The organism is Kitasatospora sp. NPDC048239 (assembly GCF_043202015.1).
Lineage (GTDB): Bacteria > Actinomycetota > Actinomycetes > Streptomycetales > Streptomycetaceae > Kitasatospora.
Genome location: NZ_JBICZP010000018.1, coordinates 113396 through 169058, shown reverse-complemented (window position 1 = coordinate 169058; position 55663 = coordinate 113396). Strand labels below are relative to the sequence as shown.

Genomic DNA, 55663 nt, shown 5'->3' with positions numbered 1-55663 from the left:
CAAGGGGATTCGCCCGTGAGTTTCTTCTCGAAGTTGTTCGGTCGCAACAAGGGTCGTGACGCGGCCGCCGTCGAGGCGCCCACCGCGCGTCACCGCCGCGCCGACGAAGAGCGCGCCGTGCCGGGCATGCGTCCGGCCCCGGAGGGCGTGGAGTACGCCGAGCACCAGATGTTCCGGGACGGCGCCGGTACCCAGTTCGCGGGGAATCAGGCGGGCTACGGCGCGTCGGTTGACCCCTCCGGCGCGCCGCGCATAGGTTTCCCGTCAGGACCCTCAACCTCTGGTGGAGGGTTCGCCCCGGACCCGTACGCCGGGCACAACCCGTCGGGTGTGCCGCGCCAGGAGGCTGTGAACATGGCTGGCCCCACTCCGTGCCCCAGGTGCGGCAACCAGAACCCGTCCGCGGCCCGCTTCTGTTCCAACTGCGGTACGGCGCTGCGCGGTGGCGCGCTGCCCGAGGGGGCGGCGGAGACCACGTCGACCATCTCGATCTCCGGCCTGGAGTCCTACGACCCCAACACCACCACCGGCACCGGCGCCACTCCGGCGCTGTCGGCCGAGGTGCTGTCGGCGATCGACGCGCTGCCGCCGGGCTCGGCCCTGCTGATCGTCCAGCGCGGCCCGAACTCGGGCAGCCGGTTCCTGCTGGACTCGGACATCACCACGGCCGGCCGTCACCCGCAGGGCGACATCTTCCTGGACGACGTGACCGTCTCGCGCCGCCACGTGGAGTTCCGCCGCACCCAGGCGGGCTTCAGCGTCGCCGACGTCGGCAGCCTCAACGGCACCTACGTCAACCGGGAGCGGATCGACGAGGTGCCGCTGAACAACGGCGACGAGGTGCAGATCGGGAAGTACCGGCTGGTGTTCTTCGCCGGCCACAACCGGGGGTACTGAACCCAACGTCGGCAGGAGCCCGAGTGAGCGCGAATACTCCTTCATCTCTCGGGGCGGCCAACCCCGCGCCGTCCGGTCCGCCAGCGGACCAGGGCATGCGCGGGGTGGTCGCGGCCCCCAGGCAGCCGGTCCGCCCGGACCGGCCGGCCGGGGGCGGCCGACGGCGCGGTGGCGACGAGCTGCTGAGCATCGGCGCGGTGCTGACCTTCCTGCGGGACGACTTCCCCGAGGTCACCATCTCCAAGATCCGCTTCCTTGAGGCGGAGGGCCTGGTCGAGCCCCAGCGCACCCCCTCGGGGTACCGCAAGTTCAGTCCGGCCGACGTCGAGCGGCTGGCCTACGTGCTGCGGATGCAGCGCGACCACTATCTGCCGCTGCGGGTGATCCGCGAGCACCTGGACGCGATCGAGCGCGGTGAGAGCCCGCCCGCGCTGCCCCCTGCGGACGCCCGGCCTGGACCGCTGGAGGAGGCGGACCGGGAGCTGGTGGCGGCCGCGGAGTCCGGCGCCGGGGTCCGGCTGGGGCGGGCGGAGCTGCTGGCCGCCGCCGAGGCCGGCGAGGGCGAGCTGGCCGAGTGGGAGGCCTACGGACTGGTCGCCCCTGGTCCGGACGGCGGGTACGACGGCGAGGCGCTGCAGGTGGCCAGGCTGGTCGCCGAGCTCGGCAGGTTCGGCCTGGAGCCGCGGCACCTGAGAGCCATGAAGGCCGCCGCGGACCGGGAGATCGCCCTAGTCGAGCAGGTGGTCGCGCCGCTGCGCCGCCACCGCAATCCGCAGACCAGGGCGCATGCCGAGGCCACCGCCCGGGAGCTGGCCACGCTGTCGGTGCGCCTCCACGCGGCCATGGTCCAGGCCGGGCTGAAGACCCGCGGGTAGCTTTTCCGCACCGGCCGCACCTCGCTGACCAGCGGCGTCCGCTCTGCGCTTTCATATCCGGGGCGCGGGCCATAGGGTTGCGTGTGTGAATGAGCTCGACGTCGTGGGTGTCCGGGTGGAGATGCCTTCCAACCAGCCGATCGTGCTGCTGCGCGAGGTGGGCGGCGATCGCTACCTGCCGATCTGGATCGGCCCCGGCGAGGCGACCGCGATCGCCTTCGCCCAGCAGGGCATGACGCCGGTGCGCCCGCTGACGCACGACCTCTTCAAGGACGTCCTGGAGGCGCTCGGCCAGCAGCTCACCGAGGTCCGGATCACCGATCTGCGGGAGGGCGTGTTCTACGCCGAGCTGGTCTTCACCGGCGGTGTCGAGGTGAGTGCCCGGCCGTCCGACGCGATAGCGCTGGCGCTGCGCACCGGCACGCCGATCTACGGGAGCGAGGAGGTGCTCGCCGAGGCGGGCATCGCGATCCCGGACGAGCAGGAGGACGAGGTCGAGAAGTTCCGCGAGTTCCTCGACCAGGTGTCGCCCGACGACTTCGGCGGCAGCGGCCCGCAGTAGCGAGGCCGTGGTGTGGCAGCGGTGCGGCCGCGGATGAACGCTGTGTGGTCGAGACACCGCGCGGCGTTTTGCCAAAAAGCGTCCACCTACCCACACTGGGGGCACGAAAAACCACTCTCCTGAGTGACGCGGTTTATCCGGCTCGGCGTGGCGATCGTTGACGGGCCATAGGGGACTGCCTACCGTCAGGAGTGGCTGCCCGGGTGTCTGTCGCCCGCGGTCTTGGGTTGCCCGCAGCACGAGTGGACGGAGGTAGGCATGACCAGCACCGGCGATGACGTGGCCGTGGGAGGCCTGTGTGCCGTACATGTGCCGCGCACCGCTCGCAGCGTGGCCGACCTGTCCCGGTCGGATCTGCCCAGGGTGGGCCGGTTCCCGGCGGTACAGCCGGGCCAGCCGGCCATCGAGCGGCTCGCGCCGAGCTCGGAGCTGATCGGCTACCGGGGCCCGACGGCCTGTGCCGCCGCCGGGATCACCTACCGTCAACTGGACTACTGGGCCCGGACGGGGCTGTTGGAGCCCAGCGTCCGCTCGGTCTACCCGGCGAGCAGCCAGCGGCTCTACAGCTTCCGCGACATCCTGCTGCTGAAGATCGTGAAGCGGCTGCTGGACGCGGGTGTCTCGCTGCAGAACATCCGGGTGGCGGTCGCCCATCTGCAGTCGGCCGAGTCCGGCGACCTGACCGGGCTCACCCTGATGTGTGACGGTGCGACGGTCTACGAGTGCACCACGCCCCAGCAGGTGGTCGACCTGCTGAAGAGCGGTCAGGGCGTCTTCGGCATCGCCGTCGGAGCGGTCTGGCAGGAGCTCGAGCTGGCCGTCGGGCGGCTGCACGCCGAGCGGACGGACACCGGCGAGACGCTGGTCGGCCACGACCCGGCGGACGAGCTGGCGCAGCGCCGCAACCGGGCGGTCTGACCCGGGTACCGACGAGGCCGCGGGCCCGGACGGGGAACCGTCCGGGCCCGCGGCCTCGTCGTGCCTGGTGAACTGATCAAGCCTGGTGGACCGATCAAGGGGGGCACGTGCGGTTCGGCTCCGGTATACCCGGCCTGCTGCTGCGGCGGGTACGGCGGCTCGGCGTCCGACTGGGGCGGCGGCGCGCCCAGCGCAGGATCTTCCAGCTGGCGATGGTGTTCTGCTGCCTCGCCCTGGCCCCCAGCGCCTGGCTGTGGATCGCCGGGGAGGGCCGGGTGGGCCCGGTGGAGAGCGCGCCGAAGGCACCGGTGGCGGTGGTGTTCGGTGCCGGGCTGTACGAGGGCAGGCCGTCGCCGTACCTGGCGCACCGGCTGGACGCGGCGGTGGACCTGTACCGGCTGGAGAAGGTCCAGGCGATCCTGGTGACCGGGGACAACGGGCGGGACGGCTACGACGAGACCGATGCGATGCGGCGCTACCTGATCGAGCACGGTGTGCCGCAGGTGCGGGTGGTCGGCGACCACGCGGGCTTCGACACCTGGGACTCCTGCACCCGGGCGCGCCGGATCTTCGGGGTGGACCGGGCGGTGCTGGTCAGCCAGGACTTCCACGTCCGGCGGGCGCTGGCGCTCTGCCAGGCGGCGGGCATCGACGCGTACGCGGTGGGGGTGCCGGAGGTCCACGACCTCACCTGGCTGTACGGCGGGGTGCGGGAGATCCCGGGCGCGGGCAAGGCGGCGCTGAACGCCTGGCTGCGGCCGGACCCGGTGTTCCTCGGCCCGCAGGAGCAGGGCATCCCGCGGGCGCTGGCCGACGCGGCGGCGGCCGGCCCGCGCTGAGACCGGGCGGCGGCCGCGTTCGCACGGACTGTCGGACCCGTGCGGCATGATCGGCGGGTGCGGTCACTGCCGAGCATCATCCACCTCGACATGGACGCCTTCTTCGCGGCGGTGGAGCAGGCGGCCAAGCCGAGCCTGCGGGGAAAGCCGGTGATCGTCGGCGGGCTCGGCGGGCGCGGGGTGGTCTCCACGGCCTCGTACGAGGCGCGCAGGTTCGGGGTGCACTCGGCGATGCCGATGGCGCAGGCCCGCCGGCTCTGCCCCAACGCGGCCTTCCTGTCCGGGCGGTTCGAGGCCTACCGGCAGGTCAGCGAGCTGGTGATGGGCCTGCTGCGGGAGCTGTCGCCGCTGGTGCAGCCGCTCAGCCTGGACGAGGCCTTCGTCGACCTGGAGGCGGGCCCCTACGGGCCGGCCCTGCTGGAGGCGGAGCACGGGACGGGGGAGCAGCTGGTGCTCGCCCTGGCGGAGGACCTGCGGGCGGACATCCAGCGGCGGACCGGTCTGACCGCCTCGGTCGGGGCCGCCGGGTCCAAGCTGATGGCGAAGATCGCCTCCGAGCAGGCCAAGCCGGACGGGCTGGTGCTGGTCGAACCGGGGCAGGAGCGGGCGGTGCTCGGGCCGATGCCGGTACGGGCGCTGCCCGGGGTCGGCCCGGCCACCGAACAGGCGCTGCGCCGGGCCGGGTTGAACACGGTGGCCGACCTCGCGGGGGCCGGTGAGGCGGAGCTGGTGCAGCTGCTGGGCAAGGCGCACGGCGCCGGGGTCCACCAGATGTCGATAGGGCTGGACGACCGGCCGGTGGTGGCCGACCAGGACGCCAAGTCGGTTTCGGTGGAGGACACCTTCGAGGTGGACCTGGCCGACCGGGACCGGGTGCTGCGCGAGGTGGACGTGCTCGCCGCGCGGTGTGTGCGGCGGCTGCGGGCGGCCGGGCGCTCGGGGCGGACGGTGGTGCTGAAGGTGCGCCGGTTCGACTTCTCGACGCTGACCCGGTCGGAGACGCTGCGCGGGCCGACGGACGACGAGTCGGTGATCACCGAGACGGCCCGGCGGCTGGCCTCCCAGGTCGACATCACGGGCGGGGTGCGGCTGCTCGGTGTCGGCGTCTCGCAGCTGGCCGACTACACCCAGGAGGACCTGTTCGCGCAGGCCGTCCGGGAGTCGGCGCAGGAGCAGGAGACGGCGCAGGGCGAGGAGGAGCGGGTCGAGGTGGCGGAGGCGGTGGCCGTCCGGCACTGGATGCCCGGGCAGGACGTGCACCACGCGGAGCTCGGGCCAGGGTGGGTGCAGGGCAGCGGGGTCGGCCGGGTGACCGTGCGGTTCGAGACGCCCTGGAGCGGGCCGGGGCGGGTGCGGACCTTCTCGGTGGACGATCCGGCGCTGGAGCCGGCCCGACCACTGCCGCTGCGCGAGGGCGGGGGCGAGGAGGGCGGTTCGGACGCGACCGCTGGAGAGGGTGCGGAAGGGCCGGCCGAGGGGCCGGCGGGCGGGGCCTGAGGCACGAAGCGGCCCCACCCGGAGGGGGGTCCGGGTGGGGCCGCGTGTCGGACGAGCCCTCGGGCGGTCGCGATGCCCTCGTCGACCGTTCGGGGGCCCGGTCCCCCTCGCGCCCTGTCCCTGGGCGCGAGGGGTGGACGCCTCGTCAGGCGTCGGTCTTGGCCAGCACCGGGCCGGAGCCGAGGTCCGCCATGTCGTTGCCGGCGGCGACGGTGGTGGTGGGCTTGATGCTGCGGATCAGGAAGGGGACGGCGCCGGCGATCGCGCAGACCGCGGCGGCGACCCAGAACGCGTGCTTGTAGGCGTCCAGGGTGGGCAGCAGGACCGGGATCGGCAGCTTCATGGTGTCGCCGGTCAGGATGGCGGCCATGACGGCGGTGCCGATCGCGCCACCGACGGTGCGCAGCACGGCGTTCATGCCGTTGGCGATGCCGCTCTGCTCGACCGGGACGGCGCCGTTGATGTAGGCCGGCATCGCGGAGAAGGCGAGGCCGATACCGAGGCCGAAGATCGCCGAGGCGGTGTAGATGTCGCCCTCGTGGCTGTGGCGCAGGGCCAGGTAGGCCATCGCGACGGCACCGAGGACGCCACCGAGGACCAGGGGCAGGCGCGGACCGCGGCGGGCGATCAGCAGGGCGCCGAGCGGGGCGGCGACCATCGAGCCGAGGGCCGAGGGCAGCAGCATCACACCGGCGTGCAGCACCGTGGCGGTGAAGCCGTAGTGGGTGAGCTTCTCCGGGGTCTGGGCGAAGTTGCTGATCACCATGAACGAGCCGTACATGCCGAAGCCGATCAGCAGGCCGGCCAGGTTGGTGAAGGCGACGGCCGGGCGGGACATCATCTTCATGTCGACCAGCGGGTGCTTGACCTTGACCTCGATGACACCCCAGATCAGGGCGACCACGGCGGCCACGGCGAACAGACCGAGGGTCTTGGTGGAGGTCCAGCCCCAGGTGTTGCCCTGGCTGACCGCGACCAGCAGGGCGGAGAGCCAGCCGGCCAGGGTGATCGCGCCGAGCGGGTCGGCGCCGCCCTCCTTGTCGGTGACCGGGTCGCTGGGCACCCGGAAGGCGACCAGGGCGACCGCGAGCAGGCCGAAGGCCAGGCCCATCCAGAAGATGGACTTGTAGCTCCAGTGCTCCAGCAGCAGGCCGGTGGCGACCAGGCCGAGGCCGCTGCCGACGCCCATCGAGGCGCTGATCGCGGCGACGCCGCCGGTGACCTTCTGCTTGGGCAGCTCGTCGCGGACGATGCTGATCGCCAGCGGGAGCACGCCACCGCCGGCGCCCTGCAGGACGCGGGCGACGACCAGCCAGGTGAAGGAGTGGGTGCTGACCGCGAGCGCCGAGCCGGCCACCAGGCCGGTCAGCGAGATCAGCAGCATCGGCTTGCGGCCGCGCAGGTCGCCGAAGCGGCCCAGCAGGGGGGTCAGCACGGCTGCGGAGAGCAGGTTGGCCGTCATCAGCCAGGTGATGCTGGAGCCGGTGACGTCGAGCTCCTTGGCCAGCGAGGGCAGGATCGGGACGACCGCGGTCTGCACCACGCTGAACGACAGCATCGCCAGGATCAGGGCCGGCAGGACCCGGGCGCTGCTCTGCTTCTCGGCCGTAGTGGTGGGCTGTGGTGCCTCACTCACGGTTGCTTCCTCCCGTACATAGTGAATGAACTGAAATAACCATGCAGGCAGATACTTCAATGTGTCAAATATCGATCGGTGAAGCTTTGGCAAAGTCGAAGGACCCCGGACCGTGGCGGTCCGGGGTCCCTGGTGAGAGCGGGTCAGGCGAGCGGCCTCAGCGGGGCCGGCCGGGTCGCGTCGGCCACCGAGGCGAGCGGGGAGGGGGAGGAGGGCGAGGACGACGAGGGTGAGGTCGAGGTCGAGGTCGTCGAGGAGAGCGCGTCCGAGGGGGGCGCATGCGTGGGCGGCGGCGTGTGCGGGGTCGAGGGGGCGGGGGCCGAGGTGGTCGCGGTGTTGTCGTGCACCTCGACGTGCTCGCGGCGCAGCTCGTCGCGGACCACCTCCTCGGAGGTGTACCGCTCGACCACCAGGCGGACCCGCTCGATCGGCGCCAGGTACTTGCGGACCACCGGGCGCTCCTCGCGCAGGGTGACCTCCTCGACGGCCTCGGCGATCTCCTTGTCGCTGAGCGCCGCCCGCTCGGCGTCGCCGACCGGCATCCGCTCGACCCGGACCCGCTCGCGCACCACCGGGACGCGGCGCTCGACCGGCTCGCTGGTCACGTACTTGCGCAGCTTGGCGGTGCCCAGGACGTGCCACTCGGTGGTGATGTCCAGGCGCTCCTCGCGGCAGGTGATCTCCACCGGGCCGCTGGGCGCGGACGAGGCCGGGCCGCCGGTGGCGGCCGGGGTGGTGGAGGGCGCGGCACTCGGGGTGCTGTCCGGGGTGGCGGGGACGACCGGGGCGGCGGGCGCCGAGCTGCTCGGTGCCCGGGTCTCGGGTGCGGCGGTACTGACGGTCCGCACGTTGGCCTCCGTGGCGGGTTCGGACGGCTTGCCGAGGTCGGCCGCCGGGATGGTGGGGGAGCTCGGGGTCGTGGTCTCCGCCGAGTGGAAGGCGAGCGGCTTGACCGGCGCCGCGGCCGGGGGAGGGGTCACGGGCGGGGTCGTCGGCGGGGCCGGCGACGGTGCCGGGCCGGGCGCCGTGCTCGTGGCGGCCGCACCGGCCGCCGCCCCCGCCGCGGCGCCTGCGGCCGCTCCCGCGGCCGTTCCGGTCGCCGGGCCCGTGGTCGAGTCCGCCGCCGGGACGGAGCCGAAGTCCAGGTCGGCCGGCTGGGAGCCGGAGCCGTCCCCCGCGGCCGGGCTGCCGTCCAGCGGGGTGTCCAGCCCGTAGTAGCGGTACAGCTGGAGCTCCTGGGCGGGTGACAGGTGCTGGCCCACGCCGAAGTCCGGCGACTCCTTCACCAGCGACTTGTCGTACGGCACCCGCAGCTCGTCGCCGGAGAACTCGCTCGTGGTCAGCGGGACGAAGGCGTCCCGCCCGAAGATGCCGGTACGGACGGCGGCCCACTCCGGTTGGCCGGTGGCGTCGTCCAGGTACACCTCGTCGACCGTGCCGATCTTGTCTCCATTGCGGTCGACCGCCTTGTGGCCGATCAGGTCCCGGGGGTCGATATCGGTCTGCACGCTTTCCTCCAGTCGCTGCTCCTGCGGAACTCCCGCAGGTCGGCGGCTGGAGCGCCCTTCCCAGCCGCCACTTCACACCAAAAGCCATGAAGCGGACACCCGCGACCCGGGCGGGGCCGGACGGGCCACCCGCTGCGCCGTCCGAGTCATGCGCGAACTCTGCGAGTGACCTGACGCACCCGTGAACAGAGGGCTTCCCGCTGGTACCCTGGGCGCGACCGCCGAGCCCGCTCGGGAGAGTCCCCGAGAGCGGAAGCCGCTGGTCGGGGCGCCGAAGGAGCAACTCCTCCCCGGAATCTCTCAGGCATCCGTACCGTGTGGGATAGGTCACTCTGGAAAGCAGGGCAGGACCGCCGGCGAGGGAGCCGACGGCCACCACCCTCACCGACGGTGCAAGCCGGCGGGGCGCCCACAGCGCACCGCGCGGGCGAAGCTCTCAGGTCCCGATGACAGAGGGGGAGGCCTGTCGGGTCCGCCCGCCCAGGTCGATCCGCTGTTGTCCACAGCGGCTAAGCCGCCCGGCGCGCGTACCCCCGCCGGTCCGTGACCAGGAGGCCTCGACCACATGAACGCCCAGCCGAACGCGGGACGCCCCACCAGCGTCCCGACCCTCACCGAGCTTGAGCTGGCCAGTCCCTTCGAGAACCGCCACATCGGCCCCGACGCCGCCGCGCAGGAGAAGATGCTGGCCCACGTCGGCTACGGCTCCCTGGACGAGCTCGCCGCCACCGCCGTGCCGGACGCGATCCGCTCCATCACCGCCCTGGACCTGCCCGCCGGGCGCAGCGAGGCCCAGGTCCTCGCCGAGCTGCGCGAGCTGGCCGGCCGCAACCGGGTGCTCCAGCCGATGATCGGCCTGGGCTACTACGGCACCTTCACCCCGCCGGTGGTGCTGCGCAACGTCCTGGAGAACCCGGCCTGGTACACGGCCTACACGCCGTACCAGCCGGAGATCTCGCAGGGCCGGCTGGAAGCGCTGATCAACTTCCAGACCCTGGTCTCCGACCTGACCGGCCTGCCCACCTCCGGCTCCTCGCTGCTGGACGAGGGCACCGCTGCCGCCGAGGCGATGGCCCTGGCCCGCCGCGTCACCAAGGTCAAGGGCGGTGTCTTCCTGGTCGACGCCGAGACCCTGCCGCAGACCGTCGCGGTGATCCAGACCCGTGCCGAGCCGACCGGTGTCGAGGTCGTCGTCGCCGACCTCTCCGCGGGCATCCCGGCCGAGATCGCCGAGCGCGGCGTCTTCGGCCTGCTGCTCCAGTACCCGGGCGCCACCGGCGTGGTGCGCGACCTCGCCCCCGTCATCGAGCAGGCCCACGGCCTCGGCGCGATCGTCGCCGTCGCCGCCGACCTGCTGGCGCTGACCCTGCTGAAGTCCCCGGGCTCGCTCGGTGCCGACATCGCCTGCGGCACCTCGCAGCGCTTCGGCGTCCCGATGGGCTTCGGCGGCCCGCACGCCGGCTACCTGTCGGTGCGCGCCGAGTACGCCCGCTCGCTGCCCGGCCGCCTGGTCGGCGTCTCCGTCGACGTCGACGGCAACCGCGCCTACCGCCTGGCGCTGCAGACCCGTGAGCAGCACATCCGCCGCGAGAAGGCCACCAGCAACATCTGCACCGCCCAGGTGCTGCTCGCCGTGATGGCCTCCATGTACGCCGTCTACCACGGCCCGGACGGCCTGGCGGACATCGCCCGCCGCACCCACCGCTACGCCGCCGCGCTCGCCGAGGGCCTGCGGGCCGGCGGTGTCGAGCTGCTGCACGGCGAGTTCTTCGACACCGTCACCGCGGTCGTCCCCGGCCGTGCCGCCGAGATCGCCGAGGCCGCCCGGGCCAACGGCATCAACGTGTTCCAGGACGGCGCGGACCGGATCTCCGTCTCCACCGACGAGACCACCACCCGTGATCACCTGGCCGGCGTCTGGGCCGCGTTCGGCGTCCAGGGCGTCGAGGTGGCGGAGAGCGCCGACGCGCTGCCCGCCGCGCTGCTGCGCGAGGACGAGTACCTGACCCACCCGGTCTTCCACAGCCACCGCTCCGAGACCGCCATGCTGCGCTACCTGCGCCGCCTGTCGGACCGCGACTACGCGCTGGACCGCGGCATGATCCCGCTGGGCTCCTGCACCATGAAGCTCAACGCGACCACCGAGATGGAGCCGGTGACCTGGCCCGAGTTCGGCCAGCTGCACCCGTTCGCGCCGATCGAGCAGGCGCAGGGCTTCCTCACCCTGATCCGTCAGCTGGAGCAGCAGCTGGTCGAGGTGACCGGCTACGACGCCGTCTCCATCCAGCCGAACGCCGGCTCCCAGGGCGAGCTGGCCGGCCTGCTGGCGGTCCGCGCCTACCACCACGCCAACGGCGACACCCAGCGCGACGTCTGCCTGATCCCGTCCTCCGCGCACGGCACCAACGCGGCCTCCGCCGTGATGGCCGGCATGCGCGTGGTCGTGGTCAAGACCCTGGTCGACGGCGACGTGGACGTCGAGGACCTCAAGGCCAAGATCGCGCAGCACCGCGACCAGCTCGCCGTGCTGATGGTCACCTACCCGTCCACCCACGGCGTGTACGAGACCGAGATCACCGACATCTGCGCGGCGGTGCACGAGGCCGGCGGCCAGGTGTACGTGGACGGCGCCAACCTGAACGCCCTGGTCGGCCTCGCCAAGCCGGGCAAGTTCGGCGCGGACGTCTCGCACCTGAACCTGCACAAGACCTTCTGCATCCCGCACGGCGGCGGCGGCCCGGGCGTCGGCCCGGTCGCGGTGCGCGCGCACCTCGCGCCGTACCTGCCGAACCACCCGCTCCAGGCGGAGGCGGGCCCGGCCACCGGCGTCGGCCCGATCTCGGCCGCGCCGTGGGGCTCGGCGGCCATCCTGCCGATCTCCTGGGCGTACGTCCGGCTGATGGGCGGCGAGGGCCTCAAGCACGCGACCCAGGTCGCGGTGCTGAACGCCAACTACATCGCCAAGCGGCTGGCCCCGCACTTCCCGGTGCTCTACACCGGCCCCGGCGGCCTGGTCGCGCACGAGTGCATCATCGACCTGCGCCCGCTCACCAAGGAGACCGGCGTGTCGGTGGACGACATCGCCAAGCGCCTGATCGACTACGGGTTCCACGCGCCGACGATGTCCTTCCCGGTGGCCGGCACCCTGATGATCGAGCCGACCGAGTCCGAGGACCTGCACGAGATCGACCGGTTCTGCGACGCGATGATCGAGATCCGGGCCGAGATCGAGAAGGTCGGCTCGGGCGAGTGGGCGGCGGACGACAACCCGCTGCGCAACGCCCCGCACACCGCCGCCGTGATGGTCGGCGACTGGGCGCACGGCTACTCGCGGCAGGAGGCGGTCTTCCCGGCGGGCGTGAACCCGGCGGACAAGTACTGGCCGCCGGTCAGCCGGATCGACGGTGCGTACGGCGACCGCAACCTGGTCTGCTCCTGCCCGCCGCTGGACGAGTACGGCGTCTGACGGTCGGATCCGACAGCATGCGGCAGGGCCCCGGCGGAACGTTCCGCCGGGGCCCTGCCCGTTGCGTCGTGCTGTGGCGGCTGCCCCGCCGGCGGTCGTGTGACCGGGGTGTTGTCGGTTCGCCTGGCTACCGGAGCCGGACCGGTCTTGGAGCCGTTCGGCCCTGGGGTCGTCCGGCGGCCGGGTCCTAGGCGGCGAAGGCGACGGGGCGGCGCGGGGCGATCACCCGGCCGTCGGGCAGCAGTTCGCCGGTGTCCTCGAAGAGCAGGACGCCGTTGCAGAGCAGGCTCCAGCCCTGCTCCGGGTGGCAGGCCACCGGTACGGACGCCTCGCGGTCCTCGGACTCGGCCGACGGGCACTCAGGACGGTGCTGGCACATATGTACCCTCGCTTCGCTCTGCGATCCTCCCCGTGGTGCGGGTCGCCGCCGGGTGACCCGTCGCGAGCCGCCGCGGTAGCCGGATCCTGTCCGGACGCAGGCCCAGGTGTGGACCGGCGCTCATGTGGGTAGGACAGGTGGTCCTTCCACGCTGGTTCCCAGTGTCGGCATCTGGAGACGCTCGCGCAGCAATTTGGTGACATGCGCCACAAGCCGCGGGCAGAGATCACCCGTTCAGGTGGCTTGAAGTCGAAACGGCCACCGGACGGGCCATGGGGCAGCTGACCCGATGAGGCCATGCCCGATGGCCCGTCCGGGTAGGGCGGGTCGGGTGTACGCGAAGCTGCGGACGGGATGGGGTGTGCGCGGAGCCGCGGACGGGATGGGGTGTGCGCGGAGCCGCGGGTTGCGCGGCCGGGCTCAGGAGAAGCCGAGCAGCAGGGGCTTGGCGAGCGGCGCCCGGGTGAGCATCGGCAGCAGGTCGGCGGCCGGGTAGGCGCGGTGCGCGGTGACCCCCAGCGGGGCCGGCGCCAGCGGGATCAGCAGGTCCGCGCCGGGGCCGCCGTCCGGGCTGTGCAGCCACAGGGCCGTCGCGTACTGGCCGGGGAAGGTCAGCAGTCTCGGCTGCTGGCGGGCCCGGGAGGACTGGGCGAGCTGCCAGGCCTGGCGCAGCGCCCGGACGGTGGAGTCCAGGTACGGCCCCGCGGTGAAGTGGGAGAAGGTGTGGCCCTCGGTGCCCTGCACCACCTCCGCCGCGGCGGCCACCTCGGCGCCGTCCTTGATCAGGAAGCGCCAGCCCGTCCGCCGGGCGGCCGAGAGCTCGGGGCGCGGCCCCTCCAGGACGTGGACGGCGAGTGGGTGTGCGGGCAGCAGCGGACCGATCGGATGGCGCAGCGCGGCGGCGGCGGGTTGGCGCAGCGCGGTCTCCGAGTCGAGTGCGGCCAGGACCGCGCGCAGGGCGCTCGGCGGGGGCTGGGGGGTCTGCAGAGTCATGGCGGGGTCGCCTCTCCGTGCGAGATCGGCGTGCGAGTGCGGCATACCGGCGTGGCGCGGTTTGTCTTCGGTGACGGGACCTGGCCGTGTCCGGTTGTGCATGATCGCGGTGCGGGTACGGCCGCTTCCGTCGACGAGGGTTTCGGAGCGGTAGCGGGCCGGCCTGAGCGCAGTGCGAATTCTACTCGAACAGGTGCGCAGGGTGACCTGTTTATCACAGGCGGTGGCGCCGGGCAAGTCGGCAGATGAGCTGAAAGACCATCAGTTTCCTTGCATTGCAAGCCGTTCGAAGCAATCGGGTATCGATCTTCGGGGTGGGCATGATGCTTGCACGGTCGGTCGGCCGGGCGGTCAGGAGGAGGGGACCATGGGCGAGAAGGTCGTGGCGACACGGGCGGACCTGTCGGACCGACAGCTGTACCGGCGCAAGCTGCAGTCCTGTCTCGACGCATTGGAGCGGATGCTGCGCGAGGAGCGTTTCGACCGGCCGAGGGCCGTGATGGGCCTGGAGATCGAGCTCAACCTGGCCGACGAGCAGGGCCTTCCGGTGATGCGCAACGCCCAGGTGCTCAGCGCCATCGGCTCCAGTGACTTCCAGACCGAGCTGGGCCAGTTCAACATCGAGGTCAACATCACGCCGCACCGGCTCTGCGGCCATGTGCTGGAGGAGTTGCGCGAGGAGATCGACACCGGGCTGCGCTACGCCGACCGCCAGGCGGCCGAGGCCGGGGCGCGGATCGTGATGGTCGGCATCCTGCCGACTCTGGAGCACGACCACACCGGGCTCGACGCGATGTCCCACAACCAGCGGTACAGCCTGCTCAGCGACCAGATCCTGGCGGCCCGCGGCGAGGACATCACGCTGGACATCGAGGGTGTCGAGCACCTCCAGCTGGAGTCGATCACCATGGTGGCCGAGGCCGCCGCGACCTCGCTGCAGCTGCACCTCCAGGTGACCCCCGAGCGGTTCTCCTCGGTGTGGAACGCGGCCCAGGCGATCTGCGGACCGCAGCTCGCGCTCGGCGCCAACTCGCCCTTCCTGTTCGGCCGGGAGCTGTGGCGGGAGACCAGGCCGGTGCTGTTCCAGCAGGCCTGCGACACCCGTTCGGCGGAGCTCAAAGCGCAGGGCGTGCGCCCGATCACCTGGTTCGGCGAGCGCTGGGTGGACTCCGCCTACGACCTGTTCGAGGAGAACCTGCGGTACTTCCCCGCGCTGCTGCCGATCTGCGACGACGAGGACCCGGTCAAGGTGCTCGCCTCCGGCGGCACTCCGAGGCTGGCCGAGATGCGGCTGCACAACGGCACCATCTACCGGTGGAACCGCCCCGTGTACGACGTCAGCGGCGGGGTGCCGCACCTGCGGGTGGAGAACCGGGCGCTGCCGGCCGGGCCGACCGTGGCCGACACGCTCGCCAACGCCGCCTTCTACTACGGGCTGGTCCGGGTGCTCGCCGAGCAGTCGAAGCCGATCTGGACCAGGCTGCCGTTCGAACGGGCCGAGGAGAACTTCCAGCAGGCCGCGCGGTACGGGATGGACGCCGTCTTCCAGTGGCCGCGGTCCGGCCGGGCCGGGCGAGGGGGAGGGACGGCCACCGTCTCGGCCGTCGACCTGGTGCTGAACGAGCTGCTGCCGATGGCCTACCAGGGCCTGGACGAGTGGGGCGTAGAGCCCGCCGACCGGGACCGCTACCTCGGCATCATCGAGCAGCGCTGCCTGCGCCGGGTCAACGGCGCCTCCTGGCAGAGCGCCACCTTCCACCGGCTGCGCGAGCAGTTCGGGATGGACCGGTCGGCCGCGCTGGCCGCGATGACCCGGCGGTACATCGAGTACATGCGGGCCGGGGAGCCGGTGCACACCTGGCCGGTGGGGTAGGGCGGGCCGGCCCGGCCACCCGCACCGGCGCGGCGGGTGGCGACCGGTGGGCTCATCCGACCGGGCGCCGTCCTGTGGAAGGATGATCGCTCCGGCGGTCGGCCGACGGCCGGAGCGACGCCCGCCCGCTGGAGCAGCCCGTGACCACCGCCTCGACCGAACCGGGGACCGCGCAGCCCGCCCGCCGGCTGCTCGGCGCGGAACTGCTGATCGTCCTCGGCCTCTCGCTCGGGGCCAGCGGCATCGGCGCGCTGATCAGCTTCGCCGGCTCGCTCACCGAACCGCTCAAGCTCGGCCAGCAGGTCGCCACCCTGAACGGCTCCCGGGCCCCCGGTCGGCCGTGGCTGGACCTCGCCTGGCAGCTCTACTACATCGGGCGCGGGCTGATGCCGGTCGCCCTGGTCGGCTACCTGCTGGTCCGCGAGGGCGTCTCGCTGCGGGTGCTGGGCTTCGACCTCGGGCAGAAGCTGCGCGACCTCGGGCGCGGAGCCGCCGTCGCCGCCGCGATCGGGGGCACCGGGCTGGCGCTCTACCTGGCCTCGCAGGCGGCCGGCTACAACCTGACGGTGGCGCCCTCCGGACTGCCCGACGTCTGGTGGCGGATCCCGGTGCTGCTCGCCTCCGCCTGGCAGAACGCCATCCTGGAGGAGGTCGTCGTCCTCGGGTACCTGCTGCGCAGGCTCGGGCAGCTGGGGTGGTCGTGGCCGGCCGCGCTGGCGGCGAGCTCGGTGCTGCGCGGCTCGTACCACCTGTACCAGGGGGTCGGCGGGCTGGTCGGCAACATGGTGATGGGCGTGGTCTTCTGCCTGCTCTACCGGCGGTGGGGGCGGGTGATGCCGCTGGTGGTGGCGCACGCGCTGATCGACACGGTGGCCTTCGTCGGGTACGCGCTGCTGGCCGGGCACGTCAGCTGGCTGCCCACGGGCTGAGCGGCGGCCGGAAGGCCGACGGGCGCGGCGGTCGGGCGAGCAGGCGGTCCACGTGCCGGCGTTCGAGGCCCTGGCCCGGGTCGATCGGCAGCAGGACGCGGTCCCGGCGCCAGAGCGAGGCGCGGACCAGCCGGGGCGGGATCACATCGTCGATCCAGGCGAACGGGCGCCCGGCGGCGTAGCGCAGCAGCGGCGCCCACTTGTGGGCGGAGAACAGCTCCATCAGCGGGACCCGAGGGTCCCCGGGCTGGGGGACGTACCCGGCGAAGCGGACCACCGGCAGCCGGGGCAGGCCGATCACCGGGGCGATGTGGGCGTTGGCCTCCTCCTCCCAGGTGGTGGCCCAGACGAGTTCGTAGGCCTCGGCCAGCTCGCGCAGCCACTCGCCGTGCCGGGCGGAGAGCAGCACCGTGTAGCCGAACAGGGTGTGGGTGTCGAAGTCGGCCTCCGGTCCGGGGCAGACCGGGTTGAGGACGCCGTCGACGTCCAGGAACAGCAGTGGCTTCGGCACCGGGCGCCCCCAGGTATGACTCTCCGTTGTCACCTGGTGGGACGAGCGGCGCCCGCCGGCGGTTGCCCACCGGAGGGCGCACGCGGGGCGCGCGGGGCGCGCGGCACCGCGCCGGGAGCTAAGCGACAGTCGCGGCGGCGGGTTCGGCGGGCTGAGCCTCGAGGGCGTCGGGACCGCGCCGGGGGAGCCGGCGCACCTGCGGCTCCAGCAGGACCAGCGCACTCAGCAGCAGGCAGATCACCGCACAGGCCCAGAGCGCACCGGAGAGCCCGAGGGCGGTGGCGGCCGGGCCGGCCAGGGCGGTGCCGACCGGTGCGAGGGAGAGCGAGCCGAGGTGGTCGTAGGCGGCGACCCGGGAGAACATCTCGGCCGGGATCTCCTGCTGGAGGGCGATCATCCAGTTGACGCCGAACACCGTGACGCCGGCTCCGGAGAGGAACATCGCGGCCGCCAGCACCGGCAGCGGCGCCGCCGCGGCCAGTGCCACCGCGGGCAGTCCGAACAGGAAGACGCCGTAGTTGCCGACCAGCAGGATCCGGCGCGGCTGCCAGCGGACCATCAGCACGCCGGTGACCACCAGGCCGACCCCGTAGGCCGACATCGCCAGGCCCCAGTCGCGGGCCCCGCCGAGCCGCTGCTCGGCGACGATCGGCCCGTACACCGCCTCGACGGCGCTGATGCACGCCACCAGGACGGAGAACTGCAGCACGATCACCCAGAGCCAGCGCCGGGAGGCGAACTCCCGCCAGCCCTCGCGCAGATCGCGCAGCATGCCGCCGCCGCCCCCGGTGGCGGGCGCCGCCTCGGCCTCCAGGAAGAACCGCAGGCCGGCGGCGAGCACGAAGCAGGCCGCGTCGACGGCGAGCACCCAGCCGGGGCCGACGACGGCGGTCAGCGCGCCGCCGAGGGCGGCGCCGCCGATCTGGGAGGCGTTCAGCCCCATCCGGAACACCGAGAAGGCCCGCGCGGCGTGCTCCTTGGCCACGTTCTGCATCAGCATGCCCTCGGCGGCGGGGGCGTAGAACGCGTGGCCCGCGCCGCCGGCGGCGGAGAGCAGGAGCAGCTGCCAGAGCTCGGCGTGGCCGCCGAGGACGAGGGCGGCCAGGACGGCCTGGGAGAGCGCGTTGAACAGGTTGGCGGCCACCATCACGTGATGGCGCGGCAGCCGGTCGGCGAGCGCCCCGCCGACCATCAGCAGCAGCACCGTGGGGACCAGCCGGGCGGCGGTGACATAGCCGACCTCGGCCGTCGAGCCGCCGTTCTCCAGAACGGCGAAGGCGGTGGCGATGGGGGCGCCGGCGTTGCCGAGCCCGCTGATCACGGTGGCCGCGGTCTGGATGCGGTAGTTGCGTCCGGCCCAGGCGAATCGGCTGCGGGGTGGGGGTTGGCTGCGCACCTGGTGACTATGCCGGGGGAGCTGACAGCTGTCCAGCGGATTTACGGTCCTGACGCGGCGGCACGGGCGCTCAGCCGAGGTGGCCCCAGAGGAAGCTGAGGGTGCGGCGCCAGGCGATCTTGGCCTGCAGCGGGTCGTAGCCGCCGAGCAGGTTCTCGTCGTTCATGAAGGCGTGCCCGGCCGGGTAGAAGTGGATCTCGGGGCGGACGTCGGTGGCCTCGCCGATCCGGATCGCGGCCTCGTCCACGGACTCCATCGGGATCGAGCGGTCGTGCTCGCCGTAGTGGCCGAGGACGTGCGCGGTCAGGCCCCGGTAGTCGAAGCCGGGGTCGGGGGGCAGCCCGTAGAACGGGACCACGGCGGCCACCCGGTCGCCCTCCTGGGCGGCCAGCAGCAGGGCGAAGCCGCCGCCCATGCAGAACCCGACCACGCCGACCGCGTCCCCGACCACGCCGTCCAGGCCGAGCAGGTGGTCGACGGCGCCGCGCAGGTCCACCACCGCCCGTTCGACCGGCAGCTCCCGCTTCAGCCGGGCCGCCTCGGCGGGGTCGTGGGTGGTGGCGCCGCCGAACAGGTCGGGGGCGAGGACGGTGAAGCCCTCGGCGGCGAAGCGGTCCGCCATGGCGGCGACGTGCGAGGTGAGCCCCCACCACTCCTGGACCAGCAGCAGACCGGGACCGACGCCCTGCGGCGGGCGGGCGAGGTAGCCGTGGGCCTCGCGCCCGTTGCCGGGGAAGGTGACGTTCTGTCGGGAGCCGCCCTGGTCCGGCATGGCTTCCTCTCGGTGGGACGGGCCGCGCACGGCGGCGTGGACGGCTGCGACGCCGGGAGGCCGGAACGGCCGGGGAGTGCCGGCAGAGCCCTGCCTGGTCCGGCGCGGCTCTGCGAACTCGTCCTAACCCATCTCCTCCAGGGCGCGGCCCTTGGTCTCCTTGATACAGAAGGCCACGAACGGGATGGAGAGCAGCGCGAAAACGGCGTAGATGACATAGGTGGCCGACAGGTTCCAGTCGGCGAGGTCGGGAAAGGTGACGGTGATCGCCCAGTTGGCGATCCACTGGGCGGAGGCGGCGACGGACAGGGCGAGGGCCCGGATCCGGTTGGGGAACATCTCGCCGAGCAGGACCCAGACCACCACGCCCCAGGAGAAGGCGAAGCAGAACACGAACACGTGCGCCGCGACCAGGGCCACCGTGGCGTAGGTGTCGTCCAGGGTGGCGCTGTCGCCGGTGCCCTGCCGGAACGAGAAGGCCCAGGCGGCGGTGCCGAGGGCAAGGGCCATGCCGACCGAGCCGGCCAGCGCGAGCGGCTTGCGGCCGATCCGGTCCACCAGCGCCATCGCGATCACCGTGCCGATCACGTTGACGATCGAGGTGGAGAGGCTGATCAGCAGCGAGTTGGCCTCGTTGATGCCGACGGACTGCCAGAGGAAGGAGGAGTAGTAGAAGATCACGTTGATGCCGACGAACTGCTGGAACACCGAGGCCCCGATGCCCACCCAGACGATCGGCAGCAGGCCGAACCGCCCGCCCAGCAGGTCCTTCAGACGGGGTTTGTGGGTGGACTCCAGCACCGCCCGGATCTCGGCCACCCGGGCGTCCAGGTCGACGCCCTCGCCCTCCACCTCCAGCAGCACCTTGCGGGCCTGCTCCTCGCGCCGGTCGGCGATCAGGTAGCGCGGGGACTCCGGGATGGCCAGCGCCATCAACCCGTACACCAGAGCCGGGATGGTCTCCACGCCGAGCATCCACTGCCAGGCCTGGATACCGCCCAGATGGCCGGTGGACTCGCCGCCGGCCGCCTGGTTGAGCGCCCAGTTGGCGAGCTGGGAGACGGTGATGCCGAGCACGATCGCCATCTGCTGGAAGGATGCCAGCCGGCCCCGGTAGGCGGTGGGCGCGACCTCGGCGATGTAGGTGGGCGCGATCACCGAGGCGATGCCGATCGCGACGCCGCCCACCACCCGCCAGGTGGCGAGCAGTTGGATGGTCGGCGGGAACATCGAGCCGATGCCGCTGATCGCGAACAGGGTGGCGGCGAGCAGCATGGTGCGGACCCGGCCGAGGTGGTCGGCGAGTCGGCCGGCGGCGACCGCGCCGCCCGCCGAGCCGAGCAGCGCGATCGCGACCACGAAGGCCGTCTCGCCGTTGCCCACCTCGAAGTGCTTCTGGATGCCCGTCACCGCACCGTTGATCACCGCGCTGTCGTAGCCGAACAGGAACCCGCCCATCGCGGCCGCGGCGGAGATGAACACGACGTGCCCCAGATGGGCCTCGCCGGCGGCCTGATGGCTCGGGACTGTCGACACACGCGCTCCCCGGGGTGGACGGGCCCGTCGGCACGGCCGAGTGGGCAGGGTTCGTCTCACATTCGATCAGCGCTCCGGGCGGTTCGCCCGGTGGTCCCGCCGTTCGGGGGATCAGAGCCCTTGTGTGCGGCGTGCGTTGCGGCGCAGCAGCTGGGTGCGGGCGCCGGCGTCGAGGCCGTGGCCGCGCTCGGCGAGGCGGTCGGCGATGGCGTGCTGGTCGGCGGCGGGCTTCTTGTCGTCGTACTTGAACTTGGCGCGGACCTCGCGGACCGTCAGCCGCAGTCCGCGCAGGCCGGGGAGCAGCTTGCCGAACGGGCCGGCGCCCGGGGTGACCCGGGTGTCCGGGGTCTCGGGCTGGAAGTGGGCGAGCTGGCGGTTGAGGATCTCGGCCTTCTCGGCCGCGCCGTCGACGATCGCGGCGGTGCAGGCGAACTGGACGGAGGTGTAGTAGCTGGTGGGGGTGCCGGGCTCGCCGCGCCAGTGGCCGGGCGCGAACACGTAGTCGTCCGTCACCGCGAGGGTGACCTCGGGGTCGGCGCGGACGGCGGCGAACAGCGGGTTCGGCGCGGCCAGGTGGAGCAGGATCTCGCCCTGCACGGCGTCCAGCAGGAAGTGGGTGGGGACGAGGACGGGGCCCCGGCCGGGCAGGCCGTTGGCGGCGAGCAGGCCGAAGTCGCGGCCCTGCGCCAGCCAGGCGCGCCACTCGGCCTCGTCCCCGCGGTCCCAGGAGCGGATCAGCATCGGGCGGCCCTCAGCCGGTGAGGTCGCGCAGGTGCGCGGGGAGCGGCACGGTGGTGGACGGGTGCGGCTCGGGGGCGCCGTAGCGGCTGGCGACCGGCACCACGCCGGCCCAGTACGGCAGGTCGAGGTCGGCCTCGTCGTCGTCGGCGCCGTCGGACCGGGTCTTGGCGGACACCTCGTCCAGCTCCAGGCGGATGACCGCGGTGGCGGCGAGCTCCTTGGCGTTGGCCGGGCGGACCTCGGCCGAGCGGCCGGGGACGGCGTGGTCCACCAGCGCGTCCAGGGCGACGGTCAGCTCCTCGGGGTCGGTGACCTGGTGGGCGGTGCCGTGCGCCACCACCGAGCGGAAGTTGACGGAGTGGTTGAACGCCGACTTGGTCAGCACCAGGCCGTCGACCAGGGTGACGGTGACGCAGACCGGCATGCCCTGCTCGCCGGCGGCCCCGCGCAGCGGGCGGCTGCCGGTGGAGCCGTGGATGTACAGGCGGCTGCCGACCCGGGCGTAGATGGTCGGCAGGACGACGGGCGCGCCGTCGGCTATGAAGCCCAGGTGGCACACCCACGAGCCGTCGAGGACGGCGTGGATCGCCTCCTGCTCCCAGGTGGCGCGGTCCCTGTAGCGGGTCGGGGTGGTGCGAGCGGTGCGAGCGTAGGCCGGGGTGCCGCCAGACATGACAACCTCTATGTACTAGTGCATAATCTATTTTGTGCTAGGAGACTATCCGATCAAGGGGCGGCGCGCCAGCGATATCGCGGCCGACGTCGAGCAGGGCGTCAGCAGCGGACGACTCGCGCCCGGCACCCCGCTGCCGCCGCTGCGCGACCTCGCCGCCGAGCTCGGCGTGAACCCCAACACCGTCGCCGCGGCCTACCGGCTGCTGCGCGACCGGGGCGTGATCGAGACGGCCGGCCGCAAGGGCAGCCGGATCCGGCCCCGGCCCGCGCACACCCCCCGAGACGAGATCCGCCTGCCCGTGCCCCCGCACGCCCGCGACCTCTCCGACGGCAACCCCGACCCGGCGCTGCTGCCCGACCTCACCCCGGCCCTCGCCGCGGCCGCCGACGCCGCCCGGCGCGACCCGGTCCTCTACGGCCGGCCGGCCGCCGACCCCGGGCTGCTCGCCCTCGCCCGCGCGGCCTTCCGCGCCGACGGGCTGCCGGACGGGCCGGTCGCCATCGCCTCCGGCTCGCTCGACACGATCGAGCGGATCCTGGCCGCCAGGCTGCGCCCCGGGGACGCCGTCGCGGTCGAGGACCCGGGCTGGGGCAGCCTGCTGGACCTGCTGCCGGCGAAGGGGCTGAAGCCGGCCCCCGTCCGGCTGGACGACGAGGGGCCGCTGCCCGAGGCTCTCGACGGGGCGCTGGCCGGCGGGGCGCGGGCGGTGGTCATCACCAGCCGGGCGCAGAACCCGACCGGTGCCGCGCTCACCCCGGGCCGGGCGGCCGCGCTGCGCGAGGTGCTGGCCCGGTACCCCGAGGTGCTGCTGATCGAGGACGACCACGGGTACGGCATCGTCGACCAGGCGTACCACCCGCTGGTCGGGGCGGCCTCGGAGCGGTGGGCGGTGGTGCGCTCGGCCGCCAAGGCCTACGGGCCGGACCTGCGGCTCTCGGTCGCGGTCGGGGACGCCGACACCATGGGTCGGATGCTGGGCGGCCAGCGGCTCGGCGCGGGCTGGGTCAGCCACCTGCTCCAGCAGACCGTGGCCGAGCTGTGGCGCACCGACGCGGCGCCGGCCGCCCGGGTGGCGGCCGCCTACCGGGAGCGCCGGGACGCGCTGCTCGCGGAGCTGGCGGCGCGCGGCATCGAGGCGCACGGCGCCAGCGGGCTGAACGTCTGGCTGTCCGTCCCGGACGAGACCACCGCGCTGGCCGCCCTGGTGCAGCGCGGTTGGGTGGCGGCGCCGGGCGCCCGCTACCGGCTGGACGCCCCGCCGGGGATGCGGATCACCACGGCCCGGCTCGACCCGGCCGACGCGCGACGGCTGGCCGACGATCTTGCGGCCGTGCTGGGAACTTCCGGGGCCGGGGCGCGACTGATCTGAACCGACCGGTAACACAGCGAGAAACCTGGTGCAGATACCTAGCGGTAACAAGCGCGGGCATGTCATCTTCATCGCGCCACCGGCCGGCGGCCCACCCTCACTGACGCGTCTCCCCGCCCCCACAGCGCGGGCGAGACCGACCGCAGGAGTTCCGCCGTGCCCGAAAACAGTTCGAGCATCATCAGCAGGACCACCCGCTTCAGACGGCGCCTGTTCGCCGCCCTCCTGGCACTTCCGCTCGGAGCCGCCGGCCTGGTCGCCGGCACCGCGGCGCCGGCCAGTGCCGCCGGTACCGGCCCGACCGCCAGCGTTTCGCTCGGGGACAGCTACATCTCCGGTGAGGCCGGCCGCTGGAAGGGCAACTCCGTTGCCACCAGCGGCAGCCGGGCCGGCACCGACCGGGCCTGGACCGGCAGTGCGTACGACCCGAGCCGGGTCTACGGCGGCACGTACACGAGCGGGTGCGACCGCTCGGACGTCGCCGAGGTGCGCAGTGCGCCGACCGTGGCGCAGACCCAGATCAACCTGGCCTGCTCCGGCGCCGTCGCCGCCAACGTCTTCCGCGCCTCCAACGGCGGCAAGTCGTTCAAGGGCGAGGCCCCGCAGGCCGACCAGCTGGCGGCCGTCGCCGCGCAGAACAACGTCAAGCTGATCACGCTGTCCATCGGCGGCAACGACCTCGGCTTCGCGGACGTGATCGAGGCCTGTGTCTCGGACTACCTGGTCTGGTACTCCTACTGCCACGACGACCAGCAGGCCGCGGTCGACGCCAAGCTGCCCGGTGCGATGGCCGGTGTCGGCAAGGCGATCGACGAGATCCGGGCGGTGATGTCCGCCGCGGGCTACGCGTCCGGCGACTACCGGATCGTGCTGCAGTCCTACCCGTCGCCGATCCCGCGCAGCGCCGAGATGCGCTACCCGGAGAGCGGTTGGAGCCGGGCCGACACCGGCGGCTGTCCGTTCTGGAACGACGACGCGGACTGGGCGCGCGACACCCTGGTGCCGCGGATCTCCGGCGCCCTGGCGGGCGTCGCGGCCTCGAAGGGCGTGCAGTTCCTGGATCTCGGCGACATGCTCCAGGGGCGCGAGGTCTGCTCCAAGGCCACCCGGCAGGCCACCTCGACCAGCGCGCCGTCCGCCACCACCAGTGAGTGGGCGCGGTTCGTCGACGCCGGGCTGAGCGCCTCGCAGGGCACCGTCCAGGAGTCGATGCACCCCAACTACTACGGCCAGCAGGCCCTCGGGCGCTGCCTGACCCTGCTGTACGGGAAGCCGGGCGGCAACTACTCCTGCCGCAACACGGCGGGCCAGGACGCCAACGGGATGTACCTGTCCGCGAAGTAGCGGACGCGCCGGTGCCCCCCGCCCGGGTGGGCGGGGGGCACCGGCGCCGGCGGCTCAGCCCTTGGCGAGCAGCGCCTGGGCGTGCGCGCGGACCTGGTCCTTCGTCAGGTAGGCGTCGGTGTACTCGAAGTCGCGCAGCCGGGCGGGCTGGCGGGCGAGGAACCCGGTCCGGACGAAGTCGTCCCCGGCGGCGGCGTTCAGCAGCCAGTTGGCGCCGACCCGGAACTTGGCGACGTTGGTGCGCATCGCCATCAGGTGGTAGCCGCGGGCCACCACCTGGGCCGGTACGCCCTTGAGCTCCACGCCGATCGGCTTGGACACCGCGTCCTTGCCGCCGAGGTCGACCACCAGGCCCAAGTCCTTGTGGTAGTAGGGCTCCAGGGGCTGGTTGCGGAGCGCGGCGATCACGTTGTGCGCCACCGCGCGGCCCTGGCGGGCGGAGTGCTGGGCGGTCGGCGGGCAGACCGCGCCGTCGCCCTTGGCGAGGTCCGGTACCGCGGCCGCGTCGCCGAGCGCGAACACGCCCTCGAACTGCGGCACCCGCATCTCCGCCGTCACCGCGATCCGGCCGCGCACCGTCTCCGCGTCCAGCGTGCCGATCAGCGGGCTGGCGGCCACGCCGGCCGTCCAGATCAGCGTCCGGCAGGGCAGCACCCGGCCGTCGGTGAACTTGACCGACTCGGCGCCGACTTCGGCCACCGAGACGCCGAGCGAGACCTCGATGCCGCGCTCGCGCAGCACCTCCAGCGCGGTCTGGCCGAGCGAGTCGCCCAGTTCGGGCATCAGCTTCGGGGCGATGTCGATCAGGTGCCACTTGATCTGCCGGGCGTCCAGCCGCGGGTAGCGCTTGGCGGCCGCGGTGGTCAGCCGCTGCAGGCAGGCCGCCGTCTCGGTGCCCGCGTAGCCGCCGCCGACCACCACGAACTGCAGTCGGGACTCCCGCTCCCGCTGGTCCAGGGTGGCGGAGGCCAGGTCGAGTTGGGCGATCACATGGTCGCGGACGTAGGTCGCCTCGGCGAGCGTCTTCATGCCGCGCGCGTAGTCCGTCAGGCCCGGGATGTCGAAGGTGCGGGTCACGCTGCCGGGGGCGAGGACGAGGTAGTCGTACTTCTGCGCCACCACCTCGTCGGTGATCTTGCGGACCACGCAGACCTTGGAGCGCGGGTCGACGCCGATCGCTCCGCCCGGCACGATGTGCGTGCGGCGCAGCGTGCGGCGCAGCGAGACCGCCACCGACTGCGGGGTCAGCACCCCGGCCGCCACGTGCGGCAGCAGCGGCAGGTAGAGCTGGTAGCTGAACGGCGTGACCAGCGAGATCTCCGCCTCCGAGGGCGTGAGCTTGCGTTCGAGCCGGCGAGCGCACTCCAGTCCGGCGAAGCCGCCGCCCACGATCAGGATCCGAGGTCGTTCCATCGTTCATCCCTTACAGTGCAGGTCGTACCGTGCAGGGTCCGAGGTCACTATCTGCGCGACTACTGCCCGCCACACTCGCACGGAGCAGCATGCGCTGCCACCGGGGCGGCGCGGATGGCGCACGGCGGTGCGGACACCGGCCCCGGGAGGCCGTGGGGCGCACCCGCCTCGTGCATATGCCCGATAGGCTGTCGGGCGTGCTCCCCGAGGTGACGGCGGTCCGCTATGTGACGCCACTGCGAGAAGGCGGCTCGATGCCGGGCCTGGTCGAGGCCGACGACCGGCGGCTGTACGCGCTGAAATGGGTCGGCGCGGCGCAGGGCCGCAAGGCGCTGGTCGCGGAGGTGCTGGCCGGTGAGATCGGCCGCAGGCTCGGCCTGCCGGTGCCCGAGCTCGTCACCGTCGACCTGGATCCGGTGCTCGCCCGCAGTGAGCCGGACCAGCAGGTCCAGGGCCAGATGCGGGCCAGCGGCGGCATCAACCTGGGCATGGCCTTCGTCAGCGGCGCGCTCAACTTCGACCCGCTCTGCTTCGAGGTGGACTCCGGTCTGGCCGGGCAGGTGCTCTGGTTCGACGCGCTGATCGGGAACGTCGACCGCTCCTGGCGCAATCCCAACCTGCTGGTGGCCACCGGCGGGCTGCGGCTGATCGACCACGGCGCCAGCCTGATCTTCCATCACCACTGGGCCGGTGCGGCCGCCTGGACCCGCCGCCCGTACGACGCCTCCGACCACGCCCTGCTGCGGGCCGAACCGGACCTGGTGGCGGCGGACAAGGCGCTCGCCCCGCTCGCGGAGGCGGCCGTCGAGCAGGCCGTGGCGCTGATCCCCGACGTGTGGCTGGCGGACGAGCCCGGGTTCGACTCGCCCGAGGCGGTGCGCGCCGCGTACCGCGCCCAGTTGACCGAGCGACTGGCCGGTCCGCGCGACTGGCTGCCGGAGGTGCCCGCATGACCGAGCCCGTCGAGGCCGCACAGGCCGGGTTCTCCGGCGGGTCGGCCGCCGTCGAGCTGCACGACTACGAGTACGCGGTGATCCGGGCGGTGCCCAGGGTCGAGCGCGGCGAGTGCGTCAACGTCGGCGTGCTGCTGTACTGCCGCCAGCACGGGCACCTGGCCGCCCGGACGCACCTGGACCAGGGCCGGCTGCTGGCGCTGGACCCGGTGGCGGACGTCGCCGGGGTGCGGCGGGCGCTGCACGGCATCGAGGCGGTCTGCGCCGGCGGGCCGCAGGCCGGTCCGGCGGCGGCCGACAGCCCGGGGCAGCGGTTCCGCTGGCTGACGGCGCCGCGCAGCGCGATCGTCCAGCCCGGGCCGGTGCACACCGGGCTGACCGCGGACCCGGAGACGGAGCTGCGGCGGCTCTTCGACCAGCTGGTGCTCTGATCCCGCCGGGCGCGAGGGGGCGGCCCCTGCGCCGCTCGTCGCGGACCGGGGGCCCGGTAGCGTGGGGCTGTGCGGGGCCGACCGGTTGGTGATCGGACATTTGCCGTGGTCAAAGCTTGAGTTGCTGAAGGACTCGGCCGTACGCTGGCCCCATGGGTTCGACAGCGACGACGACCGTACCGACCAACGCCGAGTTGATGGAGGCGCTGGCCGCCGTCGGCGCCGCCTACTTCCAGGACTTCGCGGCGGCCGCGGCCCGGCACGGGCTCTCCTCCTCGCAGGCCAAGGCGCTGGGCGCGGTGCAGGAGCCGGTGCCGATGCGCGCGCTGGCCGGGCGGCTCGGCTGTGACGCCTCCAACGTGACCGGGATCGTCGACCGGCTGGAGTCGCTGCGGCTGGCCAACCGGGAGGCGGCGGCGGGCGACCGGCGGGTCAAGATCGTGGTGATCACCGAGCAGGGCCGGGAGATCCTGGGGCTGATCCGCGGCGAGATGAGCCGGACCCACCAGGCGTTCGAAGCGATGACCGACGAGCAGCGGGTGGCGCTGCACTCGATCTGCACGCAGGTGCTGCCGGTGCTGAGCGGCCGGCCGCCGGCGGCGCCGCCGACCGGCGGGTAGGGCGGTCCTCAACCCCGGGCGTCGGCCCGCAGGCGGGGCTTGAAGCCGGGCGCGGTCATCCGCTGCCGTTCCGGCTGACCTCGGCTGTTAGGCTTGCGAAGCGTGAGCGCGAAGCCCCTGATCCCCAATGTCCTGGCCTCCCGGTACGCCTCGGCGACCCTGGCCCAGCTGTGGTCCCCCGAGCACAAGGTGGTCCTGGAGCGCCACCTGTGGCTCGCCGTACTGAAGGCCCAGCAGGACCTCGGTGTCGAGGTGCCCGCCACCGCCGTCGCCGACTACGAGCGGGTCCTCGACCAGGTCGACCTCGACTCGATCGCCGCCCGTGAGCGGATCACCCGCCACGACGTGAAGGCCCGGATCGAGGAGTTCAGCGACCTCGCCGGCCACGAGCAGATCCACAAGGGCATGACGTCCCGGGACCTCACCGAGAACGTCGAGCAGCTGCAGATCCGCCAGTCCCTGGAGCACGTGCGCGACCGCACCGTCGCCGTGCTGGTGCGCCTGGGCCGGCTCTCCGCCCAGCACGCCGAGCTGGTCATGGCCGGCCGCTCGCACAACGTGGCCGCCCAGGCCACCACCCTCGGCAAGCGTTTCGCGACCGTCGCCGACGAGCTGCTGGTCGCGTTCAACCGCCTCGAGGAGCTGATCGCCCGCTACCCGCTGCGCGGGATCAAGGGCCCGGTCGGCACCGCCCAGGACATGCTGGACCTGCTCGGCGGCGACACCGACAAGCTCGCCGAGCTGGAGCGCCGGGTGGCCGGCCACCTGGGCTTCGACAACGTGTTCACCAGCGTCGGCCAGGTCTACCCGCGCTCGCTGGACTTCGAGGTGCTCACCGCACTCGTCCAGCTCTCCGCCGCGCCCTCCAGCCTGGCCAAGACCATCCGGCTGATGGCCGGCCACGAGCTGGTCACCGAGGGCTTCAAGGAGGGCCAGGTCGGCTCCTCCGCGATGCCGCACAAGATGAACACCCGCTCCTGCGAGCGCGTCAACGGCCTGGCCGTCATCCTGCGGGGCTACGCCTCGATGACCGCCGAGCTCGGCGGCGACCAGTGGAACGAGGGCGACGTCTCCTGCTCGGTGGTCCGCCGGGTCGCGCTGCCGGACGCCTTCTTCGCGTTCGACGGCCTGCTGGAGACCTTCCTGACCGTCCTCGACGAGTTCGGTGCCTTCCCCGCCGTGATCGAGGCCGAGCTGGACCGCTACCTGCCGTTCCTCGCCACCACCAAGGTGCTGATGGGCGCGGTGCGGGCGGGCGTCGGCCGGGAGACCGGGCACGAGGTCATCAAGGAGCACGCCGTCGCCTCCGCGCTGGCGATGCGGGCCGGTGCGCGGGAGAACGAGCTGCTGGACCGGCTCGCCGCCGACGAGCGGATCCCGCTGGACCGGGCCGCGCTGGACACGCTGCTCGCCGACCGGCTGTCCTTCACCGGTGCGGCCGGCGCCCAGGTCGCCGAGGTGGTCCGCCGGATCGAGGCCGTCGCGGCCGCGTACCCCGAGGCCGCCAAGTACGCCCCGGGTGACATTCTCTGACGAGTCGTCAGCCTGCTGAAGGCCCCGTCGCCGATCCGGTGGCGGGGCCTTCGCCATGCCGCGTCGCGAGGTGGCCAGGGTCCAGCGGCGGGCCGTTGGTGCCGCAGGTCCACTGGCAGTCCGGCTCGGCCACCGGGTGGTCCTCGGCGGCCAGCACGTTGCCCCGGACGGAGGTGAAGGCCACCACCGCGCCGGCGACCAGCAGTCCGGCGCAGATCAGCATCGCGGTGTGGAAGGCCGAGTCCACCGAGGCGGGGACCTGGTAGGCGTCGCCGCTCAGGCCGGCCAGCGCCGGCAGGGCGGCGACCGCGAGCAGGCCGGCCGCGCGGGCGGCGGCGTTGTTGACCCCGCTGGCGATGCCCGCGTGGCGGACCTCCACCGCGGCCAGCACGGTGGCGGTCAGCGGCGCCACCAGCAGCACCATCCCGCAGCCCATCACGGTGACGGCGGGCAGGACGTCCGCCCAGTAGGAGGCGTCCGGCCCGATCCGCAGCATCATCAGCACGCCGGCCGCGCAGAGCAGCGGGCCGAGGGTGAGCGGCAGCCGCGGTCCGATCCGCTTGCCCAGCCGGCCGGCGCGGGCGGACAGCGCCAGCATCAGCACGGTGATCGGCACCAGGGCCAGCCCGGAGACCAGGGGGGAGAACCCCGAGACGATCTGCAACTGCACGACCAGCAGGAAGAAGACGCCGCTGAAGGCCGCGTACACGCAGAGGGTGACCAGGTTGACGGCGGTGAACAGCCGGGAGGAGAAGAGGCCGAGCGGCAGCATCGGCTCCGCGGTGCGGCGCTCCACGGTGACGAAGGCCGCGCCGAGGGCGAGGCCGGCCGCGCCGGTCACCCAGACCATGGGGGAGAGCCCGCCGCCCGCCGCCGTCAGCGCGTAGGTGATCGCGCCGAGGGCGAGCGCGGCGAGGGCGGCGCCGAGCACGTCGAACCGCCCGGTGGCGCTCTCGTCCCGGCTCTCCGGGACGTGCCGGGACGCGACCGCGACCACCAGGACGGCGAGCGGCACGTTCAGCAGGAAGATCCACCGCCAGCCCGGGCCGTCCACCAGCCAGCCGCCGAGGAAGGGCCCGATCGCGGCCGACACCCCGCCGAGGCCGGACCAGAGGCCGACCGCGGCCGAGCGGTCGTCCGGATGGAAGACGGCCTGAAGCATCGCCAGCGAGCCGGGGGTGAGCAGCGCTCCGCCGATGCCCTGGACGGCCCGGGCGGCGATCAGCACCCCGATGGTGGGCGCGGCGGCGCAGGCCGCGGAGGCGAGCGCGAACCAGACCACGCCGAGCAGGAAGACCCGGCGCCGCCCGTAGCGGTCGCCGAGCGCTCCGCCGAGCAGGATCAGCCCGGCCAGGGTGAGCAGATAGGCGTTGAGGGTCCACTGCAGGGCGGCGAGCGGAGCACCGAGATCGGTGCCGATCCGGGGCAGGGCGACGTTCACCACCGTGCCGTCGAGCATCGCCATGCTGGAGCCGAGCACGGTCGCCAGTAGTACCCAGCGGCCCTGCGCGGTGCCCAGGCGCAGGGTGCCGGCCTCGGAGGTGGCCACGGCCTGATCGTGCGCCCCCGGGGGTCGACGTGACAAGGGTCACCGGCGGTGTGTCGGTGGATGGCTTTCCGTACTTGATCGCATGCGCACCGGTCATGAAATGGGCGGAGCGTGGTCGAACGATCGCGCGCGGTCAATGGATTGTGTGCGCACCGCGTAGCCGATCATTCGGAGCGTCACGGCGCCCCGGGCTTTTGTTGCGGGTTCAAGAGATCGACATTGCTTCACCCGGACGGATGGGTTTTAGTTCAGCGACCGCCCGGCATTAGCCCGGGTGGCCACCGGGTGGAACGCCTAGTCCTGCCGCTGCCCGGTGGTACGAACTGAACTCTGTTCGGCAGGAGCGGGGGACCCAAAGGTAAGTCGCCGGACCGGAATTCACGGTCCGGCTTGGGGTGAAGCCGCGTATGCGGCCGGGCAACTCCAGCCCGAACCCGACAGCTCACCTCGCAGGCGTCGGAGAGGAAATACCCCATGCCCGCACAGGCTCGTCGTATCGCCCTGCCCCGCGCCGCCCGCATCGGTATCGCCACTGCCGTCACCGGCGCCGCGTTCGCCCTCCCGCTGGTGACCACCATCAGCGCCCAGGCCCACACCGCCCCGGCCGCCAAGGCCGGGCAGACCAGCACCTGGACCGGCGCCACCAGCGTCGACGCCACCCCGGCCGCGGCTCCCGCCGCCGCCGAGCAGGCCGCCCCGGCCGCTGCTCCGGCCGCCGCCCCGGTCGACCAGAGCTACAAGGTCGTCGGCGGGGACACCCTGTCGAAGATCGCCGCCGCCAAGAACGTCGAGGGCGGCTGGCAGGCGCTCTACGACCACAACCGCTCGGTCATCGGCGGCAACCCGAACCTGATCTTCCCGGGTCAGCAGCTCGCGCTGGCCGCCAAGGCCGCTGCCGCTCCGGCCGCCGCCGAGGCCGCCAAGCCGGCCGCCCCCGCCGCGAAGCCGCAGGCCTCGCAGGACTCGGTCAAGCCGGCCGCGAAGCCCGCCGCCCCGAAGCCGGTCCAGGCTGCCAAGCCGGCCCAGGCCCCGGCCACCAAGCCGGCCGCCCCCGCCGCGAAGCCGGCCGCCCCGGCCGCCACCCCGGCCCCGGCCGCCGTCGCCAGCACCTCGGGCTACGTCTCCCCGGTCGCCAACCCGAAGCTCGGCACCGCCTACGGCGTGGCCGGCTCGATGTGGGCCTCCGGCCACCACACCGGCGCCGACTTCGTCGCCTCCACCGGTACCCCGCTGCGCGCCATCGCGGCCGGCACCGTGGTGAAGGCCGGCAACGGCGGCGCCTACGGCAACGAGGTCGAGATCAAGCTCGCCGACGGCAAGTACGCCCAGTACGCGCACCTGTCCTCGATCGGCGTCTCGGTCGGCCAGACCGTGACCGCGGGTCAGCAGATCGGCCTGTCGGGCGCGACCGGCAACGTGACCGGCCCGCACCTGCACTTCGAGATCCGCACCGGCTCGGAGTACGGCTCCGACATCGACCCGATCGCCTACCTGCGCGCCCACGGCGTCAGCATCTGATCGGTCGTCTCCACTGGCCGGTCGGCTGCGACCGGTCGGCTCTGATCGGCCGCTTTCGAGCGGCCCTCGGACCACCGCTGGACGCGGGGCGAACGACCTCCGGGATGGTCATGTCGGGTGACCGCTCGACCGGGGGATCGCCGCACCACCAGCGGCACCACGGGCGCGGGACACGCCCAGGCCGGCCCGGTTCGCGAACCTCCTTCGCGAGCCGGGCCGGCCGCTGTCGTTTTCCGGATCCGTTTTGTGACGATCCGTCATATCGGGTTGTGCGTGCGGTTGTCCGCCCGTCCATCGGCTAGTGCCGGTGGGCGGGCGCCCTGTTGTGGGCGACGGTGAGCAGCTGGTGCACCTGAAGCCCGAAGTCCTCGGTGTCCCTGGCGGGTTCGGGGAAGACCAGGCGGACGTCGCGGTGGCCGTGCGGGTGGTCCAGGCGGAGTACCAGGCCGTACCGGTCGAGGGCGAGCGGGCGGACGTCGGGGCGCTCGGCGAGCAGGTTCGGGTCGAGCAGCCGGGTCAGTGCGGCGAGCGCCTCGGGGTGGTCGTCGGCCAGGTGGGTGAGCAGTCCGGCCTCGTGGCGGGCGAGCGGGTCGGGCCCGGCGAGGGCGAGGTCGGCGCCGGTGAGTGCGGTGGTGCCGTACGGGGTGGAGAGCACGGCGTGTGCGACGTCCAGGCGCAGGTGGACGCTGAGACCGTCGTCGGCGAGGTGGACGAGGTGGAGGCGGCCGGCCAGGGAGACCCGGCCGCGCACGCGGTCGCGGACGGCGACCGGGGCGACGTCGGTGAGGTCCAGGACGACGGCGAGCCCCTCGGTGGCGCGGGCGGCGGCGATGGTGAGCGGTGCGTCGAGCGGGGCGCACATCCGCAGTGCGGCGCCGTGCACCGACACGGGGGTGTCGAGCTCGTGGTACTCGCCGCAGGCGCGGACCACCACGGAGGAGGTCGCGGTGAGCAGGCTGCAGACCCGGTCGGCGGCGGTGGGTTCGGGCGCCTCGACGTCGGTGGGGCTCTGGCTCATGACGACCTCCAGTCAGTTAGGTGAGCCTAACCTAATGACTGGCGGGGGTGAGGGCAAGGCGGTGCAAGGAATGTGTGAGTGGGGATATGGCGCGCTTGCAAGTATCCGGCGTCCGGTCGTATTGTCGACGCTGGTAGTTGCACGTGCAATCGTCCTGCTCTGGAAAGCGGTCCCCTCATGCCCCTCGCGCTCCTGGCGCTGGCGATCAGCGCCTTCGGCATCGGTACCACCGAGTTCGTGATCATGGGCTTGTTGCCAGAGGTCGCCGGCGACTTCTCGGTGTCCATCCCCACCGCCGGCCTGCTCATCTCCGGCTACGCGCTCGGCGTGGTGGTCGGGGGCCCCCTGCTCACCATCCTCGGCACCAAGGCCCCCCGGAAGGGGATGCTGCTGACGCTGATGGGCCTGTTCATCCTCGGAAACCTGGTCTCGGCCCTCGCCCCCGCCTACGGGCTGCTGCTCACCGGCCGGGTGCTCGCGGCCTTCGCGCACGGCGCGTTCTTCGGCATCGGCTCGGTGGTGGCGGCCGACCTGGTCGCCCCGCACAAGCGGGCCGGTGCGATCGCCCTGATGTTCACCGGCCTGACCGCCGCCAACGTCCTCGGCGTACCGATGGGCACCCTGCTCGGCCAGCACTTCGGCTGGCGCTCCACCTTCTACGTGGTCGCGGCGCTCGGTGTGATCGGCTTCGCCGGCATCGCCGCACTGGTGCCCGTCCAGCCGCGGGCCGAGGACGCCCGGCTCGGCCCGGAGATCGCCGTCTTCCGCCAGCCGCAGATCTGGCTCGCGCTGACCATGACGGTGTTCGGCTGGGGCGGGATCTTCGCGATGTTCACCTACATCACGCCGATGATGACCGAACTGGCGGGCTTCGCCGACGGCAGTGTCACCTGGCTGCTGTTCCTGTTCGGCGTCGGCCTGTTCGTCGGCAACCTGTTCGGCGGCTGGTTCGCCGACCGGGCGCTGATGCGCAGCCTGTACGTGATCCTCTCGGTGCTGGCGGTGCTGCTCTTCGCCTTCACCCTCGCCGCGCACAGCAAGGTCGGTGCGATCGTCACCATCCCGCTGATCGGCCTGTTCGGATTCGCGACGGTGGCGCCGCTGCAGAAGCGGGTGATGGACCAGGCCGCGGGGGCGCCCACGCTGGCCTCGGCCGCCAACATCGCCGCGTTCAACCTGGGCAACGCGCTCTCCGCCTGGCTCGGCGGGCTGGTCATCTCCTCGGGGCTCGGCTACGACGCGCCGAACTGGGTGGGCGGGCTGCTCACCGCCGCGGCGCTGGGGGTGGCGCTGTTCTCTGGTGCGCTGGAGCGGCGTACGGCGAAGCGGACCGGGAGGGTGGTGGCCCGGGGCGCCGTCCCGGAGGAGACGGGAGTGGCCGTCGGCTGACGTCGGCAGCCGCCCGCGGACGCGCCGGGGCCCGGACGGGGAGTGCCCGTCCGGGCCCCGGTCTGTGGCCGTGGTCGGCTGGGGTCAGCCGATGACCGCCTGGGCGTCGATCTCGACCAGCATCGGCTCCTGCGGCAGCTCGACGAAGATCGTGGTGCGGCAGGGCTTCACGCCGCCCGGCTTGATGTTCTCGTCGATGAACTCGGCGTAGACCTCGTTCATCAGGGGGAAGTCGGCGCGCTTGGTGAGGTAGACGCGGAACATCACCACGTCCTCGATGGTGGCGCCGCCCGCCTCGACGATCGCCTTGACGTTCTCCAGCGTCCGGCGGGTCTGCGCCTTCACGTCGCCGTGGTGGAGGTACTCGCCGGTGGCCGGGTCCTGCGGGCCCTGGCCGGACACCTGAAGGATCGGGCCCTTGCGGACGCCCTGGGAGAACATCCAGGCCGGGGCGGGGGCGCCGTCGGTGCGGACTTCGGTCTTGTCGCTCATGTGCTTCCTCGGTGGTGGCGGGTGCCGCTGGTGTCGCGGGCGGCTCGGTGGGCTCGGCTCGGTCGGGTCAGCCGGTCCTGGGGGTCTGCCCGCAGTCGGCGGAGACGGCGCGGGCGGTGGCGAGCAGGGCCGGGAGGAGCTCCAGGACCTGCTCATAGGGCAGGACGACGTCCGGGACGGAGATGGAGACCGCCGCGACGACCCGCCCGGTGGCGTCCCGGACGGGCGCGGCCACGCAGTTGATGAAGGCCTCGTGCTCGGCGTGGTCCTGCGCCCAGCCCTGGGCGGCGACCTTGTCCAGCTCGGCGAGCAGGGCCTCGGGGGTGGTGAGGGTGCGGGCGGTGTGCGGGGTGAAGTCGATGCCGGCCGCCACCCGGCGGCGCTCGGCCGGCGGGAGGTCGGCGAGCAGCACCTTGGAGACGGCCGCGCTGTGCAGCGCGGCCGTCAGGCCGATCCGCGAGTACATCCGCACCGGGTGCCGGGAGTCGTACTTGTCGATGTAGACGACCTCGCCGCCCTCGTACGCGGCCAGATGGACGGTCTGGCCGGTGGCCGCGTTGAGCTCCGCGAGGTGCGGCGCGGCGATCCGGCGGATGCCGCGCTGCTCCAGGGCGAGGCCGGAGAGCGCGAACAGGCCGGCGCCGAGGTGGTAGCGGTAGGCGGCGTCCCGGTGGACGAACCGCTCCTCCTCCAGGCTCTGCAGCAGCCGCAGCACGGTGGTCTTGTGCACGCCGAGCAGCTCGGCCAGCTGGTCGAGGGAGCGCTCGCCCTCGCCCAGCTCGGCGAGGATGCGCAGGGCGCGGCTGACGGTCTGGCTCATCGTGCTCCAAGGGCCGGGGACGCGGCCGGTCGAGGGTCGGAGGCGCTGCTCCCGGGCGCGGGCAGTACCGGGGACACGATGCCATCCGCCGACACCCGGGTGGCGGCCCACTCCGCCGGTGAGGCGCCGAGGAGGGCCGCGACCGCCGGTGCGGGCGGCAGCTCGGCCTGGTCGCCGTGGGCGGTCAGGGCGCAGGCCGCCGCCAGATGGCCCAGCCGCAGCCGGCGGCGCTGGTCCAGGCCGCGCAGGGTGCCGGCCAGGAAGCCGGCCGCGAAGGCGTCGCCCGCCCCGGTGGCCTCCACCACCTCGACGGTGAGGGCCGTTTCGGAGGCCTGGGAGCCGTCCCGGCCGAGGGCCGTGACGACGCGGTCGGCGTCCTTGACCACCAGGGTGGCCGGGGAGGGGAAGCGGCGGCGCAGCTCCTGCGGGTCGCCAGTCCCGAAGGCGGCCTCGGCCTCGTCGGCGCCCAGCAGCAGCAGGTCGGCGGCGTCCAGCAGGGGCGGCAGCACCGCCGGGTCGCGCTCGCGCCACAGCGCCGGGCGCCAGTTGAGGTCGAAGCTGACCAGCCGCCCCGGGCGGCGTTCGGCGAGGAGTGCGCGGACCAGGGCCAGGCAGTCGTCGGAGAGTGCGGGGGTGATGCCGGACAGGTGCAGCAGCCGGGCGCCGGCCAGCAGCCGGGCCGCGACCGGGTCGGCGAGCAGGGAGGGGGAGAGGGCGGAGGCCGCCGAGCCCCTGCGGTGGTAGTGCAGTCTGCTGCGCCCCGGGCCGAGGTCGTGGCGGCGGCCGGTGCTGCCGCCGACCTCCTTGAGGTAGATGCCGGTCGGTCGGTGCGGATCGACGGCGACGGCCGACACGTCCACCCCGCGCGCGGCCAGCTCGCCGACCAGGCGGCGGCCGAAGCCGTCGTCCCCGACCCGGCTGATCCAGGCGCTCGGTACACCGAGTGCGGCGAGCGCGCCCGCCACGTTGGACTCCGCGCCGCCGACCGAGAGCCGGAAGCCGTCCACCGACTCCAGCGGGCCCGGGCGGTCCGGCAGCAGGACGGCCATCGACTCGCCCACGCACACCGCCTCGGCGGGGCGGGCCGTTGCGGTCACGGCGGCGTCCTGTCGTGGCATGTGCTGGGCTCCTCGTGTCCTGCGGCCGACGGGGCCGACCGCGGTCGAGCCCGTCGCCCTCGTCGGTGGCCCGCCCCGCCGGTCGTCGACCTCCGGTGCCGGGTGGCGTTCGCCGTTCGTTGACCTTCGTCCGGCGCTGATGCTAGAACCGTGATGCCAGCATGTGCAACCCTCGTTGCACATGTTGCAACATGAGCAATGGAGGATGACGGTGGACCAGACCTTCGCAAGCAGCGGCACCGGGCCGGGCATCGACGCCGGAAAGGTGGCGGCGCTCGCCGACGAGGTGCTCGACTGGCGGTTCAAGGCCCTGCCGCCCGCGGCCTGGGGCCTCAGCGTCCGGGACTACCTCGCCACCCGCCCCGGGCTCGCCGACCTCGGGACCCCGCTGCTCACCCTCGACGCCGCCGCACTCGACCACAACGTCCGGACCATGGCCGCCTGGTGCGCCGATGCCGGCGTGGCACTCGCCCCGCACGGCAAGACGACCATGGCGCCGGCGCTCTGGAAGGCCCAACTCGACGCCGGCAGCCACGGCATCACGCTGGCCAACCTGCCGCAGGTGCGGGTCGCCAGGGCCTTCGGCGTACAGCGGATCCTGCTCGCCAACACCCTGCTCGACCCGGCCGGGCTGGCCTGGCTCGCGGGCGAACTGGACGCCGACCCGGCCTTCTCCTTCGTGTCCTGGGCCGACTCCACCGAGAGCGTCCGGTTGATGGACGAGGCGCTGCGCGCCGCCGGGGCCGGCCGACCGGTGGAGGTCCTGGTCGAACTCGGCGGACCGGGCGGGCGCACCGGCACCCGGACCGTCGAGGAGGCCGTCGAGGTCGCGGCGGCCGTACTGCGCGCCCCGACGCTGCGGCTCGCGGGCGTCGGCGGGTACGAGGGCGCGCTCGCCCACGACGCGACCGCCGAGGGGCTGGCGACGGTGCGCCGCTACCTGCGCGAACTGGCCGCACTGCACACCCGGCTGAGCGGCGCCCAGGCCGACGGCGAACCGGTGGTGACCGCCGGGGGCAGCGCCTACTTCGACCTGGTGGTCGAGGAGTTGGGCGGACTCACGGACGCCAGGGTGGTGCTCCGCTCGGGCGCCTACATCGGGCACGACGACGGCTTCTACCGGGGCATCTCACCACTGGTCCGAGGCACCGGCGAACGGCCGTTCCGCAGTGCCCTGCACGGCTGGGCCCAGGTGGTCTCCCGGCCCGAGCCGCAACTGGCCCTGCTGGACGCGGGCAAGCGCGACCTGCCCTTCGACGAGGGGCTGCCGGAGCCGCAACTCGTCCGGGGCGGAGCCGCGTTGACCGGGACCGCGGCCCGCATCAGCACGCTCAACGACCAGCACGCCTTCCTGCGGGACGCGGGGGACCTCGCACCCGTCGGAGCCGTCCTGCGGCTGGGGATCTCCCACCCCTGCACCGCCTTCGACAAGTGGACGATGATCCCGGTGCTGGACGCCGCGGACGCCGCGGAGCCGCAGGTCACGGGCCTGGTGAGGACCTACTTCTGATGGACGACCAGCTCGTCTTCAAGGGTGCGACCGTCATCGACGGCACCGGCGCCGAGCGCTACCGAGCCGACGTGCGGATCGGGCACGGGCTGATCACCGGGATCGGGTCGGGCCTGGACGGCGGCCGCACGGTGGACGCCGACGGGCTGGTGCTCGCCCCCGGATTCATCGACATGCACGCCCACTCCGACCTGGCGCTGCTGCTCGAACCCGAGCACCCCGCCAAGGTCACCCAGGGCGTCACCTGCGAAGTCCTCGGGCAGGACGGCCTGTCGTACGCACCGGTGGACGACACCACGCTCGCCGCGCTGCGCCGCCAGATCGCCGGCTGGAACGGCGATCCGGAGGGCTTCGACTGGGACTGGCGCACGGTCGGCCAGTACCTCGACCGGCTGGACCGGACCGGCGCGGGCGTCAACGCCTGCTACCTCGTCCCACACGGCTCCCTGCGGATGCTCGCCATGGGGTGGGAGAACCGCGCGCCGAGCACCGCCGAACTCGGGCGGATGCGGGAGCTGTTGGCGCAGGGTCTGGCCGAGGGCGCGGTCGGCCTGTCCAGCGGGCTCACCTACACCCCCGGGATGTACGCGCGGACGGGCGAGCTGGTCGAGCTGTGCAAGGTCGTCGCGGCCTTCGGCGGATTCCACGCGCCGCACCAGCGCTCCTACGGTGCGGGCGCGCTGGAGGGCTACGCGGAGATGGTGGAGATCGCCCGGCGCTCCGGCTGTCCGCTGCACCTCACGCACGCCACCATGAACTTCGGGGTGAACCAGGGCCGGGCCGGGGAGCTGCTGGCCCTGGTGGACCAGGCGCTGGCCGACGGCGTGGACCTCACCCTGGACAGCTACCCCTACCTGCCCGGCTCCACCACCCTGGCCGCCCTGCTGCCGAGTTGGGCCACCGAGGGCGGCCCGCAGGCCACCCTGGCCAGACTGGCCGACCCCGGCGTACGGGAGCGGGTGCGCCACGCGGTGGAGGAGCAGGGCAGCGACGGCTGCCACGGGGTGGTCACCGACTGGGCCACCATCCAGATCTCCGGCGTCCGCGCGCCGGCCCTGGCCGACAGCGTCGGGCGCACCGTCGCCGAACTCGCCGCGGAGCAGGGACGCAGCGGCACCGAGGTCTTCCTGGACCTGCTGGGCGCCGACGAGTTGGCGACGACGATCCTGCAGCACGTCGGCCACGAGGAGAACGTCCAGGCCATCATGCGCCACCGGGTGCACACCGTCGGCAGCGACGGCCTGCTGGTCGGGGCCCGCCCGCACCCGCGCGCCTGGGGTACCTTCCCCCGCTATCTGGGCCACTACAGCCGGGATTCGGGCGTCCTCACGCTGGAGGAGGCGATCGCCCGGATGACCGGCCGCCCGGCCCGGCGGCTGCGGCTGGAACGGCGGGGCCTGATCGTCGCGGGCCACCACGCCGACCTGGTGCTGTTCGACCCCGACCGGGTCCGGGACACCGCCACCTTCGACCACCCCCGGCGGCCCGCCACCGGGATCGAGCACGTCTACGTCAACGGCACCGCCGTCGTCCGGCAGGGCCGCACCACGGGCGCACGCCCCGGCCGCACCCTGCGCCGCACCGAGCGAGGAACCCGAGCCGCATGAGCGCCAGCTATGTGAGACCTGCCGAATCCGAATCCGTCATCGCCACCGCGCGTGCCGCGCTGGCCGCCGATCCGGTGATCGCCGTCGTCCGCGCCCCCCGGATACCGGACGCGGCCGCACTCTGCGCCGCGCTCGCCGACGGCGGCATCAGCTGGACCGAGTTCACCTACACCACACCGGATGTGACGACCCATCTGCGGAGGGCCGCCGACGCCGGATGGCGGGTCGGCGTCGGTACCGTGCTGACCGCCGAGCAGGCCGAGCGGGGCGTCGAGGCCGGCGCGTCCTTCCTCGTCACGCCCGGCTGCCGCCCCGAGGTCGCGGCCGCCGCCCACGCCGCCGCCGTACCGGTGGTGCTCGGCGCACTCACCCCCACCGAGGTCGCCCTGGCCGTGGACCTCGGCGCCGCCGCCGTCAAGATCTTCCCCGCCCGGGCGTTCGGGCCCGGGTACTTCAAGGACCTGCGCGGGCCCTACCCCGACATCCCCCTGGTCGCCTCCGGTGGCGTCAACGCGGGCAACGCCGCGGACTTCCTCGCGCACGGCGCGCTCGCCGTCTGCGCGGGGACGGACGTGGTGGCGCCGGAGGTGGTGGCGGCCGGCGACTGGGCGGAGATCACCCGGCGGGCCAAGGCGTTCACGGCGGCCTGCGGGGCGCGTTGAGGGCCGGCTGACTCCTGGGCGGTGAGGGGCCGGGGCGGTCCCGGGTGGCGTGCGGGCCCGGGCGGCGGGGGCCCCGGATGTGCGGGCGGCTGTCGGGACTGGTGAGGCGGGCTGTCGGGACGGCCGGGATTGGACGAGAATCTTAGACCCGGACCCCGTCCCCCGGCCCCGGCACTCGGCAGGAGGATCCACCACCATGACCTCGACCCGCCCCGGCCCCGACTGGCTGGCCGACGCCGTCCTGTACCAGATCTATCCGCAGACCTTCGCCGACTCCGACGGCGACGGCATCGGCGACTTCGTCGGGATCGCGGAGCACCTCGACCACCTCGCCTGGCTCGGCGTCGACACCGTCTGGCTCAACCCCTGCTTCACCTCGCCGTTCCGCGACGCCGGGTACGACATCAGCGACTACCTCGCGCCCGCGCCGCGCTACGGCGGCACCGAGGACCTGGCGGCCCTGGTCGAGGCCGCCCGCCGCAAGGGCATCCGGATCCTGCTCGACCTGGTCGCCGGGCACACCTCGGACCGGCACCCCTGGTTCCTGGCCGCCGCCGAGGACCCGGGCGACCACCGCTACATCTGGTCCGGCACACCGGTGGACGGCTTCGTCGCCTCGCCCGGCTCCCGCCCCGGCTGGTACCGGCCGAACTTCTTCGACTGCCAGCCCGCGCTCAACTTCGGCTACGCGCGCAGCCGTTCCGACCAGCCCTGGCGCCAGTCGGTCGACGCCGAGGGCCCGCGCGCCAACCGGGCCGCGCTGCGCGAGATCATGTCGCACTGGCTCGGCCTCGGCCTGGCAGGGTTTCGCGTCGACATGGCCTCCTCGCTGGTCAAGGACGACCCCGGGTTCACCGAGACCGCCAAACTCTGGACCGAGCTGCGCGACTGGCTCGACCGCAGCCACCCGCAGGCCGCGCTGTTCGCCGAGTGGGGCGAGCCGGCCGTCGCCGTCGCGGCCGGATTCCACGCCGACTTCTTCCTCCAGTTCGGCGGCCCCGACAGGGGCCTGCCGCTGCGCTCGCTGTTCAACAACAACGCGGGCACGGTCGAGGAGTTCTGGCAGCAGGGCCCCTGCTACTTCGACGCCGAGGGCCGGGGCACCCCGCAGGTCTTCCTGGACGCCTGGCGCTCGGCCGCCGAACTGACCGAGGGCGCCGGGTATATGGCCCTGCCGACCGCCAACCACGACTTCTCGCGGCTCGCCACCGGCCCGCGCACCGCCGAGCAACTCGCCCCGGCCTTCGCCCTGCTGCTCACCTGGCCCACCCTGCCCGCCGTCTACTACGGCGACGAGATCGGCATGCGCTACCTGCCCGGGCTGCCCGACACCGAGGGCAGCGTGCTCGGCCCGCGCTACAACCGGGCCGGCTCGCGGACCCCGATGCAGTGGGCGCCCGGGCCGAACGCGGGCTTCTCCACCGCGCCCGCCGAGCGGCTCTACCTGCCCGTCGACCCGGACCCGGGGCGGCCCGACGTGGCCACCCAGCGGGCCGACCCGACCTCGCTGCTGCACACCGTCCGCCGGCTGGTGGCGCTGCGCCGGGCCTACCCCGGGCTGGGCGCCCGCGGCTCGGTGGAGGTGCGGCATGCGGGCTATCCGCTGGTGTACACCCGGGCCGGGCGGTACCTGGTGGTGGTCAACCCGCGGCGGGATCCGGCGGTGGTGCCGTTGGGTGGAGGTCCTTCGGCACCCGGGGCTTCGGCGTCCGGGGCTTCGGTGCCGGTGGTGCGGCCGCTGGACGTGCAGGGCGTACGGGTGACGGATGGGGAGGTCCGGGCGGAGGGGTTCTCGTACGGGGTGTTCGAGCTGCTCTGAGGCCTCCGCGGCTCGGGGAGGCGCATGGGGGCGTCGGCGGCCCCCGCGCGCCCCTGTGGGGCCGAGCGGGGGCTTTCGTGGGAAGCGAGCGGTTGTATAGTACATCCATAGCGGCTGCGCGACCGTGAGCTGGTCGGCGCGGCGTTGTACGAGCGACGCGGCCGGGCGGTGCCGGGCCCGGCAGCGGCAGAGGAGGAGATGGAGGAGGCGGTCGCGGTCTGACGCCCTGCCACGAGGACTTCACCGGGTGCCCCGGGCATCGGCGCCCGGTGGGGATCGGCGGCCCGCGCCCGGCCCCGGACAGGCCGGACGCTGGCCGCAGCGCTGCGATGCGGGCCTCCCCCGTGATCCGCCCACCTCTGTCTAAACTCCCTCCGTGAATGAAACCATGCAGGGTATACAGATCAGACCGGGGGGCCTGGCCGACGCGCAGGCCGTGCTGGACATGCTCGACTCCGCGGTGGTCTGGATGAACGGCCGTGGCAACACCGGGCAGTGGGGCACGACGCCGTACTCGCAGAAGCCCGGCGGGGTGGCGCGGGTCGAGCGCTACCTGACCGAGAACGCCCCCCACATCGCGGAGTTGGACGGAACCCCGGTCGGAGCCCTGGTGCTGGACTCCGGGCCCAGCCCCCAGCTGCCGATCGCGCCGGCCGGGGAACCCGAGCGGTACGTCCGGCTGCTGATCTCGGACCGGCAGCAGGCCGGCCGGGGTATCGGGGCGGCGCTGCTGGAGCATGCCGTCGAGGAGACCAGGCGGGCCGGCGTGGAGCTGCTGCGGGTCGACTGCTGGGCGGGCGGCGGAGGGGAGCTGGTCGCGTTCTACGAGCGCAACGGCTTCACCCCCACCGATCGCTTCCTCTCCGAGGACTGGCCGGGGCAGGTGTTGGCCCGGCGGGTCGGCTGACGGCGCCGGGCGCGAGCCGCGGTTCGTCCGATCGCCTCAGGCCGCCCTGGTGAGGTGGTGCCGGCCGTCGGTCGCAAGGATGAGCACCGACCGGGAAGTGGCTCCGGCGGGGGACCGGGACCGTCCGCACGGGCGACGTACCGCCGTCGGGGTTCGGCGACGGTGGAGTCATGCCGATCATGCCTTCTCCAGGAGTCACCGAGCGCCCCGTCCCGCGCTGGGCGCTCCGGCTCGCCAGGTCTTTGCCGTTCGTCGTGCTGCCGCACTGTCTGTGGCGGCTTCCGTTCGCCGTCAACTTCACGATGGGGACGGTCGATCCGGCGGCGCCGCCCCTTCCGTGGTGGGCCCCGGGTTACGTCCTCGGGCTCAGCCTGCTCACGGAGTCGCTGGCGCTGCTCTGTCTCGGCCTGGTCAGCGGGTGGGGTGAAGTCGTCCCCGGCTGGGTGCCGTTGATTGGCGGGAGGCGGGTCGCGCCCCTCGCCGCGATCGTTCCGGCGACCCTGGGGGGCCTGGGCCTGGTCGCGCTGTGGGACACCATGCCGCTGGCCTGGTTCGACCTCCTGGGCTTCCGGGAGGTCGCCTTCAGCAACGGGTGGTGGAAGCTGCTGGCGCGTGTCTGCATCGGCCCGGTGATGCTGTGGGGCCCGATCGTCCTGGCCCTGACCTACGCCTACTACCGGCGGCGCCGCCCGGCGTGAGCGTCCGGGCTGAGCGTCCTGACCCGGGCACCCGGGCCGAGCACTCGGCCCGGGTGCCCAGGTCAGGACGGGTTGCCGTCGTTCGGGCCCGTGGGGGAGACGGTGTCGAAGTAGACGCTGTCCGAGAGCGGGTCCAGGAAGAACCGGCCCTGGTAGCGCGACCCGGTGATGGTCCGGTCGTAGGCCTCGCTGGTGAGCCAGTCGGACTCGACGGGGAGTGCGTGGCGCAGCGGGACGGGCAGTTGGCCGGGACCGGGGAGGAGGAGGTCGAGTGAGGCGCTGCCGGGGCTGCTCGCGGTGGGGGCGGCAGGGGTGGCGCCGTCGGCGGGGGCGACGGGGTGGAAGGCGTACTCGGGGCGGGAGGTGATGGCCGCGGCGGTGCCTGCGGGGAGGTGCGCGATGCCGACCACCCGGATGGGCGGGTCCTGGTCGGGGACGAGGGGGCGGCTCTCGTAGTGCAGGTTGTAGCCGAGCCAGTGCGGGTCGGAGAGCTCCCCGATCGCCGCGAAGGGCCGCTGGAGCGGGGCGGTGTCGGTGCGGACCCTGGTGCTGTCCGGGTCCGACTCCTCCCGGGTCGTCGGTGGAGGTGTCGCGGTGCAGCCCAGTGCCGTGACGGCGATCAGCACCGCGACGACGGCCCGGCGTACCTGCGCGGATCCACCCATGCGAATCACCCTCCCCGGCAGGCATCGTAGTGGCTGCCGGGGAGGGTCGTCTTGGGGGGGGCGATGGTCAGCCCGGTGACGGGTTCGGCCCGGCCGGTGGACCGGCGACCTCTCGGGGCGGGGGTGTCGGCTCAGCGCGCGGCGGGTCGGGGCGGACGGTCGAAGCAGCAGTCGCCGCAGACCCCGGCGCCCGGGCCCACGCGGTAGTAGAGGCAGCAGCTGTTCCGCCGGAAGGCGGCGCCGCGCAGGGTCCCCGTGCCGGCGAGTGGTGCGCGGCCGAGCAGCTCGGCCACGAGTGCGCGGGCGGGTCCGGGCGCCACCTGGCCGTTCAGCATCCGCAGCGACCCGGCCAGGGCGGATGCCGCGTTGCCCCACAGCAGTTGCCCCGACACCGGGACGACCGACCGAAGAGCCGCCGCGAGGGGCGTCAACTGGCCCTGGACGACGGCCCGGTGGAGCCGGTCGGCGAGCGGCTCGCGCTCTGCCCCGGGGTCCTCGTACGGCACCCACAGGTCGACCGGCCCCTGGTCGGGCACGCGCAGGTACGACCGGTCGGGGTGCAGCTCGGGCACCGTGCCGAGGAGGGCGGCCGCACCGAGTCCGACCGAGCAGAACCGGGCCGCCAGCCCGAGGTGGAGGATCGACGCCGCGACCCGCGGCTCGACGCCGCCCAGCCGCTGCGCCACCACGTCGACCCGCCGGGCCAGCAGGGACTTCGGCCCCTCGGCGTACAGGTCGCGCAGCGGCTGGAAGCCGGGCGGCGGTCCGTCGCCCGGTGCGTCGGCGCAGTCCAGGGCGAAGTAGGGCCCGACGGCTGTCAGCCGGCGGTAGTCGGCGGCGTTCATCGCCGGGCCTCCGAAGGGGGTGTGCTTTCCCGGTGGCCGCGGTCGGCGCCGGTCGCCCTGACCGGGCCGGTGAGCGCGCGCAGCACCCCCGTGTCCGCGCGCGACTGCACCGGTCCGGGGCCGGGGCCGGTGGCGGGCGCGGTCGTCGGCCGGTCGTCGGTCATCGGGCGGTCCTCCGTGCGGGCGGGGTGGGCGGGCGGTGCGGCCTGCGACGCCGGCCCCGCACCGTCCGGGCGGGTCAGCCCCGTACGGTGAAGCCGCCGCTGCCGGTGCGGATGAACGGTACCGTGCCCTGGCAGTCCGAGACGGGCGCCCCGAACGCGCCCCAGATCCAGCCGAGCCGGTCGGCGCGGCCGTTGTTGTCCTGGACGGTGAGCGACACCTTGGTGCCCACGACCTCGGTGCCGGGGAACCAGGGCACCTCGCCCTTGGTGATCACGCCGGTGGCGATCGCGGTGCCGCCGCCCACGGCCAGGCAGCCGATGTCCCCCTCGAAGTCGGCGACCAGCCGCCCGTCCGGCCGGTGGTGCGTCACGTGGAAGTGCCCGCTGCCGTGGGCGGGCGAGGAGTTGACCTCCGTCCGGGCGTCGACCTCGAAGCGGACGGCGTCGCCCTCGAAGCCGGGGAAGTCCGCGGTGAGGGTGGCCCCCGCGTTGCCCCGTACCCGGGCGGCCGAGGAGGTGTCGCCGACCGGCTCGGCGTTGGCGGGCACGACGGCGACGGTGGCCGCCAGGCAGAGGGCGGCGACGGCGGCCACCCGGGCGGCGGTCTTGACGGTGCTACGACGGGACATGGCGGTTCGTCCTTCTCGGTGGGGCGGTCGGTGGAGCCGGTACGGATGCGGGGTGTCGCCTCGGTTCCGGCAAGGACCACTCTCCGCTCCGACGGGCGGTCAGACCTCCCGCGACAGGGGGGACTCCCTCCTCCCCGCGGACGATTCCGGCCTCCCCCGGGAGAGCGGGGCGGGCGGGCCCTGGGGCGGCCCGTAGGCTCGGGCGCATGCACGCCGCCCTCCCGCCTGCCTCCGGTGCCGTCCGCCTCCGCCGACTCCTGGGCGCCGCCGCCGTGCTGGTCGTGGTCGCGCCCGTGCCGGCGGCACACCCGGGGGAGCACCTGGCCGCGCTGCTGCTCGCCGCGACGGCGGCGCTCGCGGGAGCGGCGGCGGTACTGCCCTGGCCGTCCGGGCGGGTCACCCTCGCCGTGGCGGCGGGCACCGTGGCCGTGTGCTCGCTGGCCCTGGACGCGGGCTACTCCGGCCCCTACCGCCTCGCCGGGTTCTGGCTGCCCTTCGAGTGGCCGGCCCTGCTGGTGCTGTTCGGCCGGGCGGCGCGCCGGGTGCCCGGGCGGCGGGTCGTCCCGGTCCTGGCCCTGCTGGCGGCGGCGGTCCTGCTGCTGCCGCTGCGGTTCACCCTGCGCGTGCCGGACGCCGACTGGCTGGTCTCGCCGGTCGCCGTCTCGCTCGCCCTGTTCCCCGCCGTCGCTGTGGCCGGGGCGGGTCTCTACCTGCGCTCGCTGGACGCCCGCCGGGAACGCGCGGTGTCCCGGGCCCGCCGTGAGCAGCGCCTCGAAGTGGCCCGCGGCCTCCACGACTTCGTCGCGCACGAGATCACCGGCATCGTGCTGGAGGCGCAGGCCGGACAACTCCCCGGCCAGGACGGGGAGGAGACGGCCGCGCTGCTGCGCCGCCTGGAGGAGGCCGGCCTGCGGGCGCTGGACTCGATGGACGAGATGGTGGGGGCGCTGCGGGAGCCGCAGGCCGAGCTGTCGGCGGCCGCCGCCACCCGGGTGCACGGGCTCGCGGACCTGCCGGAACTGGTCGGCCGCTTCGGTGCCTCCGGCGCCGTCCGGGCCACCGTCGAGCTGGCGCCGGAGAGCTCCGCCGTGCTCTCCGGCGAGGCCGAGGCGACGGTGTACGCCGTCGTCCTGGAGGCGCTCACCAACGTCCGGCGGCACGCCCCCGGGGCGACCGAGGCAGCCATCCGGGTCGCCGTCGTCCGGCCGGCGAGCGGCGCGGGCCGGGTGGTGGAGGTGTCGGTGACGGACGACGGCGGCGGGGGCGCCCGCGGTACGAAGGGCCTGCTGAGGCGCCGCACCGGCGGCGGCACCGGACTGGCGGGCCTGGCCGAACGCGTCGCCGCCCACGGGGGGACGCTGGGCGCCGGCCCGCACCGGCCGTCCGGTTGGCGGATCACCTGCGTGCTGCCGGTGCGTTAGGCCGGGGCCGCCGTCCCCCGGGCGCGCCTTCTCCCGGGCGCGCCTTCTCCCCGGCGTCCGGCAACCGGTGGCAGCGGCGTGACGGACGGGGACGGCGTGACGGACGGGGGCGGGGTGAACTGGGCGTTTCTCGCACCTCCCCTCCCGGGAGGGCCGGGGTTCGGGGAGGGGTGGTCACCCGGTATCTGCCGAACGGCAGATGGCAGGCGGGCGCGGAACGGCAATGCTCGTAGCCGTGACCCGAACCGAGTTCCGCCGGAGGATCGTTCCCATGACCGCATCGCCCGCCCGCCGCCGCAGCACGCCCGCCGCCGCCCTCGCCCTGGCCGCTCTCGGCTCGTTGGTGGCCGTCACCGGCTGCGCGTCGGCCTCGGACGCCACCCCCGAGGAGAAGACGTTCAGCTACGGCGGGACCACCCTCAACGTCCGCTCCCACGAGGTCTCCACCGACCTGGTCGCGACCGACCGGCAGGACATCAAGGTGACCCGCTGGTTCGACGCCCGGGTGCTCGGGAGCAAGGAGACCAGTTGGAGTCTGAGCGGGGACAACCTCGATCTGCAGGCCGGCTGCACGGGTATCGCCAACTGCGACGCCCGGTACCGGGTGGAGGTGCCGCGCAGCCTCACCGTGCTGCGCGACGGGCGGGAGACCGACCTCAAGGGCGGCGCCTCCTGACGCCGGGCGGTCGCCCTGCGAACCCGGGCCGTCGTCGCCTCACGGGCCCCGCCCGGCCCGGGCGGTGGCCGTGTTCGGGCCCGATCGGCCGGCCGTGCGAGACTGCTCCGTGTGACGAGTCCCCACCCTGCGCCCATCCGCACGCTGATCGCGGACGACCAGGAGGCGGTCCGCCGCGGTGTGCGGCGGATCCTGGAGGCCCAGCCGGACATCACGGTCGTCGGCGAGGCCGCCGACGGCATGGCGGCGTTCGAGCTCGCCGGGCAACTGCGCCCCGACGTCGCGCTGGTGGACATCCGGATGCCCCGGATGGACGGGCTGGAGCTGACCCGTCGACTGGCCGGTCCCGGCGCCGCCACCCCGGTGAGGGTGGTCGTGCTGACCACCTTCGACCTCGACGAGTACGTCTACCCCGCGCTGCAGCACGGCGCGTCCGGGTTCCTGCTGAAGCGTTCCGGCCCGGCGCTGCTGGCCGAGGCGGTCCGCGCGGCGGCGAGCGGTGAGAGCCTGATCAGTCCGTCCGTCACCGTGCGCCTGCTCAAGCACGTCACCGCGCCGCCCCGGCGCCCGGCCGGGCGGCGGCCGCAGGTGGCGGCGCTCACCGAGCGGGAGGTGGAGATCGCCGGGCAGGTGGCGGCGGGCCGGACCAACGCGGACATCGCCGCCGAACTGTTCATCTCGGCGGGGACGGTGAAGACGCACCTGGCCAGCATCCAGCGCAAGCTCGGGGTCTCCAACCGGGTGGGAATCGCCGTGCACGCCTGGGAGATGGGGTATCCGCAGCCTGTGGCGTAGGGCAGCGGGGCCCGCCGGGCGTGCGGAACCTGCGAGGCGGGGGTGGCCTCCGGACATCCCGTCCTCCGGCCTCACGGTTCGATCGTCGACCGAGGTACCAGCGGCAGACCCTGATCCGTCTCGATCTGTCGCCACTGCCTCCTGCGGTCGAACTTCCTCAGCTACCTCGCAGGTCCACTACTCATGATGCGCTTCCCGTCCCTTTTGCACCAGGGGTTCGGCGGTCGAAATGCAGTGATTTGCGACGGAGTGCGGGAGAGGGCCCTAGCGCAGCGCATCCTTGCGCAGGAACCGCTTCAGCCGCTGCCACGGCCAGGTGTTGATCACGTCCTCGGTGCCCAGCCAGGCCCGCTGCGCGGTGCCGATCCCGTACCGCGGGTAGGCCAGCTGACCGGTCGCGTGCGCGTCGCTGTCGATCGAGAACCGGACCCCGTGGCGCTTCGCCCGGAGCACGTCCTCGTCGCGCAGGTCGAGCCGCTGCGGCGAGCTGTTGATCTCGATCGCGGTGCCGGTCCGGGCGGCCGCCTCGAAGACGGCGTCCAGGTCGACGTCGATCGGCCCGCGCCGACCGATCCGCCGGGTGGTGAGATGGCCGATGACGTGCACGTTCGGGTTCTCGCAGGCGCGGATCAGGCGGCGGGTCTGGGCGGTCCGGTCGGCGCCGAAGTGCGAGTGGACGGAGGCCACGCACACGTCGAACCCGGCCAGGAAGTCGGCGGGCCAGTCCACACCGCCGTCCGGGCCGATGTTCAGCTCCGTGCCGTGCAGCAGCCGCATCCGGCGGTGGCGGCCCGCGAGTTCGCGCAACCGCTCGCGCTGGGCGAGCATCTTCTCGTCGGTCATCCGCTGCATGACCAGGTCCGGAGCGTGGTCGGTGACGGCGTAGTACGCGTAGCCGCGGGCGGCCGCCGTGTCGATCATCTCCTCCAGGGTGGCCAGCCCGTCGGTGAGGTCGGTGTGGGTGTGCAGGTCGCCGCGCAGGTCGTCCTCGGTGACCAGGTCCGGCAGTTCGCCGCGCAGGCCGGCCTCGATCTCGCCGCGGTCCTCGCGCAGCGGCGGGGCGATCCACGGCAGGCCGAGCGCCGCGTACACCTCCTCCTCGGTGGCCGAGACCACCTTCTCGCCGCTCTCGGCGTCGAACAGCCCGTACTCGGACAGCTTCAGGCCCGCGCGGACGGCCATGGTGCGCAGCTTGATGTTGTGCGCCTTGGAGCCGGTGAAGTAGACCAGCGCCGCGCCCCAGTCCTCCTCGGGCACCACCCGCAGGTCCACCTGGAGGCCCTTGGCGGTGCGTACCGAGGTCTTGGTCGGGCCGCTCCCGATCACCTCCGCCACGAAGGGGAGTCCGATGAGCGCGGCCATCAGCGGGGCGGAGTCCTCGGCGGTGGCGAGCACGTCGAGGTCACCCACCGTCTCGCGCATCCGGCGCAGCGAACCGGCGTACGCGCAGCGGGTGCAGCCGGGGACGGCGGAGAGTGCCGCGACGATCTGCTCGGCCTGCCCGGTGGCCGCGTCGAGCAGGGTCCGGCCGCCCGACTGCCGCAGCAGCTCGATGCCGTGCAGGATCTTCGCGCCGCTGCGCTCGCCGAAGCCGGGTACCTCGGTCAGCCGCTCGGCGCGGATCGCCTCGGCGAGCTGGTCGACGGAGGCGATGTCCAGGTCGCGGTAGAGGGCGAGGGCGCGTTTCGGTCCGACGCTGGGGACGGCCATCACCTCGCGGACTCCGGCCGGGATGGCGGCGCGCAGCGTCTCCAGGGCCTCCATCCGGCCGGTGCGCAGGTACTCCGCGACCTTCTCGGCGGTGGATCTGCCGACGCCGGGGATCTGTTGGAGCCCCTTGGCGTCCAGTCCGGCGACGTCCTCGGGGTGGCCTCCGACCGCGCGGGCGGCCTTCTCGTAGGCGCGGGCCCGGAAGGCGTCCCCGCCGGTGATCGAGATCAGGTCCGCGTACTCCTGGAGCAGCTCCTGGACCTGGTCGTTGAGCCGGGTCATGGGGCCAGTCTAGGGCCTGTCTTCGAACCCCCGGCGTTCGCCCGGAGGGCCCCCGCAGACGCGGGTTTGAAGACAGGCCCTGGGTTCGGCGGGCGGATCGGGCCGGGTGTGCCGGGTGGCGGGGCAGGTCCGGCAGCCCGGGGCCCCGCCGGTCGACGGGTGTGCGCCCGCCGACCGGCGGGCTACGGGCCGCGCATCGCGTCCGGGAGTGGGATTGTCACCGGCGCCGGGCGGGCGCAGGCTTGGCCGAGGGGTCGCACGCGGCCCGTTCGGCGTGCCGCGAACGTGACGGTGGCAGCCGGTGATGCACGAGGGGCAGGGCGATGGCACACGGGAAGCTCTGGGGCCGGGTTGCGGCGGGCGCCCGGGCGCTCGGCGGGTTCGGCGGCCTCGGCGGGTCGGCCGTCGGGGCGGTGGGCGGCGGGGCCGGTGAGCCGGACGGCCAGGGTGCCGGGCGGGCCCGCACCGATGTGATGGCCGGGCCGCGGCCGCTGACCCGGCCCGAGCTGGAGCGGGTGGGGTGGACGGGGCGTCCGGAGGGGTGCGCCCCCTCGGCGCAGCACGTCCAGGTGGCCCAGGTGGTGCAGCGGGTGCTGCGCGGCGACGGGCGGTCGGCCGAGGTGTTCGCGCAGGTGCCGGCCGGACTGCCGGTGGTGGTCGCGGACGGGCGCCGACTGGGGTCGGCGGTGGCCGGGCTGGTGGACCACGCGATCCGGCGCAGTCCGGCCGGGGCGCGGGTGCTGATCCGGGCGCATGCGGCCGCCGGCTCCGGTGGCCCCGGGGAGGACCGGGCCCGGGTGGAGCTGCGGGTGGTGGACCGGGGGCGCTGTGAACTCCCCGAGGCCCGGCAGTGGTTGATAGCCGGGATGCGCTCCGGGGGGCCGACCGGGCCGGCGCTCAACGGCCTGGTCCGGGCGGCCGGCGGCCGGCTGGGGGTCGAGGCCACGCCCGGCGGCGGTCTGACCGTGGTCCTCACGTTGGCGGTGGCCCGGGACTGAGGCGGTGCGTGGGGAGCCGTGGGCGGCGGAACCACAGGCGGCGGGGCCTGGCGACGGGGCCTTCGCGGCGCAACTCCGGCGAGGGGATCCTCACGGCGGGACCCTCACGACGGAACCGCAAAGAACTCTTCGCGAATAATCCTTTGCGAAGAGTTCTTTGCGGTTCTATGCTGCTGCCATGACCGAAGAAGCCCGGTGGCCGCACAGTCCCGACCCGCAGACCGATGTCGTGCTCGACGCCAAGGGCCTGCGGGCGCTGGCCCATCCCGTGCGCGTTCAACTGATCGGACTGCTGCGTCGGCACGGTCCGTCCACCGCGACCAGGCTCGCCGAGCGGATGGGGCTGACCTCGGGGGCGACCAGCTACCACCTGCGCCAGCTCGCCGCGGCGGGGTTCGTCGCCGAGGACGCCGAGCGGGGCAACGCCCGTGAGCGCTGGTGGAAGTCCGTGCACCAGAGCACCTGGTGGACGGACATGGACCTGGCCGAACAGGAGCCCGCGGCCGCGCTCGGGTACATGCAGTCGATCGCCGCCGCGCACACGCTGATCATGCAGCGCGCGCTGAACTCCTTCGAGACCATGCCGCGGGACTGGCGGCATGCCACCAACTTCAGCGACTGGGCGCTGCAGCTCACGCCGGAGGAGGCGCGCAGCCTCTCGGCGGAGCTGGCGACGGTGATCGGGCGCTACCGCAAGCCGGACGAGGCCGCGCCCGAGGGGGCGGAGCGGGTCACGGTGGCCATCCAGCTGCTGCCCGATCTGGAGGACGGTCCGGGCGACCGTGCTGCCGACGACGACCGCGACGGCGAGCGCGACGACCAGCGCGATGCCGGTGGGGAGGTCCGGTCATGAGCACCGCCTCGACCGTGGCTCCGGGAGTGGCCGCCCCGCGCAGTGCCCGGCCGCTGGCCGGCCTGCTCACCGCGATGGCGATCTCCCTGACGGGTACGCGGGTCTCGGCGATCGCCCTTCCGTGGTTCGTGCTCGCCACCACCGGCAGCGCCACCATGACGGGGCTGGTCGCCTTCGTCGAGATGACGCCGTATGTGCTGGTCAAGGCGCTCGCCGGGCCGGTGATCGACCGGCTCGGTCCGCGCGTCGTGTCGTGGACGACGGATGCGGTGAGCGCCGTCGCGGCAGGGCTCGTCCCGTTGCTGCACGGCATGGGCCTGCTGCCGTTCTGGCTGCTGCTGGTGATGGTCGGGCTGATCGGCGCGGTGCGCGGCCCGGGGGACTTGGCCAAGGAGGTGATGGTCCCGGAGGCGGCGGACCACGCCCGGATCCCGCTGGAGCGGGCCACCGGCCTCGCCGGGGTCACCGAGCGGCTGGCCTCCACGGTCGGTCCGGCGGTCGGTGGCGGGCTGATCGCGCTGCTCGGGCCGATGGCCGGTCTGACGGTCAACGCGATCGCCTTCGCCCTGGGTTCGGTGGTGATCGCGCTCGTGCTGCCCCGCGGTATCGGGCGCCCCGCGGTCGCGGCCTCGGCGGTCTCAGGGGCCTCGGCGGTCCCGGCGGCGGACGGTTCAGCGGCGGAGCGCTCGGGGGCGGAGGCTTCGGCGGGGGAGCAGGTGGGCTACTGGCGGATGTTCCGCGAGGGCCTCACCTTCCTGCGGGGCGAGCCGCTGCTGCTGACGGTGATCGTGATGATCGGGATCACCAACCTGCTGGATGCGGGGTTCATGACGGTCCTGGTGCCGGTCTGGGCCAAGGAGTCGGGCGGCGGGCCGGCCGTGATCGGGCTGACCGGCAGTGCCTGGGGGATCGCGGCCGTCGCCGGAAGCGTGATAGCGGCGGCGGTCGCCCACCGGCTGCCGCGTCGGACGGTGTTCTTCGCCGGGTTCCTGCTCTGCGGGGCGCCGAGGTTCCTGGTCCTGGCTCTGGACGGGCCGATTTGGACGGTGCTCGCGGTGTTCGCGGTGGGCGGCTTCGGAGCCGGGTTCCTGAACCCGATCCTCGGCGCGATCACCTTCGAGCGGGTGCCCCGGCACCTGCTCGGCCGGGTCGGCGCCCTCGGTGACTCGTTGGCCTGGGCGGGTATCCCGCTGGGCGGTCTGCTCGCCGGCTCGGCGGTGGCGCTGTCCGGGCTGGTCCCCGCTCTGCTGGTGGCCGGCGGCCTGTACTTCGCCACCACCGCCGTGGCCGGGCTGCGGCCCGAGTGGCGCGAGATGGACCGCCTGCGCGGCAAGGGCCGGGCAGCCGCCGACCTGATACCGGAGGCTCCGGCGGTCACACCGTCGGAGCGTCCCACGGTGGCGGCGTAGCCGTAGCCGCGGTCACTTCCGCTGGTGGGGCCGTCGGTGGTTGCGCGGGTGGGGGCGGTGGCGGGGCTGGCAGGCGGGTTCAGGTGCCGCGCCGGCCGGACCACTGCAGCAGCACCACGCTGACCACCGCGGCCAGTGCGCACCAGGTCGACACGAAGGCCAGCTGCCACAGCACCGCGCAGACCGCGGCTCCCACGCCGACGAGTACGCCGAGCCGCCGGAGCAGACGGTCGCCGCTGACGAGCAGCGAGCCGACCGTGGCGAGCAGGTAGCCGGTCAGCAGCAGACCCGGGTGGGGGATGCCGATGCCGTAGGCGAGGGTGTGCCCGTGCTCCTGGGCCGTCACCGGATGGGTCGCCACCGCCGCTGCGAGCGGGGCGGAGACGAGCACGCCGAGCAGGGCGAACCCGGCGAGCGCCGCCCGCCGCCTCCGGCCGGTGGC

Annotated in this window: 51 protein-coding genes and 2 riboswitches (1 of these 53 only partly in view); of the genes, 29 read left to right on the top strand and 22 right to left on the bottom strand. The window is 73.7% G+C overall.

Translation table 11 applies throughout. The features are described 5' to 3' along the window. The first annotated feature begins 354 nt into the window (after positions 1 to 354). From ACGFZP_RS34305 to ACGFZP_RS34280, 6 genes are all read left to right on the top strand, one after another. Positions 355 to 897 carry an FHA domain-containing protein gene (locus tag ACGFZP_RS34305; protein ID WP_392940409.1) on the top strand — a complete coding sequence of 181 codons (543 nt, stop codon included), beginning with the start codon at positions 355 to 357 and terminating at the stop codon, positions 895 to 897. A 95-nt stretch (positions 898 to 992) separates the two neighbouring features. Further along, complete coding sequence (locus tag ACGFZP_RS34300; protein WP_392940428.1) at positions 993 to 1772, top strand: MerR family transcriptional regulator; 780 nt, start codon at positions 993 to 995, stop codon at positions 1770 to 1772. Positions 1773 to 1857: 85 nt separating this feature from the next. Next, the gene (locus tag ACGFZP_RS34295) at positions 1858 to 2334 is read left to right on the top strand and encodes a bifunctional nuclease family protein (RefSeq protein WP_392940407.1); all 477 of its coding nucleotides are present in this window, start codon (positions 1858 to 1860) and stop codon (positions 2332 to 2334) included. 258 nt (positions 2335 to 2592) lie between these two features. Then, complete coding sequence (locus tag ACGFZP_RS34290; RefSeq protein WP_392940405.1) at positions 2593 to 3252, top strand: MerR family transcriptional regulator; 660 nt, start codon at positions 2593 to 2595, stop codon at positions 3250 to 3252. 107 nt (positions 3253 to 3359) lie between these two features. Then, entirely contained in the window at positions 3360 to 4091 is a 732-nt protein-coding gene (locus tag ACGFZP_RS34285) for a vancomycin high temperature exclusion protein (RefSeq protein ID WP_392940403.1), read from the top strand. A gap of 57 nt (positions 4092 to 4148) precedes the next feature. Beyond that, positions 4149 to 5588, top strand: a complete 1440-nt coding sequence (locus ACGFZP_RS34280; protein WP_392940402.1) for a DNA polymerase IV — start codon at positions 4149 to 4151, stop codon at positions 5586 to 5588. A gap of 145 nt (positions 5589 to 5733) precedes the next feature. Here ACGFZP_RS34280 and ACGFZP_RS34275 read toward each other — a convergent pair whose 3' ends face one another. Next, positions 5734 to 7224: an MFS transporter gene (locus ACGFZP_RS34275; RefSeq protein ID WP_392940400.1), complete on the bottom strand. Its 1491-nt coding sequence runs from the start codon at positions 7222 to 7224 to the stop codon at positions 5734 to 5736. Positions 7225 to 7367: 143 nt separating this feature from the next. Continuing rightward, positions 7368 to 8732, bottom strand: a complete 1365-nt coding sequence (locus tag ACGFZP_RS34270; protein WP_392940399.1) for a DUF2382 domain-containing protein — start codon at positions 8730 to 8732, stop codon at positions 7368 to 7370. Between the two features lie 222 nt (positions 8733 to 8954). Further along, a riboswitch (glycine riboswitch) is annotated at positions 8955 to 9058 on the top strand. A gap of 239 nt (positions 9059 to 9297) precedes the next feature. Here ACGFZP_RS34270 and gcvP point away from each other — a divergent pair. Beyond that, positions 9298 to 12198 (top strand): aminomethyl-transferring glycine dehydrogenase, encoded by a 2901-nt coding sequence (gcvP, locus tag ACGFZP_RS34265; RefSeq protein ID WP_392940397.1) that lies wholly within the window; start codon positions 9298 to 9300, stop codon positions 12196 to 12198. Positions 12199 to 12385: 187 nt separating this feature from the next. Here gcvP and ACGFZP_RS34260 read toward each other — a convergent pair whose 3' ends face one another. Further along, complete coding sequence (locus ACGFZP_RS34260; RefSeq protein WP_392940395.1) at positions 12386 to 12577, bottom strand: DUF5999 family protein; 192 nt, start codon at positions 12575 to 12577, stop codon at positions 12386 to 12388. 420 nt (positions 12578 to 12997) lie between these two features. Continuing rightward, positions 12998 to 13570: a hypothetical protein gene (locus ACGFZP_RS34255; RefSeq protein ID WP_392940393.1), complete on the bottom strand. Its 573-nt coding sequence runs from the start codon at positions 13568 to 13570 to the stop codon at positions 12998 to 13000. 367 nt (positions 13571 to 13937) lie between these two features. On the opposite strand from ACGFZP_RS34255, the gene ACGFZP_RS34250 reads away from it, so the two are divergent. Together ACGFZP_RS34250 and ACGFZP_RS34245 are read left to right on the top strand one after the other, a co-directional pair. Then, the gene (locus ACGFZP_RS34250) at positions 13938 to 15443 is read left to right on the top strand and encodes a glutamate--cysteine ligase (RefSeq protein ID WP_392940392.1); all 1506 of its coding nucleotides are present in this window, start codon (positions 13938 to 13940) and stop codon (positions 15441 to 15443) included. A 140-nt stretch (positions 15444 to 15583) separates the two neighbouring features. Then, positions 15584 to 16372, top strand: a complete 789-nt coding sequence (locus tag ACGFZP_RS34245; protein ID WP_392940390.1) for a CPBP family intramembrane glutamic endopeptidase — start codon at positions 15584 to 15586, stop codon at positions 16370 to 16372. Here ACGFZP_RS34245 and ACGFZP_RS34240 read toward each other — a convergent pair. The 6 genes from ACGFZP_RS34240 to ACGFZP_RS34215 form a co-directional block, all read right to left on the bottom strand. Further along, positions 16350 to 16883: an HAD domain-containing protein gene (locus ACGFZP_RS34240; RefSeq protein WP_392940388.1), complete on the bottom strand. Its 534-nt coding sequence runs from the start codon at positions 16881 to 16883 to the stop codon at positions 16350 to 16352. The two genes, ACGFZP_RS34245 and ACGFZP_RS34240, sit on opposite strands and share 23 nt — an antisense overlap. A 118-nt stretch (positions 16884 to 17001) precedes the next feature. Then, the gene (locus tag ACGFZP_RS34235; protein WP_392940386.1) at positions 17002 to 18279 is read right to left on the bottom strand and encodes an MFS transporter; all 1278 of its coding nucleotides are present in this window, start codon (positions 18277 to 18279) and stop codon (positions 17002 to 17004) included. A 70-nt stretch (positions 18280 to 18349) separates the two neighbouring features. Next, positions 18350 to 19051, bottom strand: coding sequence for a dienelactone hydrolase family protein (locus ACGFZP_RS34230; protein ID WP_392940384.1), 702 nt, complete (start codon positions 19049 to 19051; stop codon positions 18350 to 18352). 123 nt (positions 19052 to 19174) lie between these two features. Beyond that, positions 19175 to 20587, bottom strand: coding sequence for a sugar porter family MFS transporter (locus ACGFZP_RS34225; protein WP_392940383.1), 1413 nt, complete (start codon positions 20585 to 20587; stop codon positions 19175 to 19177). A 111-nt stretch (positions 20588 to 20698) separates the two neighbouring features. Further along, positions 20699 to 21328 carry an FMN-binding negative transcriptional regulator gene (locus tag ACGFZP_RS34220; RefSeq protein ID WP_392940382.1) on the bottom strand — a complete coding sequence of 210 codons (630 nt, stop codon included), beginning with the start codon at positions 21326 to 21328 and terminating at the stop codon, positions 20699 to 20701. Positions 21329 to 21338: 10 nt separating this feature from the next. Beyond that, on the bottom strand, positions 21339 to 22001 hold the full coding sequence (locus tag ACGFZP_RS34215; RefSeq protein ID WP_392940380.1) for a pyridoxamine 5'-phosphate oxidase family protein: 663 nt from the start codon (positions 21999 to 22001) through the stop codon (positions 21339 to 21341). A gap of 34 nt (positions 22002 to 22035) precedes the next feature. Here ACGFZP_RS34215 and ACGFZP_RS34210 point away from each other — a divergent pair, with 34 nt between their 5' ends. After that, positions 22036 to 23373 (top strand): aminotransferase class I/II-fold pyridoxal phosphate-dependent enzyme, encoded by a 1338-nt coding sequence (locus tag ACGFZP_RS34210; RefSeq protein ID WP_392940378.1) that lies wholly within the window; start codon positions 22036 to 22038, stop codon positions 23371 to 23373. Between the two features lie 156 nt (positions 23374 to 23529). Further along, positions 23530 to 24717: a GDSL-type esterase/lipase family protein gene (locus ACGFZP_RS34205; RefSeq protein ID WP_392940376.1), complete on the top strand. Its 1188-nt coding sequence runs from the start codon at positions 23530 to 23532 to the stop codon at positions 24715 to 24717. Positions 24718 to 24771: 54 nt separating this feature from the next. Here the strand turns inward: ACGFZP_RS34205 and ACGFZP_RS34200 are convergent, their stop codons facing one another. Continuing rightward, positions 24772 to 26130, bottom strand: coding sequence for an NAD(P)/FAD-dependent oxidoreductase (locus ACGFZP_RS34200; protein WP_392940375.1), 1359 nt, complete (start codon positions 26128 to 26130; stop codon positions 24772 to 24774). Positions 26131 to 26327: 197 nt separating this feature from the next. Here ACGFZP_RS34200 and ACGFZP_RS34195 point away from each other — a divergent pair, with 197 nt between their 5' ends. From ACGFZP_RS34195 to purB, 4 genes are all read left to right on the top strand, one after another. Further along, positions 26328 to 27083 carry a HipA family kinase gene (locus ACGFZP_RS34195; RefSeq protein ID WP_392940373.1) on the top strand — a complete coding sequence of 252 codons (756 nt, stop codon included), beginning with the start codon at positions 26328 to 26330 and terminating at the stop codon, positions 27081 to 27083. Then, positions 27080 to 27514 (top strand): DUF3037 domain-containing protein, encoded by a 435-nt coding sequence (locus ACGFZP_RS34190; RefSeq protein ID WP_392940371.1) that lies wholly within the window; start codon positions 27080 to 27082, stop codon positions 27512 to 27514. Before ACGFZP_RS34195 ends, ACGFZP_RS34190 begins: the two co-directional genes overlap by 4 nt. Positions 27515 to 27666: 152 nt before the next feature. Further along, positions 27667 to 28134 carry a MarR family winged helix-turn-helix transcriptional regulator gene (locus ACGFZP_RS34185; protein ID WP_392940369.1) on the top strand — a complete coding sequence of 156 codons (468 nt, stop codon included), beginning with the start codon at positions 27667 to 27669 and terminating at the stop codon, positions 28132 to 28134. Between the two features lie 102 nt (positions 28135 to 28236). Beyond that, positions 28237 to 29667, top strand: a complete 1431-nt coding sequence (purB, locus tag ACGFZP_RS34180) for an adenylosuccinate lyase (protein WP_392940367.1) — start codon at positions 28237 to 28239, stop codon at positions 29665 to 29667. Positions 29668 to 29674: 7 nt separating this feature from the next. Here the strand turns inward: purB and ACGFZP_RS34175 are convergent, their stop codons facing one another. Beyond that, entirely contained in the window at positions 29675 to 31216 is a 1542-nt protein-coding gene (locus ACGFZP_RS34175; RefSeq protein ID WP_392940365.1) for an MFS transporter, read from the bottom strand. A 311-nt stretch (positions 31217 to 31527) separates the two neighbouring features. Then, positions 31528 to 31687: riboswitch (cyclic di-AMP (ydaO/yuaA leader) on the top strand. 3 nt (positions 31688 to 31690) lie between these two features. Here ACGFZP_RS34175 and ACGFZP_RS34170 point away from each other — a divergent pair. Further along, a complete protein-coding gene (locus ACGFZP_RS34170) occupies positions 31691 to 32734 on the top strand; it encodes a peptidoglycan DD-metalloendopeptidase family protein (RefSeq protein WP_392940363.1) in 1044 nt (347 codons plus the stop codon). 298 nt (positions 32735 to 33032) lie between these two features. On the opposite strand, the gene ACGFZP_RS34165 is transcribed toward ACGFZP_RS34170, so the two are convergent. Continuing rightward, the gene (locus ACGFZP_RS34165; RefSeq protein ID WP_392940361.1) at positions 33033 to 33752 is read right to left on the bottom strand and encodes a DUF2470 domain-containing protein; all 720 of its coding nucleotides are present in this window, start codon (positions 33750 to 33752) and stop codon (positions 33033 to 33035) included. Between the two features lie 177 nt (positions 33753 to 33929). On the opposite strand from ACGFZP_RS34165, the gene ACGFZP_RS34160 reads away from it, so the two are divergent. Further along, positions 33930 to 35141 carry an MFS transporter gene (locus ACGFZP_RS34160; protein ID WP_392940360.1) on the top strand — a complete coding sequence of 404 codons (1212 nt, stop codon included), beginning with the start codon at positions 33930 to 33932 and terminating at the stop codon, positions 35139 to 35141. Between the two features lie 84 nt (positions 35142 to 35225). Here ACGFZP_RS34160 and ACGFZP_RS34155 read toward each other — a convergent pair whose 3' ends face one another. From ACGFZP_RS34155 to ACGFZP_RS34145, 3 genes are all read right to left on the bottom strand, one after another. Continuing rightward, positions 35226 to 35633, bottom strand: a complete 408-nt coding sequence (locus ACGFZP_RS34155; protein WP_387948814.1) for a RidA family protein — start codon at positions 35631 to 35633, stop codon at positions 35226 to 35228. A 67-nt stretch (positions 35634 to 35700) separates the two neighbouring features. Then, positions 35701 to 36453 carry an IclR family transcriptional regulator gene (locus ACGFZP_RS34150; RefSeq protein ID WP_392940359.1) on the bottom strand — a complete coding sequence of 251 codons (753 nt, stop codon included), beginning with the start codon at positions 36451 to 36453 and terminating at the stop codon, positions 35701 to 35703. Beyond that, positions 36450 to 37571, bottom strand: coding sequence for a sugar kinase (locus tag ACGFZP_RS34145; protein WP_392940358.1), 1122 nt, complete (start codon positions 37569 to 37571; stop codon positions 36450 to 36452). Before ACGFZP_RS34145 ends, ACGFZP_RS34150 begins: the two co-directional genes overlap by 4 nt. A gap of 211 nt (positions 37572 to 37782) precedes the next feature. Between ACGFZP_RS34145 and ACGFZP_RS34140 the strand changes: the two genes are divergently transcribed. From ACGFZP_RS34140 to ACGFZP_RS34115, 6 genes are all read left to right on the top strand, one after another. Beyond that, complete coding sequence (locus ACGFZP_RS34140; RefSeq protein WP_392940357.1) at positions 37783 to 39081, top strand: alanine racemase; 1299 nt, start codon at positions 37783 to 37785, stop codon at positions 39079 to 39081. After that, the gene (locus tag ACGFZP_RS34135; RefSeq protein WP_392940356.1) at positions 39081 to 40688 is read left to right on the top strand and encodes an amidohydrolase family protein; all 1608 of its coding nucleotides are present in this window, start codon (positions 39081 to 39083) and stop codon (positions 40686 to 40688) included. The genes ACGFZP_RS34140 and ACGFZP_RS34135 overlap by 1 nt, the downstream gene beginning before the upstream one ends. Then, a complete protein-coding gene (locus ACGFZP_RS34130) occupies positions 40685 to 41350 on the top strand; it encodes a bifunctional 4-hydroxy-2-oxoglutarate aldolase/2-dehydro-3-deoxy-phosphogluconate aldolase (RefSeq protein ID WP_392940354.1) in 666 nt (221 codons plus the stop codon). The genes ACGFZP_RS34135 and ACGFZP_RS34130 overlap by 4 nt, the downstream gene beginning before the upstream one ends. Before the next feature lie 196 nt (positions 41351 to 41546). Further along, on the top strand, positions 41547 to 43169 hold the full coding sequence (locus ACGFZP_RS34125; protein ID WP_392940353.1) for an alpha-amylase family glycosyl hydrolase: 1623 nt from the start codon (positions 41547 to 41549) through the stop codon (positions 43167 to 43169). Between the two features lie 388 nt (positions 43170 to 43557). Then, positions 43558 to 44076 carry a GNAT family N-acetyltransferase gene (locus tag ACGFZP_RS34120; protein ID WP_392940351.1) on the top strand — a complete coding sequence of 173 codons (519 nt, stop codon included), beginning with the start codon at positions 43558 to 43560 and terminating at the stop codon, positions 44074 to 44076. Positions 44077 to 44255: 179 nt separating this feature from the next. Next, positions 44256 to 44774 carry a hypothetical protein gene (locus ACGFZP_RS34115; RefSeq protein ID WP_392940349.1) on the top strand — a complete coding sequence of 173 codons (519 nt, stop codon included), beginning with the start codon at positions 44256 to 44258 and terminating at the stop codon, positions 44772 to 44774. 62 nt (positions 44775 to 44836) lie between these two features. On the opposite strand, the gene ACGFZP_RS34110 is transcribed toward ACGFZP_RS34115, so the two are convergent. The 4 genes from ACGFZP_RS34110 to ACGFZP_RS34095 all read right to left on the bottom strand — a co-directional run bounded on the left by ACGFZP_RS34110 (position 44837) and on the right by ACGFZP_RS34095 (position 47077). Continuing rightward, on the bottom strand, positions 44837 to 45439 hold the full coding sequence (locus tag ACGFZP_RS34110) for a hypothetical protein (RefSeq protein WP_392940347.1): 603 nt from the start codon (positions 45437 to 45439) through the stop codon (positions 44837 to 44839). 131 nt (positions 45440 to 45570) lie between these two features. Next, on the bottom strand, positions 45571 to 46284 hold the full coding sequence (locus ACGFZP_RS34105) for an IucA/IucC family C-terminal-domain containing protein (RefSeq protein WP_392940345.1): 714 nt from the start codon (positions 46282 to 46284) through the stop codon (positions 45571 to 45573). Beyond that, positions 46281 to 46448, bottom strand: coding sequence for a hypothetical protein (locus ACGFZP_RS34100; RefSeq protein ID WP_392940343.1), 168 nt, complete (start codon positions 46446 to 46448; stop codon positions 46281 to 46283). Before ACGFZP_RS34100 ends, ACGFZP_RS34105 begins: the two co-directional genes overlap by 4 nt. A gap of 74 nt (positions 46449 to 46522) precedes the next feature. Then, positions 46523 to 47077 carry a hypothetical protein gene (locus ACGFZP_RS34095; RefSeq protein WP_392940342.1) on the bottom strand — a complete coding sequence of 185 codons (555 nt, stop codon included), beginning with the start codon at positions 47075 to 47077 and terminating at the stop codon, positions 46523 to 46525. A 206-nt stretch (positions 47078 to 47283) separates the two neighbouring features. On the opposite strand from ACGFZP_RS34095, the gene ACGFZP_RS34090 reads away from it, so the two are divergent. The 3 genes from ACGFZP_RS34090 to ACGFZP_RS34080 all read left to right on the top strand — a co-directional run bounded on the left by ACGFZP_RS34090 (position 47284) and on the right by ACGFZP_RS34080 (position 49969). Further along, positions 47284 to 48498 (top strand): sensor histidine kinase, encoded by a 1215-nt coding sequence (locus ACGFZP_RS34090; RefSeq protein ID WP_392940340.1) that lies wholly within the window; start codon positions 47284 to 47286, stop codon positions 48496 to 48498. A 271-nt stretch (positions 48499 to 48769) separates the two neighbouring features. Next, the gene (locus ACGFZP_RS34085) at positions 48770 to 49174 is read left to right on the top strand and encodes a hypothetical protein (protein ID WP_392940338.1); all 405 of its coding nucleotides are present in this window, start codon (positions 48770 to 48772) and stop codon (positions 49172 to 49174) included. 111 nt (positions 49175 to 49285) lie between these two features. Next, positions 49286 to 49969: a response regulator gene (locus ACGFZP_RS34080; protein WP_392940337.1), complete on the top strand. Its 684-nt coding sequence runs from the start codon at positions 49286 to 49288 to the stop codon at positions 49967 to 49969. Positions 49970 to 50233: 264 nt separating this feature from the next. Here the strand turns inward: ACGFZP_RS34080 and polX are convergent, their stop codons facing one another. Continuing rightward, positions 50234 to 51961, bottom strand: coding sequence for a DNA polymerase/3'-5' exonuclease PolX (gene polX, locus ACGFZP_RS34075; protein ID WP_392940335.1), 1728 nt, complete (start codon positions 51959 to 51961; stop codon positions 50234 to 50236). Positions 51962 to 52284: 323 nt separating this feature from the next. On the opposite strand from polX, the gene ACGFZP_RS34070 reads away from it, so the two are divergent. The 3 genes from ACGFZP_RS34070 to ACGFZP_RS34060 all read left to right on the top strand — a co-directional run bounded on the left by ACGFZP_RS34070 (position 52285) and on the right by ACGFZP_RS34060 (position 55221). Continuing rightward, the gene (locus ACGFZP_RS34070) at positions 52285 to 52959 is read left to right on the top strand and encodes a hypothetical protein (RefSeq protein ID WP_392940333.1); all 675 of its coding nucleotides are present in this window, start codon (positions 52285 to 52287) and stop codon (positions 52957 to 52959) included. Positions 52960 to 53137: 178 nt separating this feature from the next. Then, complete coding sequence (locus ACGFZP_RS34065; RefSeq protein ID WP_392940332.1) at positions 53138 to 53812, top strand: ArsR/SmtB family transcription factor; 675 nt, start codon at positions 53138 to 53140, stop codon at positions 53810 to 53812. Further along, positions 53809 to 55221 carry an MFS transporter gene (locus ACGFZP_RS34060; protein ID WP_392940331.1) on the top strand — a complete coding sequence of 471 codons (1413 nt, stop codon included), beginning with the start codon at positions 53809 to 53811 and terminating at the stop codon, positions 55219 to 55221. Before ACGFZP_RS34065 ends, ACGFZP_RS34060 begins: the two co-directional genes overlap by 4 nt. Before the next feature lie 79 nt (positions 55222 to 55300). Here the strand turns inward: ACGFZP_RS34060 and ACGFZP_RS34055 are convergent, their stop codons facing one another. Further along, on the bottom strand, positions 55301 to 55663 hold the end of the coding sequence (locus tag ACGFZP_RS34055; RefSeq protein ID WP_392940329.1) for a DUF6629 family protein. 432 nt of this gene lie beyond the right edge of the window; only the last 363 of its 795 coding nucleotides appear in the window; its start codon lies off the right edge, out of view — the gene reads right to left on this strand; its stop codon occupies positions 55301 to 55303.

What these genes read in the sequence shown, in the direction of transcription:
- ACGFZP_RS34305 (WP_392940409.1), top strand. Translation starts at nt 355, where the DNA reads ATGGCTGGCCCCACTCCGTGCCCCAGGTGCGGCAACCAGAACCCGTCC.
- ACGFZP_RS34300 (WP_392940428.1), top strand. Translation starts at nt 993, where the DNA reads ATGCGCGGGGTGGTCGCGGCCCCCAGGCAGCCGGTCCGCCCGGACCGG.
- ACGFZP_RS34290 (WP_392940405.1), top strand. Translation starts at nt 2,593, where the DNA reads ATGACCAGCACCGGCGATGACGTGGCCGTGGGAGGCCTGTGTGCCGTA.
- gcvP (WP_392940397.1), top strand. Translation starts at nt 9,298, where the DNA reads ATGAACGCCCAGCCGAACGCGGGACGCCCCACCAGCGTCCCGACCCTC.
- ACGFZP_RS34260 (WP_392940395.1), bottom strand. Translation starts at nt 12,577, where the DNA reads ATGTGCCAGCACCGTCCTGAGTGCCCGTCGGCCGAGTCCGAGGACCGC.
- ACGFZP_RS34255 (WP_392940393.1), bottom strand. Translation starts at nt 13,570, where the DNA reads ATGACTCTGCAGACCCCCCAGCCCCCGCCGAGCGCCCTGCGCGCGGTC.
- ACGFZP_RS34250 (WP_392940392.1), top strand. Translation starts at nt 13,938, where the DNA reads ATGGGCGAGAAGGTCGTGGCGACACGGGCGGACCTGTCGGACCGACAG.
- ACGFZP_RS34230 (WP_392940384.1), bottom strand. Translation starts at nt 19,051, where the DNA reads ATGCCGGACCAGGGCGGCTCCCGACAGAACGTCACCTTCCCCGGCAAC.
- ACGFZP_RS34220 (WP_392940382.1), bottom strand. Translation starts at nt 21,328, where the DNA reads ATGCTGATCCGCTCCTGGGACCGCGGGGACGAGGCCGAGTGGCGCGCC.
- ACGFZP_RS34215 (WP_392940380.1), bottom strand. Translation starts at nt 22,001, where the DNA reads ATGTCTGGCGGCACCCCGGCCTACGCTCGCACCGCTCGCACCACCCCG.
- ACGFZP_RS34200 (WP_392940375.1), bottom strand. Translation starts at nt 26,130, where the DNA reads ATGGAACGACCTCGGATCCTGATCGTGGGCGGCGGCTTCGCCGGACTG.
- ACGFZP_RS34190 (WP_392940371.1), top strand. Translation starts at nt 27,080, where the DNA reads ATGACCGAGCCCGTCGAGGCCGCACAGGCCGGGTTCTCCGGCGGGTCG.
- ACGFZP_RS34185 (WP_392940369.1), top strand. Translation starts at nt 27,667, where the DNA reads ATGGGTTCGACAGCGACGACGACCGTACCGACCAACGCCGAGTTGATG.
- ACGFZP_RS34170 (WP_392940363.1), top strand. Translation starts at nt 31,691, where the DNA reads ATGCCCGCACAGGCTCGTCGTATCGCCCTGCCCCGCGCCGCCCGCATC.
- ACGFZP_RS34165 (WP_392940361.1), bottom strand. Translation starts at nt 33,752, where the DNA reads ATGAGCCAGAGCCCCACCGACGTCGAGGCGCCCGAACCCACCGCCGCC.
- ACGFZP_RS34160 (WP_392940360.1), top strand. Translation starts at nt 33,930, where the DNA reads ATGCCCCTCGCGCTCCTGGCGCTGGCGATCAGCGCCTTCGGCATCGGT.
- ACGFZP_RS34155 (WP_387948814.1), bottom strand. Translation starts at nt 35,633, where the DNA reads ATGAGCGACAAGACCGAAGTCCGCACCGACGGCGCCCCCGCCCCGGCC.
- ACGFZP_RS34150 (WP_392940359.1), bottom strand. Translation starts at nt 36,453, where the DNA reads ATGAGCCAGACCGTCAGCCGCGCCCTGCGCATCCTCGCCGAGCTGGGC.
- ACGFZP_RS34145 (WP_392940358.1), bottom strand. Translation starts at nt 37,571, where the DNA reads ATGCCACGACAGGACGCCGCCGTGACCGCAACGGCCCGCCCCGCCGAG.
- ACGFZP_RS34135 (WP_392940356.1), top strand. Translation starts at nt 39,081, where the DNA reads ATGGACGACCAGCTCGTCTTCAAGGGTGCGACCGTCATCGACGGCACC.
- ACGFZP_RS34130 (WP_392940354.1), top strand. Translation starts at nt 40,685, where the DNA reads ATGAGCGCCAGCTATGTGAGACCTGCCGAATCCGAATCCGTCATCGCC.
- ACGFZP_RS34125 (WP_392940353.1), top strand. Translation starts at nt 41,547, where the DNA reads ATGACCTCGACCCGCCCCGGCCCCGACTGGCTGGCCGACGCCGTCCTG.
- ACGFZP_RS34120 (WP_392940351.1), top strand. Translation starts at nt 43,558, where the DNA reads ATGCAGGGTATACAGATCAGACCGGGGGGCCTGGCCGACGCGCAGGCC.
- ACGFZP_RS34115 (WP_392940349.1), top strand. Translation starts at nt 44,256, where the DNA reads ATGCCTTCTCCAGGAGTCACCGAGCGCCCCGTCCCGCGCTGGGCGCTC.
- ACGFZP_RS34110 (WP_392940347.1), bottom strand. Translation starts at nt 45,439, where the DNA reads ATGGGTGGATCCGCGCAGGTACGCCGGGCCGTCGTCGCGGTGCTGATC.
- ACGFZP_RS34105 (WP_392940345.1), bottom strand. Translation starts at nt 46,284, where the DNA reads ATGAACGCCGCCGACTACCGCCGGCTGACAGCCGTCGGGCCCTACTTC.
- ACGFZP_RS34100 (WP_392940343.1), bottom strand. Translation starts at nt 46,448, where the DNA reads ATGACCGACGACCGGCCGACGACCGCGCCCGCCACCGGCCCCGGCCCC.
- ACGFZP_RS34095 (WP_392940342.1), bottom strand. Translation starts at nt 47,077, where the DNA reads ATGTCCCGTCGTAGCACCGTCAAGACCGCCGCCCGGGTGGCCGCCGTC.
- ACGFZP_RS34090 (WP_392940340.1), top strand. Translation starts at nt 47,284, where the DNA reads ATGCACGCCGCCCTCCCGCCTGCCTCCGGTGCCGTCCGCCTCCGCCGA.
- ACGFZP_RS34085 (WP_392940338.1), top strand. Translation starts at nt 48,770, where the DNA reads ATGACCGCATCGCCCGCCCGCCGCCGCAGCACGCCCGCCGCCGCCCTC.
- polX (WP_392940335.1), bottom strand. Translation starts at nt 51,961, where the DNA reads ATGACCCGGCTCAACGACCAGGTCCAGGAGCTGCTCCAGGAGTACGCG.
- ACGFZP_RS34070 (WP_392940333.1), top strand. Translation starts at nt 52,285, where the DNA reads ATGGCACACGGGAAGCTCTGGGGCCGGGTTGCGGCGGGCGCCCGGGCG.
- ACGFZP_RS34065 (WP_392940332.1), top strand. Translation starts at nt 53,138, where the DNA reads ATGACCGAAGAAGCCCGGTGGCCGCACAGTCCCGACCCGCAGACCGAT.
- ACGFZP_RS34060 (WP_392940331.1), top strand. Translation starts at nt 53,809, where the DNA reads ATGAGCACCGCCTCGACCGTGGCTCCGGGAGTGGCCGCCCCGCGCAGT.